Consider the following 56,149-nt stretch of genomic DNA (forward strand, 5'->3'; position numbering starts at 1 on the left):
CCTAGTACGAAAGTAGGTGGGTCATGCTGCGACGGTGGGGCTGAGGGTGACGTTGTAGCCGAGGGCCTTCAGGTGCCTGATCGCGTTGTTCTTGGCCCTGGCGGGATCCATCCTGGTGAGGGAGTCCGATCCGGGGTCTTGGTAGCACTCGCCTTGGGCGAGCATGTGCCAGGCGGCCTCGAGGATGGCGTGCTCGGTCGCGACGAGGGCCTTGGTCCGGCCGCGGCGGGCGGCGATCCGCTTGTAGCGGGCGCCGAGGTAGGTGTTTTTGGGGTGTCGGGCGATCGAGAGCGCGGCGGTGCCGAGGGCGCCCTTGAGGTAGCGGTTCCCGGGCCGGGTCTTGCTGGACTTGACCCGTCCGGCGGATTCGTTGTGGCCTGGGACGAGCCCGGCCCAGGAGCAGAGCCGGCCCGGGGTCTGGAAGCGGCTCATGTCGGCCCCGGTTTCCGCGACGACGGTGTCGGCGACGGTGGTGGAGACCCCGGGGATGGTGGCGAGGAAGTCCCTCGCGGCGCGAAAGGGGGACATCGCCTCCTCGATGCGGGCGGTGAGCTGGTCGATCCATTCCGTCATCGAATCGATCCGCTCCAGGTGCATCCGGCAGATGAACGCGTGGTGGTCCGTGAAGCGGCCGGTGAGGGCCTCGACGAGTTCGGGGAGCCGCCGGCGAAGGGTGCCCCGGGCCAGGTCCGCCAGGACCTGCGGGTCGCGTTCGCCGGCGACGAGCGCCTCGAGCATCGCGCGGGCCGAGACCCCGGTCAGCTCCGAGGCGGTCGAGGAGAGCTTGATTCCGGTGGACTCGAGGAACTTCTCCAGCCTGTGGATCTCCCGGGTGCGGTCCTGGGTCGCCAGCGTCCGTGCCCGGGTCAGGTCCCGCAGCTGCCGGACCGGCTCGGGCGGGACGAAGCAGGCGCGCAGCAGCCCGTGCGCGCCGAGCTGGGCCAGCCATGCGGCGTCGGAGACATCCGTTTTGCGGCCCGGGATGTTCCGGGCGGCCTTGGCGTTGACCAGCATCACCGGCAGCACGTCCTCGAAGAGGTAGTAGAAGGGCTTCCAGTAGTCGCTGGTCGCCTCCATCACCACCGTCGTGACCCGCTCGGCCAGCAGCATCTCGCGCAGGGCCAGGATCTCGTTCGTGGTCGCTCCCCAGGTGGTGACTGTGGTGGTGAAGGTCCCGGGCCGTTTGCCCGGGGCGCGGATGGCGACCTTCGCGTCGCGCTTGGAGATGTCGATCCCCGCGGACCTCTCGTGGATCAAATCCATGATGGCGAACCTCCCCTGACAGCAGTGGTCTTCGGTTGTGCGCCTGCCGTGGAGAGGGCTGTTGGGATTCAGGAATCTAGTACTCGTGCTCGAGGCAACAATCCACGGTGCCCGTGGGGGCCCTCCGCGCCACGCTAGCCCACGGGCCAAACCGATGCACCAAGGACGGACCGGCGTCACCGCGGCAGACACCACCATCATCGGTCCCAAACCGGCCCCGGCGATACGCCACGGGCGAGCCGAACCGGAACTTTCGACCGCCACGGCGCGCAGCGGCGCTGGCTCGCTAGCCCGAAGGCCCCAGGCCGGTGCGCCGTGGCCGCCCCTCCACAGGGCGGCCCACGGCGCCCGCCGTCCCCAACCCGGCCCGCTGGACGACCCGGCCAGGCCTGCGGCGCCTAGCGTGCTTGCATGGTCCGACACCGCTGGGAGACGCGCGACGCCGTCCGCGTCCCGCGCCTCCCAGCGCCCCCGCTACGTGCGCTGCTGAACCGCGGCACGCTGCTCGTGGTGCTGGTCGGAGCCGTCGTGTGGGTCGCCGCCAGCCTCCTCCTGTGGCCCGTCCAGGGGTCGGGCCGCGAGCTCGGCCGGGTGGACTTCTCGCCCGACGCCGGGGATGCCGCGCCCGGTGCCGCGGACCCGGCCCAGGCGGGGGACGGACCGGGCGAGACGGGCGGGGCCCGCGGGGGAGGGCCCGCGACGCGCCCACCGGACAGATCGGGCCGGGTGGGCGGAAGCGTCGTGGTGCACGTCGCCGGCGCCGTCGCGGACCCGGGCGTCTACGCCCTGCCGGCCGGCACCCGGGCCCACGAGGCCGTGGCCGCGGCAGGGGGTCTGTCCCGCGACGCGGACCCGTCGGCCATCAACCTCGCGGCGCCGGTCGTGGACGGCCAGCAACTGCTCATTCCGGTCCGCGGCGCCGTGCCGTCGGGGGCCTCCGCGGGCCCGGCCGCGGGCGCCGCGTCGGCCGGGGGAGCGGCGCCGGTCAACCTCAACACGGCCGATGCGGGCGCCCTGGAGGAGTTGCCGGGGATCGGCCCCGCGCTCGCAGCCCGCATCATCGAGTTCCGGGAGCGGAACGGTCCCTTCGGCAGTGTCGCGGAACTCGACGCCGTGTCCGGCATCGGGCCCTCCGTGCTGGGCGAGATCGAGCCCCTGGTCACGGCGCCGTGAAGCCGCGCCGGCGCCCGGCCGCTGCCGCGGAACCGATGGACCTGCGCCTGGTGTGGGTCGCCGGAGGGGCGTGGGCCGCTGCCGCCGTCCTCGTCCCGCTCGGCTCCGTTCCCCGGGCGTGGGCCGCGGTGTCCAGCCTGGCCGCGTGCGCGGTGCTCGCCTGGACCAGCCATCGGGGCCGCGGACTGTTCGCGCACGGGGCGCGCTGGTGGTCCCCGGTGGCCGCGGTGCTGGCCGGCGCGGCGATCGTGTCGGCGTCGGCGGCGGTGCAGGCGGCGTCGACCGAGAGCCCGCTGCTCGACGCGCACCTGGAAACGGGCGCCTCCCTGCGGTTCGCGGCCGTCGTCCGCTCCGAGCCCCGGGCCGTGGCCGCGCCCGCCGCGTGGGGCGACGAGGCCGACCCGGGAGCGCGGACGGGCCAACTCCTGGCCGACGTCCGGCTTGAGCGGTTCGCCCTCGACGGAAGCTGGCGGGAACTGCGGACCAGCGCGGTCGCCGTGCTGCCGGTCCGGCTCCTCGGTGGGGCCATCCCCGGCCGGGGCGACCGGATCGAGGGGCTCGGCGAGGCCCGCTGGGACGGCGCGACGCTGTGGCTGCGGGCCGCCGGCCCCCTGCGGGTCGAGCCGGCTCCGCCCGCCCCGGGGGAGCGCCTGCGGGAACGGCTGGTCGCGGCGGCCGCGCCGCTCCCGGGCGACGGCCCCGCACTGCTGCCGGGCGTGGTCATGGGGGACCGCTCGGGACAGGACGACGGCCTGCGGGAGGCCATGCGCGGCTCGGGGCTGGCCCACCTGACCGCCGTCAGCGGGTCGAACTGCGCGGTCGTCATGGGGACGCTGCTCTGGCTGGCCCGGGCGCTCCGTGCGGCCCGCGCCGCCGGCTCCGTGGCGGCCCTGGCCGGGTTGGCGGGCTTCGTGCTGCTCGTGGGGCCGGACCCGAGCGTCGTCCGCGCGGCCACCATGGGCGCGATCTCCGCGGCCGCGGTGTACGCCGGGCGCGGTCGCCACGCCGCGGCGGCCCTTTCGCTGTGCGTGGTGGTCCTCCTGGCGTGGCGGCCGGCATTCGTGGACGAGGCCGCGTTCCAGCTGTCCGTGCTGGCCACCGCCGGGATCGTGGCCGTCGGGCGTCCGCTCGCGGGCGTGCTGGGCAGGATCCTGCCACGCTGGCTGGCCGAGGGCGCCGCGGTCTCCCTCGCCGCCCAGGTCCTGTGCCTTCCCGTGCTCGTCACGTTCGACGCCGAGGTCGCCGCCTACGCCCTCCCGGCCAACATCCTCGCCGCCCCGCTCGTTCCCCTAGTGACCGTCGCCGGAACCACCGCGTTGGTGCTCGGCTGGATGCCCGCCCCGGTGACGCTGCCCTTGGTGTGGGCGGCGGGACTGCCTGCCGCGGCGGTCGGCGGCATCGGCCGCATGGCCGCCGCGTGGCCGGGTGCGGGCCTTGAATGGCCGCCAGGGCTGCCGGGTATCGCGGCCGCGTGGGCGATCGCGGTGCTGGCCCTGGCGGCGGCGCTGCTGGCCCTCGCGGGCGCACGGGCGGGCCCGCGTGCGGCGGGCGCCGAGGGCGGGGCGGACGCCGCCGGGCCGGTCCCGCCGGACGACGCGGCGGCCGGGCGTCCCCGGCCGTGGCTGGCACTCGCCCGATCCGCGTCTGCGGGGGCCTGCGCCGTGGCCGCGGCCGTCGCGTGGCCGGCCACCCACCTGGTTCCGCGGCCGGTCCCCGCCTGGGACGTGGCCGCATGCGACGTCGGCCAGGGAGACGCGTTCGCCCTGCGGACGGGGCGCGCCAGTGCCGTGTTGGTGGACACCGGACCGGAGCCGGAACCACTCGCGGACTGTCTGGAACTTCTGGGGATCGAGCGCGTTGACGCCCTGTTCCTGACGCACCTGCACGCCGACCACGCGGGCGGCCTCCGGGCGCTGCACGACCTCGACGTCGACCTGGTCCTGTTCTCGACGGCCGGAAGCAGCCGACCGGACCCCGTCCGCGGGGCCCGTCCCGCGCGGGGACAGGCCGGGCAGAGCGGTGCAGCGGGGCACGTGCGCTGGAACGTCCTCGGGCCGGCGCGGGACCACCCTGCCGGGTCGGAGAACGACGCTTCGCTGGTCGTCCTGTTCACGGTCGCCCCGCCCGACGCGGCCCCGGTGACGCTGCTCGCCACGGGCGACGCCGAGGAGCAGGCCCTGTCCGCGGTCCTGGCCGCCCACCCCGGGCTCCGCGCCGACCTGCTGAAGGTGAGCCACCACGGGGCCGCCAATGGAGGCACGGAGGTGATCCGGACCGTGCGCCCGGACGCGGCCCTCATCGGCGTGGGGGCCGGCAACCGCTACGGCCACCCGACCCCGCCGATCCAAGAGGCCCTGGCCGGGGTGGGGGCGGAGACGTACCGCACGGACCTCGCGGGGACGGTCACCATCGACCTGCGGCGCGGGCAGGGGGCCGTCGTCCGGGGCACGGGCGGGGTGCCGGCGGGCGGGTAGGATGCTGGGGCAGGCGACGGAGAGGAACACCCATGGCAGCACGGTCCACCGGCAGGGGCCCGGCCGACTCCGCCTGGCGCACGGTCGAGCCGGCGCCCCTGGTCCTGTTGCAGGGCGCCGAGGACTACCTGGCGGCGCGCGCCATGGACCGCATCCGCACGCGCGTCCGGGAGCTCCGGGGCGGTCTCGAGACCACCCGGTTCGACGCCGCCTCCTACGAGCGGGGGCAGCTGCTGCTCGCGGCGAGCCCGTCGCTCTTCGGCGAGGCGAAGGCCATCGAGGCCACCGGCCTGGCCTCGATGGGCGACGACTTCCTCGCCGACGCCCTCGAATACTGCGCGGCCCCCGCCGACGACGTTGTCGTCGTGATGCACCACTCCGGCGGCAACCGCGGCAAGAAGCTCCTCGACGCCCTCAAGAAGGCCGGCGCCGTCGTCGTGGACTGCCAGCCCCTCAAGCGCGACTCCGACAAGCTCGACTTCGTGGCGCAGGAGTTCAAGCAGGCGAAGCGGCGGATCGCGCCCGACGCGGCGCGCGCCCTCGTGGCCGCCGTCGGGGGCGAGCTCGCCGAACTCGGCGCCGCCTGCTCCCAACTGGTGCAGGACACCGCGGGACAGGTCGACCAGGAGACGGTGGACCGGTACTTCGGCGGGCGCGTCGAGGCCACGGGCTTCAAGGTCGCGGACGCGGCGCTGACCGGCCAGGGGGCGGCGGCCCTCGGGACCCTGCGGCACGCCCTGGCCACGGGCACCGATCCGGTCCCGATCGTGGCGGCCCTCGCCCTGAAGCTGCGGCAGGTCGCGAAGGTCGCGGGGCAGCGGAAGTCGCCGGGCCAGCTGGCCAAGGAGCTGGGCATGGCGCCCTGGCAGGTCCAGCAGGCCCAGGAGCAGGCACGCTACTGGAGCGCGGACGACCTCGTCCGCTGCCTGCGCCTGGTCGCCGAGGCCGACGCCCAGGTCAAGGGGGCGTCGCGCGACCCGGAGTACGCGGTCGAGCGGGCCGTGACCGGCATCGCCCTCGCCGCCCGGCGCTAGGCTTCGACGGCCACGCTCCCCGGGGCACGACAAAGGGGCCGCCCCATGTGGGACGGCCCCTTCGCACCACCGGCCGGGTTAGAGCGCGGCGACCTTCTTGGAGATCGCGGACTTGCGGTTGGCGGCCTGGTTCTTGTGGAGGACGCCCTTGCTGACGGCCTTGTCCAGCTTGCGGGTCGCCTTGGCGAGGGCGGCCGAGGCGGCCTCCTTGTCGGCTGCGGTGACCGCGGTGTTGACCGAACGGATGAGCGTCTTGAGCTCGGACTTGAGGGCCGCGTTGCGCAGGCGGGCCTTCTCGTTGGTCAGGATGCGCTTCTTCTGGGACTTGATGTTTGCCACTGGATAAACTCTCTATCCTACTCGCGTGAATGGGGTCGTGAGGGTCCCTCCCGGGCCATCGACTGAGCGGCGTGGGGATACCTATGGCGACCCGGGAGAAGTGCCCGTCGACCTGCGCGGACACACAGCGTTCAATGTTAGCAGGTCGCGGCCCGATCCGCGACGCGGCTACCGGGCGGCGAGTCGCGCGGCGACGGCCTCGAAGCGGGCCCGGTCCAAGACCGCCCCCTCGCGCCGGATGCCGTCCGGGGACAGCCTCACCACCCGGTCCAGTTTCACCTCGCTGGGCCGGCCGCGCGCGTCCCACGGCCCGGACCCGATGTCCACGTAGTCGGGATCCTGGCCGTTCGCGTGGTTCCGGTCCCGCGACGTGAGCATGAGCCCCAGCAGGTAGGGGCCGTCGCGCCCCACGAGCAGCACCGGCCGGTCCTTGCCCCGGGCGTGGTCCTCCTCGTAGGGCACCCACGCCCAGACGATCTCCCCGGGATCGGGCAGTCCGTCCGGCGCGGGACGGTAGACCGGGCGCAGGGGCCCCGCGTAGTCGCCGGGGTAGGCCGCTGCCGGCCGCTGCCCGCCGCGGGCCCCCCGGCCGTGCCCCCGGGCGGTTCCGGCCGGGCGGCCGACGGTGCCCGCCGGGAGGTTCCCGGCCGGACGGCCCCGCCGTCGTCCACCCCCTCCGAGCACGCGGGCCACGTCGGCGGCCAGCGCCACGAGGCGCTGCAGCGTTCTCCGTTCATTCGCCATGGCCGAAACGCTACCGCGTGCCGGTCCGCCGCGGGGGAGCGGGCCGCGCCCGGATCATGGGAGACTGGTGGGAAAGCAATCAGGCGGCCCGCCCCGCGCGGGCAGCAACGCCGCGCCGACCCGACAGTGAGGAACCGCCCCGTGTCACCCATGGCCCGCACCGCGCCGGTGCCAGCCTCCACCGACCCCGCGCTCATCCGGAACTTCTGCATCATCGCGCACATCGACCACGGCAAGTCCACGCTGGCCGACCGCATGCTGCAGCTGACCGGAGTGGTGGAGCAGCGCGCCATGAAGGCCCAGTACCTGGACCGCATGGACATCGAGCGCGAGCGCGGCATCACCATCAAGAGCCAGGCCGTGCGCATGCCCTGGGAGCTCGACGGGACCGCCTACGCCCTGAACATGATCGACACCCCGGGCCACGTGGACTTCACCTACGAGGTGTCCCGCTCGCTGGCGGCCTGCGAGGGAGCCATCCTGCTCGTGGACGCCGCGCAGGGCATCGAGGCCCAGACCCTGGCCAACCTGTATCTGGCCATGGAGAACGACCTGACGATCATCCCCGTCCTGAACAAGATCGACCTCCCGGCGGCCCAGCCCGAGAAGTACGCGGCCGAGCTGGCCGGGCTGATCGGCGGGGAACCCGAGGACGTCCTGAAGGTCTCCGGCAAGACCGGCGAAGGCGTCGAGGCGCTCCTGGACAAGATCGTCGCCGAGCTGCCGGCCCCCGTGGGCGACCCGGAGGCGCCCGCGCGGGCCATGATCTTCGACTCCGTGTACGACACGTACCGGGGCGTGGTCACCTACGTCCGCGTCGTGGACGGCAAGCTCAACCCGCGCGAGCGGATCCGCATGATGTCCACGCGCGCCCACCACGAACTGCTGGAGATCGGCGTCAGCTCGCCGGAGCCCGAGCCCACGCGCGGCCTGGGGGTCGGCGAGGTGGGGTACCTGATCACCGGCGTGAAGGACGTGCGCCTGTCCAAGGTCGGCGACACCGTGACGAACGACGCCAAGCCGGCCGCCGAGTCGCTGGGCGGCTACGAGGAGCCCAAGCCCATGGTCTTCTCGGGGCTCTACCCCATCGACGGCTCCGACTATCCGGTCCTGCGCGACGCCCTGGACAAGCTCCAGCTCAACGACGCCGCGCTCGTCTACGAGCCGGAGACGTCCGTCGCGCTGGGCTTCGGCTTCCGCGTGGGCTTCCTGGGGCTGCTCCACCTGGAGATCATCCGCGAGCGCCTCGAGCGCGAATTCAACCTGGACCTGATCTCCACGGCGCCGAACGTGGTCTACGACGTCGTCACCGACGACAAGCGCCACGTGACGGTCACGAACCCCAGCGAGTTCCCCGAGGGAAAGATCCTCGAGGTCCACGAGCCGATGGTCGCCGCCACGATCCTGGCGCCCAGCGAGTTCGTCGGCGCCATCATGGAGCTCTGCCAGGGCCGCCGCGGCAATCTCAAGGGCATGGACTACCTCTCCGAGGACCGCGTCGAGATGCGCTACGCGCTGCCGCTGGCGGAGATCGTGTTCGACTTCTTCGACCAGCTCAAATCCAAGACCCGCGGCTACGCGTCGCTGGACTGGAAGGCCGAGGGCGAGCAGGTCGCGGACCTCGTCAAGGTGGACATCCTCCTGCAGGGCGAGCAGGTCGACGCATTCAGCGCGATCACGCACAAGGACAAGGCGTACGCGTACGGGACGATGATGGCCACGAAGCTGCGCGAGCTCATCCCGCGCCAGCAGTTCGAGGTCCCCATCCAGGCCGCCATCGGCTCGCGCATCATCGCCCGCGAGAACATCCGCGCGATCCGCAAGGACGTCCTGGCCAAGTGCTACGGCGGCGACATCTCGCGCAAGCGCAAGCTCCTCGAGAAGCAGAAGGAGGGCAAGAAGCGCATGAAGATGGTCGGCCGCGTGGAAGTCCCGCAGGAGGCCTTCGTGGCGGCCCTGTCCTCCGACGACTCCAAGGCCAAGAAGAAGTAGCGCATGCCCTCTGCCCTGCCCCTGGGCGACCCGGCCCCCGCGGACGGCCTCCTGCCCGAGGCGTGCGCCGCCGGCGCGGACCGGCGGCCGTTCGGCGTGTACGTCCACGTGCCGTTCTGCGCCGTCCGGTGCGGCTACTGCGACTTCAACACGTACACCGCCCGCGAGCTGGGATCCGGCGCGAGCCAGGAGACGTACGCGGCGGCCGCGGCCGGGGAGCTGGCGTTCGGCGCCGCCGCGCTGGCCGCCTCCGGCGTCCCGGCCCGCCCCGTGGAGACCGTGTTCTTCGGCGGGGGCACGCCCACCCTGCTGCCCGTGGGCGACCTCGCGCTGCTGCTCGGGCGGATCCGGGACCTCTGGGGCCTGGCCCCGGGGGCCGAGGTGACCACGGAGGCCAACCCCGACTCCGTGACCCCGCAAGGCCTGGAGGAGCTGGCCGCGGCCGGGTTCACCAGGGTCTCGTTCGGCATGCAGTCGGCCGTGCCGCACGTGCTGCGCACGCTTGACCGCACGCACCGCCCCGAGCGCGTCGGCGACGCGGTCCGCTGGGCGCGGGCCGCCGGCCTGGACGTGAGCCTGGACCTGATCTTCGGCACGCCGGGGGAGTCCCTGGCGGACTGGCGCACCAGCCTCGAGTCCGCGCTCGGCCACGCCCCCGACCACGTGTCCGCGTACGCGCTGATCGTGGAGGAGGGAACGCGCCTGGCGGCGCAGGTCCGGCGCGGGGAGGTCCCGGCCCCGGACGACGACGACCACGCGGACAAGTACCTGCTGGCGGACGAGCTGCTCGCCGCGGCCGGCTACGGCTGGTACGAGGTCAGCAACTGGAGCACCGCGGAGGCGACCCGCTGCCGCCACAACGTGGCCTACTGGCGCGGCGGGGACTGGTGGGGGGCCGGCCCGGGCGCCCACTCCCACGTGGGGGGCCTGCGCTGGTGGAACGTGAAGCACCCGGCCGCCTACCAGCAGCGCGTGGACGCCGGAGTGTCGCCGGCCGCGGGACGGGAGACGCCCGACGCCGACGCGCTCCACCTCGAGCGGGTCATGCTGGCCACCCGGACCGCGGACGGGCTCCCGGTCGACGATCTCCGCCCGGCCGGGCGGAAGGCGGTGGCGGGCCTGGTCGCGGAGGGGCTGGTCGACGGCGTGGCCGCCGTCCGCGGGCGGGTCGTGCCGACCCTGCGGGGACGGCTGCTGGCGGACCTGGTGGTCCGGCGGCTGCTTGACTTCTAGCCGGCCCGGCGGGGCCCGGGGCTAGTTGACCAGGCGCAGGTTGACCGGGTAGCGGTACGGCCGGCCCCGGTTGACCTCGATGCCGGCGACGACGCCGCTGACGGTCATGTAGACCCACAGGGCCACGGCAACGACGGCGAAGAAGCCGCCGATGAACGGGATCAGCGACAGCAGGTTGGCCAGGACGGCCAGGATCGTCGGCGGGAGCGTGAAGTTCAGGGCCTCCTTGGACTCCTGGGCCGTGAACGGCCCCCGGTCCCGGTACACGACGTGGATGATGGCGGAGGGAATGCAACCGAGGATCGCCCCGAAGTGGGAGATGGTCGCCCACTGCCGGTCCTCCGACGGGGTCAGCGGCAGTGGGGACGGCGAGGAGCCCTCGAACCGGCCGGCGTCTCCCGAACCGCTCCGCGCATCCTTGTTGAACCCGTAGTCCACGTGTGCTGTGTCCCTTTCGCTGGTCATGTGATCCGCGCCCAGTCTAGCGGTCCGGGCGGGCTGCCCGCGCTAGGACTCGGCGGTGAGGAAGTCGATGACCTCCTCGACGCGGCCGAGCAGGCTCGGTTCCAGGTCGGCGTACGTCCGCACGCTGCCCAGCAGGCGCTTCCAGCCCAGCGCGACGTCGGCCGGCGTCGAGTGTGGCCAGCCGAGGCCGCGCAGGATGCCCGTCTTCCAATCCGTGCCGCGGGGCACCACCGGCCAGGCCGGGATGCCGAGGACGGCCGGCCGGATCGCTTGCCACACGTCGACATAGGGGTGGCCCACGATCAGGACGTTCCCGCGGGCGCCGGGGACCGCCATGGCGGCATCGGCGAGGCGCCGCTCCTTGGAGCCGGCCACGAGGTGGTCCACCAGGATCCCGAGGCGCCGGCCGGGGCCCGGCGAGAAGTCGCGCACCGCGCCCGCCAGGTCGTCGACCCCGTGCAGGGGCTCGACGACGATGCCCTCGACGCGCAGGTCGTGGCCCCACACCTTCTCGACCAGCTCGGCGTCGTGCTTCCCCTCGACCCAGATCCGGCTGGCCCGCGCGGTGCGGGCGGGCGCGTTCTCCACGGCGATGGAGCCGGACGCCGTGCGCCGGGGGCCGGTGGCCTTCGCCGGCCCCGCGGGGGCGGTGAGTTCGATCGGCTCGCCCTCGAGCAGGAACCCGAATCCCGCCGGGAAGGACCTGGTCCGGCCGCGGCGGTCCTCCAGGACGATCGTGCGCACCCCGCCGGCCCGTTCCGTGCGCAGGACCTCGCCGACCCAGCCGGACTCGGCGTCCTCGAGCACCATGCCGACGGCCACGGGCACCTGGCGCAGCCTGCGCCGGACCGGTGCCGAGAGGTCTTGCGCCCCCCACTGGTGGATGTCCACGTGCGACCGCCGCCTTCCCGCTCGTGCGGCGGCCCGATCGGCCGCCGCGCGCCGACCATGCTAACAACAGCCCAAGGTATTAGACTTAGCACTTAGCGATTCCGAGTGCTAAGCACGCGGGAGCGTAGACAGGACGACGCCGAGACGCCCGGGAGGAGTTGGCCCATGTCCGAGCCACGCCGCCTCGAGGTGCTGCGCGCCATCGTGGAGGACTACGTCCACTCGCGCGAGCCCGTCGGCTCCAAGGCACTCGTCGAGCGACACTCGCTCGGCGTGTCCGCCGCCACGATCCGCAACGACATGGCGGCCCTGGAGGAGGACGGGCTGATCGTCGCGCCGCACACGTCGGCGGGGCGCGTCCCGACCGAGCTGGGCTACCGCCGCTTCGTCGACCGCATCGACGAGGTCCGCCCGCTCTCGCAGGCCGAGCGCCGCGCGATCCGGGCCCTCATCGAAGGGGCGGACGACCTCGACGACGTCATGGCCCGCACGGTGCGCCTGCTGGCGCAGATCACGCACCAAGTCGCGGTCCTGCAGGTGCCCGACCTGCGGGACGACTCCGTGCGCCACATCGAACTCGTGCTGCTGGCCACGGGCCAGGCGCTCGTCGTGCTCATCAGCACCACGGGCAAGGTCGAACAGCGCATCGCCCAGGTGCCGCCGGAGACCACGGACGACGGGCTGGCGGCGCTGAAGTCCGCGTTCCTGGCCGCGGCCTCCGGCCGCCGCGTCACCGCCCTGGCCGGGGCCGCCGACGCGGCGCTGGCCGGCCTGGGCCCGGAGCTCGCGGCCGCCGGTGCGGCGGTGGCGGAGTCGCTGCGTGTCCTGGCGGCCCACGGTGCGGAGAGCCGCATCGTCATGGCCGGCACGGCGAATCTGGCCCGCTCCACGAACGACTTCGCCCAGAGCATCACCCCGGTGCTGGAGGCGCTCGAGGAGCAGGTCGTCCTGCTGCGGCTGCTCTCCGAGATGGAGCTGGACGGCCGCGGCATCGCCGTGCGGATCGGCAGCGAGAACACGGGCGGGCTCGCGGAGACGTCCGTCGTGGCGACCGGCTACGGCCCCAGCGCCACCGCCAAGATGGGCGTGCTCGGGCCCACCCGCATGGACTATCCGGCCAGCATGGCCGCCGTCCGCGCCGTCGCGCGCTACCTGTCGCGCATCCTCGCCGGCTAGGCGCCGGCCCAACGACCGATCCACGAAAGGACCCACCCGGACCGTGAGCAACCACTACGAGGTCCTCGACGTGTCGCAGGACGCGAGCACCGAGGAGATCAAGAAGGCCTACCGCAAGCTGGCCCGCAAGCTGCACCCGGACGTGAATCCTGGGGAGGACGCGGCCGAGCGGTTCAAGCTGGTCACGCGCGCGTACGAGGTGCTCTCCGACCCGGAGAAGCGCCGCAACTACGACACCACCGGCAACGAGAACGGGCAGGCGGCCGGCTACGGCCAGGGCGCGGGCGCGGGCTTCGGGTTCAGCGACATCTTCGAGCAGTTCTTCGGGGCCGGCCAGGCCGGCGGCCCCGCCTCGCGGACCCAGCCGGGCCGGGACGCGCTGATCACGGCGAAGATCGACCTGAAGGACGCCGTCCAGGGCGTCGTGTACCCCCTGGAGATGGACACCGCCGTCACGTGCCCGACGTGTGACGGGTCCTGCTGCCAGCCGGGCACCTCGCCCGAGACGTGCACCATCTGCCACGGACGCGGCCAGGTCCAGCGCCCGGTGCGGTCCTTCCTCGGCACGATGATGACGGTCGAGACGTGCAGCGCGTGCCGCGGATTCGGCACGACCCTGCCGAACCCCTGCAACGAGTGCATGGGCCAGGGGCGGGTGCGCGAGCGGGTGAGCAAGCAGCTGCGGGTGCCCGCGGGCGTCGCCACCGGCACGCGCATCCACCTCGCCGGCCAGGGCGAGGCCGGGCCGGGCGGCGGTCCCGCGGGGGACCTCTACATCGAGATCGAGGTCAAGCGGCACCCCGTCTTCGAGCGCGAGGGCCACGACCTCCACGCGACGCTCGCCGTGCCCATGACCGCGGCCATCCTGGGCAGCGACATCTCGCTGGACTCCTTCGACGGCCCGCAGACCGTGACCGTCGAGCCCGGCACGCAATCCGGGGACACGGTCCGGCTCGACGGGCTGGGCGTGCCCCGGCTGCGCGGCTCGGGACGCGGCGACCTGGTCGTGCACCTGCAGGTCGAGACCCCGACCCACCTCGACTCCGAACAGCGCGAACTGATCGAGCGGCTGGCCACCCTGCGCGGCGAGGAGGTCGCCGAGGGCCGCCTCGCCGAACGCGGCGGCGTGTTCTCCCGACTGCGCGACCGGCTCCGGGGCTGATGAGCAACCAGGCCTTCCTGGCGGACGGCGGGCTCCTCGACGCCGCCGCAGCCGGCGGGGCGCTCGTGCTCGACGGCCCGGAGGGCCACCATGCCGTGACGGTCAAGCGGGTCAGGCCGGGGGAGCACGTCGACCTCGTCGACGGCCGCGGGCGCCGCGCCGTGTGCGTGGCGGAGACCGCGGACGCGGGGGCGCTGGGCGTCCGCGTGGTGCGCGTGGTCGACGAGCCCGAGCCGCCGGTGCGGACCGTGCTCGTGCAGGCCCTCGCCAAGGGCGACCGCGACCTGCAGGCCGTCGAGGCGGCCGTCGAGCTCGGGGTCGACGCCGTCGTCCCGTGGCAGGCGGAGCGCTGCGTGGTCCGCTGGAACGCGCAGAAGGCACCCAAGGCGCTAGCGAAGTGGGCCGCGGCGGTCCGCGCGGCGGTCAAGCAGTCCCGGCGCGCGCGCCTTCCCGACGTGGAGGCGGCGGCGACGACGGCGCAGCTCGCCGTGCGGACCCGCGAGGAGACGGAGGCCGGTCGCCTCGTCGTCGTCCTCCACGAGGAGGCCGACGCGCCGCTGGCCTCCGTCGTCGGGGACTGGCTGGAAGGCGCGGCCGGCACGAGCGGTCGGGCCGTGGTGCTCGTGGTCGGCCCGGAGGGCGGCATCGCCCCGGGCGAGGTCGAGCTGCTGCGCGCGGCCGGCGCCGCCGTCGCCTCGATGGGCACGAACGTGCTGCGCGCCTCGACGGCCGGGCCGGCGGCCCTGGTACTCGTGCGGCACCTGGCCGGCGCGCTGGGCTGACCGGAAGCCGCCGGCCGTCCCGCGCCCGGCGGCGCATCCGCGCGGGGGCCCCGCGGGCCACCGACCGCGGGGCTACTGGACCTCGAAGCGCTTGTCGTCGACGCCCAGGCGCGCCGCGCCGGTGCCGCCCTGTCCCCACACGGCGACCTCGTACCGCCCCGGCTCGAGCGGCACGCCGACCTCGAACCCGTTCTCGGGCAGGTCGCCCGCCCCCGTGGCGAGGCGCCCGCCCGCCACGGCCTCGCCCGTCTGGCCGTCGTCGCCCACGCGGCGGACCTCCCACTGGGTTCCGCCCGCGTACCCGGACGTGACGCCGTGGACACGCACGGACCCCGCCTGCAGGCTGGCCCCCTCCTGCGGGTCGATGATCCACACCGGCGCGCGCAGGCGCGGCGAACGCTCGATCGGCCCCACCAGCGGCACGTGGCCGAACGCCGTGTACCCCGGGCGCCCGTCGACCAGGATGACGACGCTGGCGGGACTGGTGCCGGCCAGCAGGCCGGCATTCGCCGCGGCCGCGGTGGCCGTGTGGACCAGCTGCTGGACGGAGCGGCGGGCAAGCCCCTCGTCCATGGTCCGGCCGAAGGCGTCCGCCGACAGGTCCACGGTGATGGTGTTGTCGCTGCCGATGGACGTGCCGATCCGCGTGGCGGGCCGCCAGAGGCTGAAGTAGTCGGGGTCGGTCGGCTGGTTCTCGAGCAGGTACTTGATGCTCGTGGTGATGGGATCGCCCTGGTCCTCGGCCTGCTGGAACTCGCGGTAGAGGTAGACGGTCTGGTCCCGTTCGCCGAGCCAGTACACGGGGGAGAGCCGGTGGCTGCTGACCGTTTCTAGGGGTGCCGGCGACGGCGCGGGGGCCACGGCGCGCGACGACGTGGACGCCGACGTCGGGTCCGGCATCGACGCCGCCGGGCCGGCGGCGCCGCCGCTGCATCCGGCCAGGACACCCAGCAGGCCGAGCGACGCCAGCGCGGCAGCACGCGCCGCGGCGCGTGGGCGGTGTCGTCTCTGGGGCACTTCCGGTCTTCCTTCGCGGGTCCCTGGGGGGAGGGGGGACGGCGGCCGGGGGGGCTGGCCGCCTTCCCAGCTTGGCACAGCGCGCAGCGGTGGGACGGCCGTGACGGGGCGCCGGAACCGGACTGTTGTACGACTGATACTTAAACGGTTGGGCTAAACGGGCTCCGCCGCGTCGGGGCGGGGGACGGCGGCTCGCGTAGGATGGTCTCGCGCGGACGGCCCCGGTGCTCCGGGACCCCACCACCGTCGGCGCGGCTGTGGGAGGCAGCACACGCACGCATGAGCGAAGAAGCCAGCACGACCGGCCCTGGAGGAGCGACCGTGGTCAGGTTCGACACCACGGACGAGATGGTCGCCGCGTTGGGGGCCCAGGACGAGGTCCTGCGCATCATCGAGGGCGTGTACCCGGGGGCGCGCATGCACGTGCGCGGGAACGAACTGACCGTCTCGGGCGACGCGACGGAGGCCTCCAAGGCGTTGCGGGTGGTTGCCGAGGCCCGCGGCATCGCCCGGCGCGGTACCCGCGTCGGCCCACAGACCGTCGAGCAGATCGTGCGGATGGTCGAGGCCGGCAACGCGGCCCCGGGGGCGGCCGGCGAGGTCTTCGGGCTGAACATCCTTTCCGGCCGCGGCAAGAGCATCCGGCCCAAGACGGTGAACCAGAAGTCGTACGTCGATGCGATCGACGACAACACGATCGTCTTCGGCATCGGCCCCGCCGGCACCGGCAAGACGTTCCTGGCCATGGCGAAGGCGGTGCAGGCGCTGCAGGCCAAGGAGGTCAGCCGCATTATCCTGACCCGGCCCGCCGTCGAGGCGGGGGAGAAGCTGGGGTTCCTGCCCGGAACGCTCACGGACAAGATCGACCCCTACCTGCGGCCCCTCTACGACGCGCTGCACGACATGATCGACCCGGAATCGATCCCGCGGCTGATGGCGGCCGGCACGATCGAGGTCGCCCCGCTGGCCTACATGCGCGGCCGGACCCTCAACGACGCCTTCATCATCCTCGACGAGGCCCAGAACACGACGCCCGAACAGATGAAGATGTTCCTGACGCGCCTGGGCTTTGGCTCGAAGGTCGTGGTGACCGGGGACGTCACGCAGATCGACCTGCCCGGCGGCACGAAGTCCGGCCTGCGCGTGGTCACCGAGATCCTCGGAGGCGTCGACGACATCGCGTTCTGCCTCCTCGACGCCAACGACGTCGTCCGCCACCGGCTGGTCTCCAGCATCGTGTCCGCCTACGAGGCGTGGACGGAGCGCGAGGCCGGCCCGCCGCAGCGGGGACCCCGCCGGGGTCCCGCCCACCGCACACCCCGCACCACGCCGCACCCCAAGGAGTCCTGAGCCGTGTCCGTGGAAGTGAACAACGAGACCGACGCCGACGCCGACCTGGAGCAGCTGCGCGCCCTCGCCGCCCACATCATGGTCTCGCTGCACGTGCACCCGGAGGCCGACGTCTCGATCCTGCTCGTGGACGAGCAGGCCATGGAGCGGCTGCACCTGGACTGGATGGACCTGCCCGGCCCGACCGACGTGATGTCCTTCCCCATGGACGAACTGCGCCCCGGATCGCCCGGCAGCCCCAGCCCCGCCGGCATGCTCGGGGACATCGTCGCCTGTCCGGCAGTCGCCGCGGAGCAGGCCACCCGCCACGGCCACCCCCTGCAGGACGAGCTGCTGCTGCTCACGGCCCACGGCATGCTCCACCTGCTGGGCTACGACCACGCCGAGCCGGAGGAGGAGCGGGAGATGTTCGCGCTGCAGGGAACGCTCCTCGAGTCCTTCCTCGGCCGCCCGGCCCCGCGGGCCACCACCGAATGACCATCGCGCTCCTGCTGGCCGCGTCCCTGGCGTTCATCGCCTGTGCGGCCATCCTCACCGCGGCCGAGGCCGCGTTCCTCTACCTGTCCCGCTCCGAGGCGGAGCAGATGCTCGCCGAGCGCCCCCGCCCGCGCCTGCGCCAGATCCTCGCGGAGCCGACGGCCCACACGCACGCCGTCCGCTTCTGGCGCATCTGGTTCGAGACCGCGTCCGCCACCGCGATCGCCCTGCTCTACTTCGACCTCCTGCGCGACATCTGGTGGGCGGGACTCCTCGCCACGGCGACCATGGCCGCCGTCGGGTTCGTCCTCGTCGGCGTCTCGCCGCGCCGGATCGGCCGCGTCCACGCGGCCTCCGCCGTCGTCGCCACCGCGCCGCTGGTGCGCGTGCTGCGCGTCGTCCTCGGACCGGTGCCGGGATGGCTCGTGCGCGTCGGCGCCGCGCTCTCGCCGGGACGGACCCAGGAGGAGGAGTTCTTCACGGAGGAGCAGTTCCGCGACATGGTCGACCGCGCCAGCGAGGCGGACATGCTCGAGGACGACGAGGCCGACCTCATCCACTCCGTCTTCGACCTCAACGACACGCGGGTGCGCTCCGTCATGGTGCCGCGGACGGACATGGTCACGGTCGACGTCGGCACGCCGCTGCCGGAGGCCCTGAGCCTGTTCCTGCGCTCCGGCTGCTCCCGCATCCCGGTGATCCGCGAGGGCGCCGACGACATCGTCGGCATCGTCTACCTCAAGGATGTCGCCGCGCGGCTCCACTCCCACCCCGAGGACGCCCACCCCGTGGAGTCCCTCGCCCGCGACACCCGCTACGTGCCCGAATCCAAGGCCGTCGGGGAACTGCTGCGCGAGCTGCAGCGCGAGTCGACGCACGTCGCGATCGTCATCGACGAGTACGGCGGCACCGCGGGGCTCGTGACCCTGGAGGACCTGATCGAGGAGATCGTCGGCGAGATCGACGACGAATACGACGCCTCGCGGCCCGAGGCCGCGGACCTGGGCGACGGCCGGTTCCGCGTCGACGCACGCATGGGACTCGACGACTTCGGCGACCTGTTCGGGCTCGACATCGACGACGACGAGGTCGACACCGTCGGCGGGCTGCTGGCCAAGGCCCTCGGCCGGGTGCCGATTGTCGGGTCCGAGGCCGAGGTCGACGGGGTCCACCTGGTCGCCGAGACCCTCGAGGGCCGGCGCAACCGCATCGGCACCATCCTCGCCCGCTACCGGGGACACCGCGAGGTCCCCGCCCGCGACGACACGACCGCCGCCGACGGCGGGAAGGAGTAGTCCCATGTCCCGATCCGAGACCCCCGGCCCGCTGGCGGCCGAGTGGCCCGAGGGCCACCGCGCGGGCTTCACGTCCTTCGTCGGACGCCCCAACGCGGGCAAGTCGACCCTGACCAACGCCCTGGTCGGGCAGAAGGTCGCGATCACCTCCAACCGGCCGCAGACGACCCGCCACACGATCCGCGGCATCGTTCACCGCCCGGACGCACAGCTCGTGCTCGTCGATACGCCCGGCCTCCACCGTCCGCGCACCCTCCTTGGACAGCGCCTGAACGACCTCGTGGCCGAGACGCTGGCCGAGGTCGACGCGATCGGCTTCTGCCTGCCGGCGAACGAGAAGATCGGCCCGGGCGACCGCTTCATCGCCTCCCAGCTGGCCCAGCTGCGGCGCACCCCGGTCGTGGCGATCGTGACCAAGGCGGACCTGGTCGACCGCGCGGCGCTGGCGGCCCAGCTGCTCGCCGTGGACCGGCTCGGCCGGGAGACGCTCGGAGAGGACGGGTGGACCGCCGTCGTGCCCGTTTCCGCCGCGGACGGCTACCAGGTGCAGGAGGTCGCGGACCTGCTGGTGCGGCAGATGCCCCTCTCGCCGCCCCTCTACCCGGGCGGCGAGCTGACGGACGAGCCGGAGGCCGTCATGGTCGCGGAGCTGATCCGCGAGGCCGCCCTGGAGGGCGTGCGCGACGAGCTGCCGCACTCGTTGGCCGTCGTCGTGGAGGAGATGCTTCCGCGGGAGGGCAGGAGTGAGGACAACCCGCTGCTGGACATCCACGCCAACCTCTTCGTGGAGCGGCCCAGCCAGAAGGCGATCGTCATCGGCCGCGGCGGGGCCCGCCTGCGCGAGGTCGGCACGCGGGCCCGCAAGGGCATCGAGGCGCTGCTGGGCACGAAGGTGTACCTCGACCTGCACGTCAAGGTCGCCAAGGACTGGCAGCGCGATCCGAAGCAGCTGGGACGCCTCGGCTTCTGAGGCGCAACATTGCCGGGGCCGCCCCGCGGCCCCGTGCCGGCGATGCTAGGGTGGTTTCATGCGCATGCGGATGCTTCTACTTAGCCGCCGCGGCGAGGCGACACGGACCAGCGGGTCCTGAGGCCGACCCCTCGCTGCGGAGTTCCGTGCTGCCGGCCACCAGTTTCCCCACCTACTGAAGAGGCCACCCCGACATGCAGAACCTGCAGAAGCCCTCCGGCATGCCCGTCCACAAGTACGTCCCGTTCCAGGACCAGATCACCGTGTCGCTGCCGGACCGCACCTGGCCGGACCGCGTCATCACGAAGGCCCCGCGCTGGTGCGCGGTCGACCTCCGCGACGGCAACCAGGCGCTGATCGACCCGATGAGCCCCGAGCGGAAGCACAAGATGTTCGACCTCCTGGTCGGCATGGGGTTCAAGGAGATCGAGGTCGGGTTCCCGTCGGCCTCGCAGACCGACTTCGACTTCGTCCGCCAGCTCATCGAGCGCGACCGCATCCCGGACGACGTGACGATCCAGGTCCTCACCCAGTCCCGCGAGCACCTGATCGAGCGGACCTACGAGGCGCTCGAGGGGGCCGACCGCGCGATCGTGCACCTGTACAACTCGACGTCGGTGCTGCAGCGCCGGGTCGTGTTCAACCAGGACATGGACGGCATCGTCGACATCGCCCTGTCCGGCGCCCGCCTCTGCCGGAAGTACGAAGAGCAGCTGACGGGCACGGAGATCGTCTACCAGTACTCGCCGGAGTCCTTCACGGGCACGGAGCTGGAGTTCGCGAAGCGGATCTCCGACGCCGTGGGCGAGGTCCTGGAGGCCTCCACCGACCGGCAGATGATCCTCAACCTGCCCGCGACCGTCGAGATGGCCACGCCGAACGTCTACGCCGACTCCATCGAGTGGATGCACCGCAACCTGGCCCACCGCGAGGGCATCATCCTGTCCCTGCACCCGCACAACGACCGCGGCACCGGCGTGGCCGCCGCCGAGTTGGGCTACATGGCCGGCGCGGACCGGATCGAGGGCTGCCTGTTCGGCAACGGCGAGCGGACCGGCAACGTGGACCTGGTCACGTTGGGCATGAACCTGTTCGGCCAGGGCATCGACCCGCAGTTGGACTTCTCCGACATGGACGAGATCCGGCGCACGGCCGAGTACTGCAACCAGCTCCCCGTCCCCGAGCGCAGCCCCTACGGCGGCGACCTGGTGTTCACGGCCTTCTCCGGTTCGCACCAGGACGCGATCAAGAAGGGCTTCGAGGCGATGGAGCGCGACGCCGCCGCGGCCGGCAAGTCGGTCGACGAGATCCCGTGGGCCGTCCCCTACCTGCCGGTCGATCCGAAGGACATCGGGCGGACCTACGAGGCCGTGATCCGGGTGAACTCCCAGTCCGGCAAGGGCGGCGTCGCCTACCTGCTCAAGAGCGAGCACTCCCTGGAGCTGCCGCGCCGCGCGCAGATCGAGTTCTCGGGCGTGATCCAGCACAAGACCGAGGGGGAGGGCGGCGAGGTCAGCGCCGCCGAGATCTGGAACATCTTCCAGGACGAGTACCTCCCGGCCGAGGACACCGGCGCCGCCGCGTGGGGCCGCTACCGGCTCGGCAGCGTCACGAGCGACGCGGCCGAGGACGGCACGTTCACGCTCACGGCGACCCTGATGGTCGACGGCGAGGCGCAGCGCCGCACCGCGCACGGCAACGGCCCGATCAACGCGCTGCTGGCGATGCTCGCCGAGGACGGCGTGGACGTGCGCGTCCTGGACTACACGGAGCACGCCCTGAGCGAGGGCGGCAGCGCCATGGCCGCCGCGTATGTGGAATGCGCCGTCGGCGACCGCATCCTGTGGGGCGTCGGGCTCGACACCAACACCAACCTGTCGGCGCTCAAGGCCGTCGTCTCCGCGGTCAACCGCGCGATCCGCGACAGCCAGTAGCCCCGCCGCCGAGGGCCCCGTTTCCGCGCTCCGCGGGACGGGGCCCTTGCCGTTCGCCAACCGTCGGGGCCCGGGTGGGAGAATGGTCGGGTGTCCCGCTCCACGTTCGCCTCGCGCTCCTACCGCACCCGCGGCCTGGTGCTGCGCACGCACAGGCTGGGGGAGGCGGACCGGATCGTGGTCCTGCTGACCGCGGACCGCGGCCAGGTGCGGGCCGTGGCCAAGGGCGTGCGCCGCACCAGCTCCAAGCTCGGGGCCAGCCTCGAGCCGTTCATGCTGGTGGACCTGCAGCTCGTCCACGGGCGCAGCCTCGACATCGTGTCCCAGGCCCAGCTCGCCGCCCCCTACGGCCAGAGCCTGGCCTCCGACTACTCCCGCTACACGGCGGCGCACGCCATGGCGGAGACGGCGGAGCGGCTCACCGACGCGGACAGCGACACGTCGGCCGCCCAGTTCCGGCTCCTGCACGGGGCGCTGGCGGCCCTCGCGCGGGGCGCGGAGGACGCGGGGCTGCTGCTGGACTCGTACCTGTTGCGCGCCCTGGCGACGGCGGGCTGGGCGCCCAGCTTCACCGACTGTGCGCGCTGCGGCCGTCCCGGTCCGCACTCCGCCGTGAACACCGTGGTCGGCGGCGCGGTCTGCCCGGACTGCCGCCCGGCGGGATCGGCGTCGCCGGCCCCCGAGACCATGGCCCTGCTGGCCGCCCTGCTCGCGGGGGACTGGGGCGCGGCCCGGCCCAGCGGCAGCGCCGCCCGCCGGGAGGCCGCAGGGATTGTGGCAGGATACCTGCAGTGGCACCTGGAACGGGTCGTCGCCTCGTTGAAGCATGTCGAAAGGGCGTGATCCGCGCTGACTCCCCCCGCCCCGCGTCCCGGACAACGGCCCGGCGGCCCCGTGCCGCCGCAGCCCCACCCGAGCGGTGCCGAGCCGCCGCGGATTCCCCGCCGGCTCGTGCCGCGGCACGTGGCCATCGTGATGGACGGCAACGGCCGCTGGGCCAACCAGCGGGGACTGCCGCGTACCGAGGGGCACCGCGCGGGGGAGGGCGCGCTGCTGGACGTGGTGGCCGGGGCCATCGAGATCGGCATCGAGTACGTCTCCGTGTACGCCTTCTCGACGGAGAACTGGAAGCGCAGCCCGGAGGAGGTGCGCTTCCTCATGGGCTTCTCGCGGGACGTGCTGCGCCGCCAGCGGGACCAGCTGGACGAGTGGGGCGTCCGCGTCCGCTGGGCGGGACGCAGGCCGCGCCTGTGGCGGTCCGTGGTGAACGAGCTGGAGGAGGCGGAGCGCCGCACCGCCGGCAACTCGACCTGCCAGCTGACGATGTGCGTCAACTACGGGGGGCGCGCGGAGATCGCCGACGCCGTCGCCGCGATCGCGCGGGACGTCGAGGCCGGGCGGCTGCGTCCGGCCGGGATCTCGGAGCGCACCGTCGCCCGCTATCTCGATGAGCCGGACCTGCCCGACGTCGACCTGTTCCTGCGCACCTCCGGCGAACAGCGCACCTCGAATTTCCTGCTCTGGCAGTCCGCCTACGCCGAGATGGTTTTCCTGGACGTCCTCTGGCCGGACGTCGACCGGCGCACGCTGTGGCGGGCCGTCGAGGAGTACGCCCGTCGGGACCGCCGGTACGGCGGGGCGGTGGACACGCCCGAGCAGGACGCGGCGCAGCTGGAGGCGGCCCACCGGACCGACGGGGAGTAGCACGGACCCCGCACGGCGGAACGCGGGGCCCAGACCACGTGGACGGCGCGCCCCGGCCCCGCTGGCGGCCTACGGCCCTGGACCGGGGCGGAGGTGGCCGAACGCCCAGGCGTCCAGGGCCCGGTAGGCGTCGGCGCGCGCGCGGACCGAGGACGTGAACACATCGTGCATGGCGCCGGGGACCGTGGCGATCGTGACTTGGCGGCCGAGGCCGAGGGCCCGCTGCCGCACCCGCGCGACGTCGATCACCGCGTCGGCCGACAGCATCGCCTCCGTGAACTGGGTGCCGTAGACCGTCCGGTCGCTGGTCAGGACGAGCACCGGGACGTCCAGGTCCAGGCCGCGCGACACGGCGGCGTGTCCGGTCATCACGGCCGTGATCCAGCCGGCGGTCACCTGAAATGCGTGACGGGGCCGCCACACCGGGTGCAGATCCCACTCGCCGCGGGCCTGCCGGCTCAGCGACTGCCAGTAGTGGTCGGTCTCGGGCAGCCGCACGCGGGTGCGCGGGCGGAGCCGCGCCACGGGGTCGAGGATGCCAGTGGCGGCGTGGCGCACCAGCGCGCTGCCCTGCATCTCCAGCCACGGCGCGTTGAGCACGAGCCCGTCGACGGCCCCCCGATTGCGGGCGGCCCACAGCGCGGCGACCAGCCCGCCCGTGGAGTGGCCCTGCAGCACCAGCGGCCGGGGCCGCCCGCCGAGGTCGTGCTCCATGGCGGACAGCGCGGCCTCCAGGTCCGCGTCGTATTCGGACAGGTCGGTGACGTACCCGGGGGTTTGCCACGGCCGCAGGCTGCGGCCGTACCGGCGCAGGTCCAGGGCGTGGAACCTGAATCCGCGGTCGGTCCAGTGGCGGGCGAGACCGGTGTTGTAGAAGTAGTCGCTCCACCCGTGCACGGCCAGCACGGCGGGCGGCGGAGTCTCTGCGGCGCCGTCCCCGCGGACCCGGAGCAGCGCCCGCCGCAGGCTCCCGCGGAGCATGCCGCCGCGTCCGTCCGCCCCGCCGGGCCGGTGCCGCACGAGCGTCGCGCCGACCGGCCCCTCCCCGTCACGACCGCCGGGCAGCGACAGGTACTCGAAGCCGGGCCCGAGCACGTCGGGCATCCAAGCGCCCGGGGGCGTGTCCGCCGCATAGCGGGCCGCGGGGTCGAGTTCAGCGGCTTCGGGGACCTCATGGCCCACCGGCACCTGGCCCTCGCGGCCGGCCCCGGACTCCAGAAAGGGGCCGGAAGCGCCCGCGCCCGGTTCCCCGGTCGTCCCCTCCCGCCTGCCGTGCCGCATGCCCCGAGCCTAATGGCGGTTTGGCGCTGGCGCCCCGCCCACGGGAAACTGGTCCCCATGCGCCTGTACCCCGCCTTCTTCCGCGTTGTCTTCTCCGGCATGGACCCCGAACGCGCCCACCGCATCGGCTTCCGCATGATCCGGCTCGCCGAGCGGACCCGCGCCTCAGCGGTGCTGCGCCGGACGACACGCCCCCACGCGTCCCTGCGGCGCACCGTCATGGGGATCGACTTCCCGTCTCCGTTCGGGCTCGCCGCCGGGTTCGACAAGGAGGGCCACGGCGTGGCCGCCCTCGCCGACCTCGGGTTCGGGCACATCGAGGTCGGCACCATTACCGGCCGGGCCCAGCCGGGCAACCCGCAACCGCGCCTGTTCCGGCTCGTGGAGGACCGCGCCGTCATCAACCGCATGGGGTTCAACAACGACGGGGCGGCCGCCGTCGCCCCCCGCGCCGCCGCGGCCCGGCCCCTCCTGGCCCGCCGCTTCGGCGCACCGCGTCCGGTCCTGGGCGTGAACATCGGCAAGACCAAGGTGGTCGAGCTGGAGGACGCCCTCGACGACTACCTGGCGAGCACGCGCCTGCTGGCCCCGCACGCCGACTACCTCGTGGTCAACGTCAGTTCGCCGAACACGCCGGGTCTGCGGCTGCTCCAGGGGGTCGACACGCTGCGCCCGCTGCTGGCGGGAGTGGGGGCCGAGGCGGACCGGGTCGCGGGCCGGCACGTCCCGCTGCTGGTGAAGATCGCGCCCGACCTGGCGGACGACGACGTCGACGCCGTCGCGGCACTCGTCCGCGAGCTGCGGCTGGACGGTGTCGTCGCCACCAACACGACCATCGGGCGGGAGGGCCTGGCCACCGACCCGGCGCGGGTCGAGGAGATCGGGGCCGGGGGCCTCAGCGGGGCGCCGCTGCGCGCCCGGTCCCTGGAGGTCCTGCGCCGCCTGCGCGGACAGCTGGGTCCGGAGACCGCCGTCGTGTCCGTGGGAGGGGTGACGACGGCGGGGGACGTGCTCGAGCGGCTCGACGCCGGCGCGGACCTGGTCCAGGGCTACACCGCGTTCCTCTACGAGGGCCCGTTCTGGGCCGCCCGCATCAACCGCGGCCTGCGGCGCGCGCTAGCCGCGCGCTGACCATGCACTGAGCCGCAACGACGGCGGCGCCGCACCCCTCGGGGGTACGGCGCCGCCGTCGTCGCGTCCGGCCAGGGTCAGCTGGGGGTCTCCCCGCGCTTGACCTGCGGCTTGGGCAGGCGCAGCTTGCGGAACTGCAGGCTACGCATCGCCGCGTACCAGAGCACGCCCCGTTCGGAGTGGCCGAACTTGGCGACGAGCCGCTTCTTCAGCTGCCGGGTCATGATGAAGGCGTCGATGACCGTCACCGCCAGGACGCCCCAGAGCACCAGCGTCACGGTGGCCTGCACCTCGACGGCGCCCGGCATGGCCAGCGAGAAGATCAGGAACGCGAAGATGATGATCATGAGGAACTCGCCGACCATCCACCGGGCATCCACGAAGTCCCGCGCGAAGCGCTTCTGCGGGCCTCGGTCGCGCGGCATCATGTAGCGCTCGTCGCCGGTCTCGTTCGCCAGGCGCATCCGCTCCTGCTGCTCGAGGCGCTGGCGGCGGGCCTGCTCCTTGGCGGCCTTGCGGTCCGTGGGCACGAGCGGACGCTTCCGCTGCGCCTCCTGCTGGCTGCGCTTCGGGGTCGGGGCGCCCTTGCCGACGCCCGGCTCCGCGGGCTCCACGGGAGCGGCGGGCGTGGGATCCTGGTCCTTCTTTCGTCCAAACACCCGGCAAGTCTAGCCGCCGGGCGGCTAGTGTGGGCCGCATGACATTCCCGCACCACCCCGCCGACACGGCGGCCGCCGCGCCCACCGTCGACACCGCCGCCATCGCCGCCCGCGTCGACGCCGGGTTCGCCGCCACCGTGGAGGAGCTCAAGGAGCTCGTCGCGATCCCCGGGATTGCCTGGGAGGCCTTCGACCCGGCCGAGCTCGCCCGCAGCGCGGAGGCCGTCGCCCGCCTCGCCGCCGACGCCGGGTTCCCCGACGTGAGCATCCTGCGCGCCGCGGGGGAGGACGGCGTCGAGGGCGGCCCCGCCGTCGTCGCCCGCCGCCCCGCCGCGCCCGGCAAGCCCACCGTGCTGCTCTACGCCCACCACGACGTGCAGCCGCCGGGGGAGCGGGCGCTGTGGGAGACGGAGCCCTTCGTCGCCACCGAGGCGGGCGGCCGGCTCTACGGGCGCGGGGCCGCCGACGACAAGGCCGGCATCATGGTGCACCTGGCCGCCCTGCGCGCGGTCCTGGTCGACGCCGGGGACCTCGGGCTCGGCGTGACGCTGTTCGTGGAGGGGGAGGAGGAGGCCGGGTCGCCGACGTTCCGCCCGTTCCTGGAGCGGTACCGCGACCTGCTGCGCGCGGACGCGATCGTCGTCGCGGACTCGAGCAACTGGCGCGTCGGGGTGCCCGCCCTGACCACGAGCCTGCGGGGCATGGTCGGCGGCACGGTCTCCGTCCGCGTGCTCGAGCACGCCGTGCACTCCGGCATGTACGGCGGTCCCGTGCTGGACGCCCCGACGCTCGCCGCCCGGCTCATCGCCAGCTTCCACGACGCCGACGGCTCCGTGGCCATCCCCGGCCTGGTGGCCCACGAGACGGCGGCCGTCGAGTACGCGGAGGAGGACTTCCGCCGGGACGCGTCGGTGCTCGACGGGGTGCGCCTCGCGGGCACGGGGCCCCTTGCCGACCGGCTGTGGAACAAGCCGGCGCTGTCCGTCACCGGCATGGACATTCCCGCCGTCGAGCTGGCCTCGAACACGCTGCAGCCGGCCACCCGCTTCAAGGTCAGCGTCCGCCTCGCGCCCGGCCAGGACCCGGCCGCCGCCCAGGCCGCCCTGGAGCGCCACGTGCTCGGCCAGGACCTGTTCGGCGCCGACGTCGCCTTCGAGCCGGAGGAGGCGGGCCAGGCGTTTGCGACCGACACGTCGGCCCCCGCGGCGCGGGCCTGCCTCTGGGCCCTGGGCGAGGCCTGGGGGACCCCCGCGGTCGAGATCGGCATCGGCGGATCGATCCCCTTCATCGCGGACCTGCGCGAGGTCTACCCGGACGCACAGATCCTCGTGACCGGCGTCGAGGACCCGGACACCCGGGCCCACAGCGCCAACGAGTCGCTGCACCTGGAGGACTTTCGCCGGGCCATCACGGCCGAGGCCCTGTTGCTGGCCCGGCTGGACGCCGGGGGACTGGCGGAATGACCGGGGGGCGTACCATGTTGTGAAGGGTGGCGGCCCCACGCGCCGCCCCGACCGACGCAGCATTGGAGGAGTCCAGATGACCGCCACCACGAACACCCCCGCCGACCCGACCGAACTGCCGACCCACGAGGTCGCGCTGTCGGAGGTCGCCGCCGAGAAGGTGCGCAGCCTCCTGGAGCAGGAGGGCCGGACCGACCTGCGCCTGCGCGTCGCCGTGCAGCCGGGCGGCTGCTCCGGGCTGATCTACCAGCTCTACTTCGACGAGCGGCTGCTCGACGGCGACGCGGTACGCGACTTCAAGGGCGTGGAGGTCGTCATCGACAAGATGAGCGTGCCCTACCTCAGCGGCGCCTCGATCGACTTCGAGGACACGATCTCCAAGCAGGGCTTCACCATCGACAACCCGAACGCGGGCGGCTCCTGCGCCTGCGGGGACTCCTTCCACTAGGAGGCACGGGAACCGGCACACAGGGCCGCCCCCACGCGTAACCATCGGGGACGCGGGGGCGGCCCTGTCTGCATCCGCGGCGGCCACGGGGTAAGCTCTACGCTAGGTAGTAAAACCATGCTCTGTCGCTCCGCGCCCTCGGCCCGCCCGGCCCGCGCGGCGCGCGGAATCATTCAGCACCAACAAAGAGGAAGGGCCGTCTGTGAGTTCGCTTGACCGAACCAGCAGCCGCCGCGCTGGGAAGGCGAAGGCAGTAGCCGCCGCCGGATCGCTGGCGCTGTTGTTGACGGGTTGTTCAGAACAAGCCCAGCGTGGCTGGCTCCCGAACGAGGAGCGCGATGTCACCAACCACACGGGGATGATCCAGGACCTCTGGGTTAACTCGTGGATCGCGGTCCTGATCGTCGGCCTCCTGACGTGGGCCCTCATGATCTGGTGCATCGTGGCCTACCGCCGCCGCAAGGGCGACACGGGCTACCCGCGTCAGCTGAGCTACAACCTGCCGATCGAGATCTTCTACACGGCCGTGCCCCTGATGGTCGTCCTGACCTTCTTCACGTTCTCCGACGCGACCGAGCGCACGATCAACTCACCGGTCGACTCCCCGCTCGTCGTGGACGTCCGCGCGAAGCAGTGGTCCTGGGACTTCAACTACTCGTACGAGGGCCAGGAGAAGCACACCGTCGGCGTGCAGGCGCAGCTGGACGGCACGGAGGGCCAGGAGGCCGAGCTGCCGACGCTGTACCTTCCGGCCGACGTCCCCGTCACTCTCGAGCTGAACTCCCGCGACGTCATCCACTCGTTCTGGGTGCCCGCGTTCCTGCAGAAGCTCGACATGATCCCGGGCAAGACCAACTACATCTACCTGACCCCCCAGGTGGAGGGCACGTACGCCGGCAAGTGCGCCGAGCTGTGCGGCGAGTACCACTCGGAGATGCTCTTCAACGTCGAGGTGGTCTCCGAAGCGGAGTTCCGGCAGCAGCTGGGCACCATGCGCGACGGCCACGTCGGCGAGGAGTACGACCGCTCGCCCAACCTGGTCAACTCCACCAGCACCCACAGCGGCGAAGGAGAGTAGGCAGCCATGACGACCTACGAGTACGCCACGGACGAGGCGAAACAGCTCGCCCCGCGCGTGGTCCCGGTGTCCAAGGGACGGATCATCGTCAACTGGATCACCTCGACCGACCACAAGACGATCGGGTACATGTACCTGATCACGTCGTTCGTGTTCTTCTGCATCGGCGGCATCATGGCCCTGCTGATCCGCGCCGAGCTCTTCGAGCCCGGCATGCAGATCCTGCAGACCAAGGAGCAGTACAACCAGCTGTTCACGATGCACGGCACGATCATGCTGCTCATGTTCGCGACCCCGCTGTTCGCCGGCTTCGCAAACGTGGTCATGCCCCTGCAGATCGGCGCCCCCGACGTCGCCTTCCCGCGCCTGAACGCCCTGGCGTTCTGGTTCTTCTCCATGGGCTCCACGATCGCCCTGGCCGGCTACATCACCCCGCAGGGCGCCGCCTCCTTCGGCTGGTTCGCCTACGCGCCGCTGTCCAACACCACGTTCAGCCCCGGCGTCGGCGGTGACCTCTGGGTCTTCGGCCTGGCGCTCTCCGGCTTCGGCACGATCCTCGGTGCGGTCAACTTCATCACCACGATCATCTGCCTGCGCGCCCCCGGCATGACCATGTGGCGCATGCCGATCTTCACCTGGAACACGCTGATCACCTCGATCCTGATCCTGATGGCCTTCCCGCCGCTCGCCGCCGCCCTGTTCGCCCTGGGCGCCGACCGCCGCTTCGGGGCGCATATCTTCGACCCCGAGGCCGGTGGCCCGGTCCTGTGGCAGCACCTGTTCTGGTTCTTCGGCCACCCCGAGGTGTACATCATCGCGCTGCCGTTCTTCGGCATCGTCTCCGAGATCTTCCCGGTGTTCAGCCGCAAGCCGATCTTCGGCTACAAGGGCCTCGTGTTCGCGACCATCGCGATCGCCGCCCTGTCCGTGGCCGTGTGGGCCCACCACATGTACGTCACCGGCTCCGTCATGCTGCCGTTCTTCGGGTTCATGACCATGCTGATCGCGGTGCCGACCGGCGTGAAGTTCTTCAACTGGATCGGCACGCTGTGGCGCGGCTCGGTCACGTTCGAGACCCCGATGCTCTGGAGCCTCGGCTTCATGGCCACGTTCCTCTTCGGCGGCCTGACCGGCATCATCCTGTCCGCCCCGCCGCTGGACTTCCACGTGTCCGACACGTACTTCGTCGTCGCCCACTTCCACTACGTCGTCTTCGGAACGGTCGTGTTCGCGATGTTCGCCGGCTTCTACTTCTGGTGGCCGAAGTGGACGGGCAAGATGCTGAACGAGCGCCTGGGCAAGATCCACTTCTGGCTCCTGTTCATCGGCTTCCACGGCACGTTCCTCATCCAGCACTGGCTGGGTGTCATGGGCATGCCGCGCCGGTACGCCGACTACATGCCCGAGGACAACTTCACGCAGATGAACCAGTTCTCCACGGTGTTCGCGTTCATCCTCGGCATGTCGCTCATCCCGTTCTTCTGGAACGTGTGGACGACCGCGCGCCACGGCAAGAAGGTCATGGTCGACGACCCGTGGGGCTTCGGTGCCTCGCTGGAGTGGGCGACCTCCTGCCCGCCGCCGCGCCACAACTTCCACTCGATCCCGCGGATCCGCTCCGAGCGCCCGGCGCTCGACCTGCACCACCCGGAGCTGGGCCTGCGCTCGACCCCGACCCAGCCCGTGGCGAAGATCTTCGGGCCGGCCGACCAGAAGGACCGCTAAACATGAAGATCGAAGCATGGCTGTTCCTGGGCGGGATCTTCTTCTTCGTCCCCGTCGGCATCGTCTACGGCATCATGACCGAGTGGAGCGAGTGGGTGGGCTTCCCGGCCCTGTTCATGACCGCCGGCCTGTCCGCGATGATCGGGTTCTACCTGTACTACACCGCCAAGCGCGTCGGTGACCGTCCCGAGGACCGCGTCGACGGCGAAATCCACGAGAACGCCGGAGCCATCGGCATGTTCTCCCCGTGGAGCTGGTGGCCGCTCGTGCTGGGCTCCGCCGCCGCCATCGGCTTCCTGGGCCTCGCGGTCGGCTTCTGGATCACGTACATCGGCGTCGGCCTGTGCATCGTGGCCCTGATCGGCTGGGTCTACGAGTACAGCCGCGGCGACCACGCGCACTAGCGCCAAGCGCGCCATCCGCCGAGTGGCGGGACACCCCCTGGGTGTCCCGCCACTCGGCGTTTAAGGCCCCGCCGCCGGCCCCCGCCTCGCGGGCTCCGCGCGTACCATGGAGGCATGCCCTGCCCCGCCCCCCAGCCCCGTCCCGATGCCGGGTAGCCGGGTGGAGACCATCCGTGGACGCCTCGAGCCGGCGTCCACGGAGGCCAAGCACCTGCAGCTCAAGCGCATCCTCGCGGAGCACGCGCGGACGGCCTGCAAGCCGGGACAGGCCATTCCGTCGGAACGCGACCTCACGCGGCACTTCGGCGTGGCCCGCATGACGGTCCGGCAGGCGATCGACGTCCTCGTCGAGGAGGGCGTGCTCGAGCGGATCATCGGCGTCGGCACCTTCGTCGCACGCCCCAAGATGGACCTCCAGGTGAAGCTCACCTCCTACAGCGAGGAGATGCAGCGCCGCGGCATGGTGCCGGCGGCCCGCGTCCTCCGCTTCGACGAGGTGCCCGCCGTCGGCGCGCTCGCCCGCGAGATGGAGCTCGAGGAGGGCTCGCCCGTGGTCCGCTTCCGCCGTCTCCTGCTGGCCGACGGCGTGCCCATGAGTCTCGACGAGAACTACCTCCCGTCGCACCGCGTCCCTGGGTTCCTCGACGAACCGGCGCCGCGCTCGCTCTACAGTTCCCTGGAGGAGCGCTACGGCCTCGTCATGGAGTGGGGGGAGGACCAGGTCGAGGCGACGGCGGCGTCCGCGTCCGACGCGCAGCTGCTCGCGGTCGACGCGGGCTTCCCACTCCTGAAGATCCAGCGCCACGCGTATGTCCGGCGCGAGCTCGTCGACTACTCGGTGTCGCTGTACCGGGCCGACCGCTACAAGCTCTGGGTGCCGCTGCAGCGCCCCGGCATGCGCCCGCCGCACGACTACGACCCGACGCGCTGACGGAACACGGCAGCGTCCCGCACCTGCTGGGCTCCACTCGGCACCTGCCCACCGAAAGGACAGCGCATCCATGAGCATCACCCGCGTCGACCCCACCTCCGCCCTGATCGCCGTCGACCTGCAGCGTGGCGACGCCGACCTCAGCGTCGCCAAGACGGCCCTGAACGCGTTCACGGCGGACGACCTCGCGGCCCGCCTCGTGCGCGTGTTCCCGTTGATCGCCGAAACGGGGACCACGGCCGAGATCGTCGCCGCCCTGCGCTCGGCCCTCGCCTAGGGGCGGCGGCCGCCGGGCACGGTCACCGCCCACACCGTCCCTGCCGCGCCGGCAGCGCGGGAGCGGGAAGTCAGGTTAAACGCCCGCGGGCCCCGACCGTGGTGGTCGGGGCCCGCGGGACGGGGTGTGGCCGGGGCTAGTGGCCGATCCGGGCCTTTTCGCCCTCGCCCTCGACGGCGTGGCCGTGGTGGGCGTCGTGCGCCGCGGCCAGCTCCGTCGGGGTGACCGGGGCGACCCGGTCCTCGAAGAAGAAGCGCGAGACGCGGCCGCGGAACTTCTCCGTGCGCGTGATCCGGCCGTCGGCGTCGGGCTGCGCCGGCAGCACCTCGGGCGACTCGAAGGCCACCAGACGGTAGAGCTTGTACTCGTCGAGCGGTTCGTGCCGCTCGGAGAAGCCGCCCTCGGGCGACATCTCGATGATGCCGGCCTCGCGGCCGTGGAGCACGATCTCCCGGTCCTTGCGCTGGAGCGCCAGCGCGATGCGCCGGGCCACGATGAAGCCGACGATCGGGCCGAGGAAGAACAGCGCGCGCAGCCAGTACGTGACGTCGTTCAGCGACACCAGGAAGTGGGTGGCGATGAGGTCCGACGACGCCGCGGCCCACATCACGCAGTAGAAGATCACACCGGCGACGCCGACGCCCGTGCGGAACGGGGCGTTGCGCGGGCGGTCCAGGATGTGGTGCTCGCGGGCGTCCTTCGTGATCCAGCGCTCGATCCAGGGCCAGGCGAACATGACGCCCAGGAGCAGGATGGCCGGGCCGAGCGCGGGGAGCAGCACGTTGAGGATCAGCGTGTTGTCGCCCCACGGGAACGGGATGACCCACTCGAAGCTGAAGTCGCCGAGCACGCCCGGCATCAGGCGCAGGGCGCCGTCGACCCAGCCGATGTACCAGTCGGGCTGCGTGCCGGCGGACACGGGGGAGGGGTCGTACGGACCGTAGTTCCAGATCGGGTTGATCGTGAAGAACCCAGAGATCAGGCAAACGATGCCGAACACGATGAAGAAGAACCCGCCCGCCTTCGCGGCGTAGACCGGGCCGACCGGGAAGCCGACGACGTTGTCCTCGGTGCGGCCGGGGCCGGGGTACTGCGTGTGCTTGTGGACGACCACCATGAAGAGGTGGATGGCCACCATCAGCAGGATCAGCGCGGGGATCAGCATGATGTGCAGCATGTACAGGCGGCCGACGATCGCGGTGCCCGGGAACTCGCCACCGAAGAGGAAGGCGGAGATGTACGTGCCCACGACGGGGATCGCCTTGACGACGCCGTCGATGATGCGCAGGCCGTTGCCGGAGAGCAGGTCGTCGGGGAGCGAGTAGCCCGTGAACCCGGCGGCCATGGCCAGGATGACCAGGACGCAGCCGACGACCCAGTTCAGCTCGCGCGGCCGGCGGAACGCGCCGGTGAAGAAGACGCGCAGCATGTGCACGGACACCGCAGCGACGAACAGGAGCGCGGACCAGTGGTGCACCTGGCGCATGAAGAGGCCGCCGCGCACATCGAAGGAGATGTCCAGGCTGGAGGCGTAGGCCACGGACATGCCGACGCCCTTGAGCGGGTTGTAGGACCCCTCATACGTCGTGTGGGCCATCGAGGGGTCGAAGAACAGCGTCAGGAACGTTCCCGAGATCAGCAGGATCACGAACGTGTAGAGCGCGACCTCGCCGAACATGAAGGACCAGTGGTCCGGGAAGATCTTGCGGCCAAACTCCTTGACCATCGCGGATCCGCCGACGCGGGTGTCGACGAAGTCCGCGATGCGCCCCGTGCGGGTCTTGGCGCTGTATGCGGAATGGGTGCTCATGTCTAGCCACGCTCCCAGTAGCTCGGGCCGACGGGTTCATGGAAGTCGCTCTGCGCCACGAGGAAGCCCTCGTCGTCGACGGAGATCGGCAGCTGCGGCAGCGCGTGGCCCGCCGGGCCGAAGATGACCTTGCACTCCTGCGTCAGGTCGAAGGTCGACTGGTGGCAGGGGCAGAGCAGGTGGTGCGTCTGCTGCTCGTACAGCGCGACCGGGCAGCCGACGTGCGTGCAGATCTTCGAGTAGGCGACGATGCCCTCGTGGTGCCAGGTCTCGCGGCCGGGGGAGATCTGCAGGTCGTCCGGGTTCAGGCGCATGAGCAGGACGACGGCCTTGGCCTTCTCGTTCAGCGGGTCCTCGGCCTGGTCGAGGCCTTCCGGGATGACGTGGAACGCGTTGCCGATGGTGACGTCGGAGGCCTTGATCGGCGTGCCGGACGGGTCGCGGACGAGGCGGATGCCGGTGTCCCACATGGTGTATCGCAGGCGGTCGACGATCTCGCCGGCGCTGGCCTCGGTGCGGTCGAGGTCGCGCAGGATGAAGATCGCCGGCAGGGGGAACAGGGCCATGGCGCCGATGAGGGTGTTGCGGATCAGCGGACGGCGCTTGATGCCCGTCTCCTCGACGATCTCGCCCAGCATCCGCTCGGCGACGACGCGGTCGGCCTCGGGGCGGATCTCGTGGCGCGCCTCGGCGACCTCGTGGTCGGGCATGAGCGTCTTCGCCCAGTGCACGATGCCGATGCCGATGCCGAAGAGGGCGAAGGCGGTCCCCAGGCCCAGCAGCATGTTCTGCGTGCGCGTGCTCGCGATGGAGGAGTTCTCGACGCCGAAGTACGCGACGAAGAACAGCACCGTGCCGATGATCGACAGCACGAAGAGCCACGCGACCTGTCGCTCATTGCGCTTCTCGGCGCGAGGGTCCGTATCCGCGAGGCGCTTGCGGTGCGGCGGGAGGCCCGGGTCGGGGAACCTTTCCAGGTTCCCCGACTGGCCCGCCCTAGCAACGGTGCCCGGCTCGTGCGGACCGCCGTGACTATGGTCGCCCATATTGTCTCTCATCCTTCTTCTCAAGGTGTCAGTGGTACGTGAGTGGTGCGGCGTTGGGCTGCCCGCCGCTGGGCGTTAGGACGGCCGGGACGTCAGCCAGATGGTGAAGGCGATGATGAGGCCGAGGCCCGCGGTCCAGATGAAGAGGCCCTCGGACACCGGGCCCAGCGAGCCCAGCTTCGCGCCGCCCGGGGAGCCCTGGCTCTCGATCTCCTTGAGGAACGTGATGACGTCCCGCTTCTCCTCGGGGGTGATGTTCGAGTCGCTGAACACCGGCATGTTCTGCGGGCCGGTGGCCATGGCCTCGTAGATGTGCTTCTCCGACACGCCCTCGAGCGACGGGGCGAACTTGCCCCGGGTCAGCGCGCCGCCGGCGGCGGCGGCGTTGTGGCACATGGCGCAGTTCACGCGGAAGACCTCGCCGCCGTGGGCGGAGTCGCCCTTGGAGGTGTCGAGGATCTCGTCCCCGGGGATGGCGGGGCCGGCGCCCAGCGACGCGACGAAACCGGCCAGCTGCGAGATCTGCTCATCGGTGAACTGCACGGGCTTCGCCTGTGCCTGGGGGCCCTGCATCTGCATCGGCATGCGACCCGTGCCGACCTGGAAGTCCACAGCGGCGGCGCCCACGCCAATCAGCGACGGCCCGTCCTCGGTGCCCGCGGCGTTCATGCCGTGGCAGGTCGCGCAGTTCGCCAGGAAGAGCTTCTCGCCCTCCTCGATGTCGCTTGCGCTGTACGTCGTCGCGGCCTGTGCCTCGTTGATGGTGCCCGCTGCGGCGTACAGCCCGCCGGTGACGAGCAGGCCCATCAGCAGGAGCGCGACGGCGGCGAGCGGATGGCGCCGCTTTTGCGAAAGAGCCTTCACTTGCTGGTCCTCACTAGTTCTTCAAGGTGTGGTGGTGCGGGGGCGGCCGGGGGCCGGGGCTACTTCAGGAAGTAGATGATCGCGAACAGCGCGATCCAGACGACGTCCACGAAGTGCCAGTAGTACGAGGTGACAATCGCGCCGGTCGCCTCGAAGTGGCCGAAGCGCTTCGCCAGGTAGGCGCGGCCGATGATCAGCAGGAACGCGATCAGGCCACCGGTCACGTGCAGGCCGTGGAAGCCGGTGGTGATGTAGAAGGCCGAGCCGTACGCGTTCGAGTTGAGGGCCACGCCGTGGTGGACCAGCTCGGTGTACTCGTAGGCCTGGACGGAGACGAAGATCGCGCCGAGGAGGAAGGTGAGGATGAACCACTCGACCATGCCCCACTGCCGGAACTGGAACAGTCCGCCGGTGCGGCGGGCCTGCAGGTCCTCCGCACGGAAGACACCCATCTGGCAGGAGAAGGAGCTGGACACGAGGATGATCGTGTTGATCAGCGCGAACGGGACGTTCAGCTTGGCTGATTCGGTGGCCCACATGTCCGGCGCGGCGGCGCGCAGGGTGAAGTACATGGCGAACAGGGCGGCAAAGAACATGAGCTCGCTGGAGAGCCACACGACAGTACCGACCGACACCATATTGGGGCGGTTCGGCGCGGGGTGCGCCGGGGCGTTGAGGGCATGAGTCGCTGTTGTCACCCTGTCATTATGGCCGCAAAATCAGCGGACTTACCAATGCGCCATGCCCGCCGGCGCGGCCCGGAACACCCTGACCAGCCCAAGAACCGCGGAATCACGCGGCAGAAACAATTCCGCACTTTCTACAATTCGTAGATAACCTATTGGCGTGTCAACGATCCCAGCCGCCCAGGCGTTCCCGAACTGGCCCCAGATCCTGACCTCGCTGATTGCGGGGAACGACCTTTCGGCGGGCGAGGCCGAGTGGGCGATGGGGGAGGTCATGGCCGGGAACGCGACCGATACGCAGGTCGCCGGCTTCCTCGTCGCGTTGCGCGCCAAGGGCGAGACCGTGGAGGAGTTGACGGGCCTGGTCGAGGCGATGGTCCGCGCCGCCCGGCCGCTGCGGATCGCGGGGGAGAGCCTCGACATCGTCGGCACGGGCGGGGACCGGCAGAACACCGTGAACATCTCCACGATGGCCTCGCTCGTGTGCGCGGGCGCCGGCGCCCGCATCGTGAAGCACGGCAACCGGGCGGCCTCGTCGTCGTCCGGCTCCGCGGACGTCATGGAGGCGCTCGGCGTGAAGCTGGACGCGCCCGTGGAGCGGCTGGCCGGCATCCTCCAGGCCTGCGGCATCACGTTCTGCTTCGCCCAGGTCTTCCACCCGTCGATGCGCTTCGCGGCCGTGCCCCGCCGCGAGCTGGGCGTCGCCACCGTCTTCAACTTCCTGGGCCCCCTGATCAACCCGGCCCGCCCGACGGCATCGGCGATCGGCTGCGCGGACGCGCGCATGGCCCCGCTCATGGCGGGCGTGCTGGCTGCCCGGGGGAGCCGCGCGCTGGTCTTCCGCGGAGGGGACGGCCTCGACGAGATGACGACGACGTCCCCCAACCGCGTCTGGGAGGTCCGCGACGGCCGGGTGCGCGAGGAGGAGATCGACGCGCTGGACCTCGGCATCGCCCGGGCCACGCTCGACGACCTGCGCGGGGGCGACGCCCGGCACAACGCGGGCGTCGTCCACGACGTGCTGGCGGGGGAGCGCGGCCCGGTGCGCGACGCCGTCGTCCTCAACGCCGCCGCAGCGCTCGTCGCCTTCGAGACCTCCGCGGACGGCCCCCTGCTGGACCGCCTCGCCGCGGCCGTGGGGCGCGCGGAGGCCGCCATCGACGGCGGCGCGGCCGCGCGGGCCCTCACCTCCTGGGTGGAGGCGAGCAACGCCTGACCAGGCTGTCCGGCGGCGTCCGGAACGCGCGGGGGGGCGCCGACGCGTGGTGCGTCGGCGCCCCCGCGCCGCAGTTGAGGCCCTACTCGAGACCGAGCGAGAAGGCCGCCTCGAGGTCGTGTTCGGAGTAGGCCCGGAAGGCGATGTGGGTGGACGTCTCCTGGACGCCGGGGACCTTCGAGAGCCGGTTGGCGATGACCTCGGCGAGGGCCTCGTGCTGCCGGACGCGCACGACCGCGATCAGGTCCCAGTCCCCGGCCACGGAGTAGACCTCGGAGACGCCGTCGATCTCGGAGATCTCCTGGGCGCTCTCGGGGATGCGGTGGGCGTCGGTCTGGATCATCACGAATGCTGTGATCATGGGGCTCCTCCACTCTCGCGGCCCCCGGCGGGCGCGAGGGCGGCCATGTCCCGAGCCTAGTCGACGGCCGTCGTGGACCGCACTTTGCGTCGGAGCACCAGGCCCGACACGGCACGGCGCCCCAGGAGGAAGGCGGCGAGCACCACGGCGGCCACCACGATGAACGGCACGGCGGCGGTGTCGCCGGTGGCCAGGCGGAGGCCGATGCCCAAGGCGACGGTGCCGGCCCAAACGACCACGCCGGAGGGCCACAGGACCGAGTGGGTCGACCGCACGCGGGTCAGCGCGGAGACGGCGAGAAGCGCGGCGAGGAACGGGGCCGCCGTTGCCAGGATCCCCAGCACGGCCAGGCCCTCCTCGTGCTGCTGCCTCCCGAGCGCCGCGAACAGGAGCACGAGCAGGGCGTCGAGGGCCAACAGGGGCATCCAGGGGGAACGCATGCCTTCAATACTAGGACGCGGGCCGCACGGGTCGACGAAGCGACAAATCTCTGGGGTTGTAACTAAGGCAACAAAATCATAGCATTGTGGCATGTTGGTGGTGACGATCGACCAGCGCCGCTCCCGGCTCCGCGACGACCTCGTGGAGCCCCTTCTGGAGCGCCTGAACACCGAATACCGGACGGTGCGTCCGTTCGAACGGACCGCCGGGGACGAGGTCCAGGGCGTCCTCGACGACGGCACCGAAGCGGTGCGGCTGGCCCTGGACGTCGCCGCCTCGGGGGAGTGGAGCACCGGCATCGGAGTCGGCGCCGTCCGCACCCCGCTGCCGCGGCAGACCCGGGCGGGCGCGGGACCGGCCTTCGAACACGCGCGCGACGCCGTGGAACGCGCCAAGAACGCCGCGGGCGCACTGGCGGTCGCCGGACCCGGCCCCGAGGCCGCGCGGCTCGAGGCGGAACTGCAGCTGGTGGCCTCGGTGCAGCGCCGCCGCACCGACGCGTCGGCCGAGGCTGGCAGACTGGTCGCCGAGGGCCTGAGCCAACGCGAGGCCGCCGAACGCCTGGGCGTGAGCCAGCAGGCGGTCTCGAGCAGGCTTGCGTCGGGCCTCTGGTACGAGTGCCGGGCCCTGGCCGACGTCGCGGGCCGTGCCCTCGACGAGTATTCGACCCGGATCGACGAGGGGGAGTAGGCATGGTGTGGGCGGTGCTCCTGCTGCCAATGGCCGCGGCCGCGCTCGGCGTCCCGCAATACTGGCGGCGCCACCAGGGACCGCGGCAGGGCCGGCTGTTCGCCACCGCGCTGGCCCAGGGCCTGCTGCTCGGCGCCGCGGGGCTCGTGCTGGCCCTCGCGGCCGGCGGGTCCGCGGTGCCCCTGGGGCTGGCCGCGGCGGTCTCAGTGGCGGCGGCCGCCCTCGGCGGTGGCCCGATCACCGACGCCGTCCTGCACCTCGCCGACCGCGAATCCCTGGCCGAGGCCCGCGGCGCCACGCCCATACCGGGGGAGTCCGGCCATCCGGCGACGGACGAGGACGGCGGCATCTCCGCCGCGGCGGAGGTCCTGCGCGGCGGAGCCTGGATCGGGCTGCTTGAACGGACGGCGATCGCCGCCACGCTGTGGGCCGGCTGGCCGGAGGGGCTCGCCGTCGTCCTCGCGGTCAAGGGCCTCGGGCGGTATCCGGAGCTGGGCAAGGACCGGGCGGCCGAGCGCTTCATCCTCGGAACCTTCGCCAGCGTCCTGTGGGCGTGTGCGTGCTACGGGCTGGGATCGGCGATCGCGCGCTGAGACATCGGGCTTCAGGGCTTGGGCCGTTGGCCCCCGCGGGGACCCGCCGTTCCCACGAGCCAGAACGACGCTCGAGCGCTAAGTTGACATAATGTACATTATCGGCGTTACGGAGAGAGCGTTTTTCCGAGGGGGCCTGGCGGCCGGCTTTCTGCGGCCCGCGGCGAGCTCTCGGCCGGAACTCAGCGCCTGGCCTCGTACCGCGTCACAACGACGCCGCCCGGGAACGCAAGCGTCTCCGCGAGGTCCAGGTCCACCCAGTGGTCCAGGGTCGTGAAGAACGGCGTGCCGCCGCCGACCAGCACGGGCGCGGTGGCCAGCACGAACTCGTCGACCAGGCCGGCCCGCATGGCCGCCGCGGCCAGCGTCGCGCCGCCGATGTCCATAGGCCCGCCGTCGTCGGCCTTGAGCCGGGCGATCTCGGCGACCGCGTCGCCGGTAACCAGGCGGGCGTTCCCCGCGACCGCGTCCAGCGTCGACGAGAACACGACCTTGGGCATGTCCCTCCAGCGGCGGGCGAACTCGATCTCCGCGGCCGTGGCATCGGTCCGCTGGTCGGCGGTCGGCCAGTACGAGGCCATCGTTTCCCATAGCCCGCGTCCGTAGAGCGCCAGGCCCGTCGCGGCCACGCGGTCGGACCACCACTGGAACAGCTCGTCACTCGGCACGCTCCAGCCGATGTCGCCACCCGGCGCGGCGATGTAGCCGTCCAGGCTCACGTTCATGCCGAAGGACAGTTTCCGCACGGCGCCAGCCTACCCGCGGGCCGGTTCCCGCGACAGGCCGCCGCGGACGGCCCCGCACGCGGCATGGACCCGACACGGCCCCCCTCCCGCCGGGCCGGCCGAGGGGCCCCGCGGACGCGCCAGGTTGACATAACAGAGCCAGGCCCCCGCGGCCCCTGGCTCCCTGCGGCCCTGATGTGCCCCCGGACGCCCGTACGCGCTTCGCCTCAGGCGCCGACGTACTCCGCGAGGTGGCGCCCCGTCAGCGTGGCCCGGCCGGCGACCAGATCCGCCGGGGTCCCCTCGAAAACGACCGTCCCGCCGTCGTGCCCCGCCCCCGGGCCCAGGTCGATGACCCAGTCGGCGTGGGCCATGACGGCCTGGTGGTGCTCGATGACGACGACGGACTTGCCGGAGTCGACGAGCCGGTCCAGGAGCCCGAGCAGCTGTTCGACGTCGGCCAGGTGCAGCCCGGTGGTGGGCTCGTCGAGCACGTACACGTCGCCCTTCTCCCCGATCTGGGCCGCCAGCTTGAGGCGCTGCCGCTCGCCGCCGGAGAGGGTGGTGAGCGGCTGGCCGAGCTTGAGGTACCCGAGCCCGACGTCCGCCAGGCGCGCCAGGACCTTCTGGGCGGCAGGGGTGCGCGCCTCGCCCCCGGCGAAGTACTCCCCCGCCTCGGCGACCGACATGGCCAGCACCCCGGCGATGTTCCGCCCGCCCAGGGTGTACTCCAGCACGGAGGACTGGAAGCGGCGCCCGTCGCACTCCTCGCACGTGGTCTCGACGGTGTCCATGATGCCCAGCTCCGTGTAGATCACGCCCGCTCCCTTACAGGCCGGGCAGGCGCCCTCGGAGTTGGAGCTGAACAGGGCCGGCTTGACGCCGTTGGCCTTGGCGAAGGCCTTGCGGATCGGGTCCAGCAGGCCCGTATACGTGGCCGGGTTGCTGCGCCGCGACCCGCGGATCGGCGCCTGGTCGATGACGACGACGCCGTCGCGCCCGGCCACGGAGCCGTGGATCAGGGAACTCTTGCCGGAGCCCGCGACGCCGGTGACCGCGCAGAGCACGCCGAGCGGGATGTCGACGTCGACACCGCGCAGGTTGTGCGTCGACGCGCCGCGCACCTCCAAGGCACCCGACGGCGCGCGCACGCCCTCCTTGACCGCGGCCCGGTCGTCGAGGTGCCGGCCGGTGACCGTGCCGCTCGCCCGCAGCGCGTCCACGGTACCCTCGAAGCAGACCTCGCCGCCGTCCGTGCCCGCCCCCGGCCCGAGGTCGACGACGTGGTCCGCGATGGCGATGGCCTCGGGCTTGTGCTCGACGACCAGGACGGTGTTCCCCTTGTCGCGCAGCTGCAGCAGCAGCCCGTTCATGCGCTGGATGTCGTGGGGATGCAGGCCGATGGTCGGCTCGTCGAACACGTAGGTGACGTCGGTGAGCGAGGAGCCGAGGTGGCGGATCATGCGCGTCCGCTGGGACTCTCCCCCGGACAGCGTGCCGGTCGGCCGGTCCAGCGACAGGTAGCCCAGGCCGATCTCGTCGAAGGCGCCGAGCAGGTGGCGCAACCCGCCCAGCAGCGGGGCGACGTTCGGCCGGTCCAGCCGCCCGACCCAGGCGGCGAGGTCGCTGATCTGCATCGCGCAGAGATCAGCGATGCTCCGCCCCTCGATTTTCGAGGAGCGCGCGGCGGCGGTCAGGCGCGTGCCGTCGCACTCGGGACAGGTCTGGAACGTCACGGCCCGCTCGACGAACGCCCTGATGTGCGGCTGCATCGCCTCGACGTCCTTGGACAGCATGGACTTCTGGATCTTCGGGATCACGCCCTCGTAGGTGAGGTTCACGCCCTCGACCTTGATCTTGGTGGGTTCGCCGTGCAGCAGCTTGTGCAGGTCCTTCTTGCCGTACTTGCCGATGGGCTTGTCCATGTCGAACCCGGCGCCGCTGAAGATGCGCCCGTACCAGCCGTCCATGCTGTAGCCGGGGACGGTCAGGGCGCCCTCGCGCAGGGACTTGGTCTCGTCGTAGAGGGCGGTCAGGTCGAAGTCCGTGACGGCGCCGCGCCCCTCGCAGCGCGGGCACATGCCGCCCGTGATGCTGAACTCGCGCCGCTCCTTGACCTTCTCGCCGCCGCGCTCGATCGAGACGGCCCCGGCCCCGCTGATGGAGGCGACGTTGAAGGAGAAGGCCTGCGGCGAGCCGACGTGCGGTTCCCCGATCCGGCTGTAGAGGATCCGCAGCATCGCGTAGGCGTCCGTGGCGGTCCCGACGGTGGAGCGCGGGTTGGCCCCCATGCGCTCCTGGTCGACGATGATCGCGGTCGTGAGGCCCTCGAGGACGTCGACCTCGGGCCGGGCGAGGGTCGGCATGAACCCCTGGACGAATGCGCTGTAGGTCTCGTTGATCATCCGCTGCGACTCCGCGGCGATGGTGGCGAAGACGAGGGAGCTCTTGCCCGAGCCCGAGACCCCCGTGAACGCGGTGAGCCGCCGCTTGGGGATCTCCACGCTGACGTCCTTGAGGTTGTTGACGCGCGCCCCCTGCACCCTGATCAGGTCGTGCGTGTCGGCGGGGTGCGGAGCCCCTGCGGGGGCGGTGCTCGTGCTGGCGGAGGTCATCCTGCTGCCTCTTTCGTCGTGTCTCCCGAGCCGCCGTCGCCGGCACGACAGTCGCGCCGGTCCTGCTACCCCGTGTGATGGCTGCCCACGAGCGCGATCGTGCCACGGGGGCGCACTGATGTCGAGCGCAGCCCGGGATCCCGCGGTACCGTCGATGCGAGCCGGGTGGACGCCGCGGCGGAGGCATCGCCGGGAGGAGGCCCCATGACCGGCCCGCAGACCATCGTGATCACGGGCGCCAGCGACGGGATCGGCGCCGCCGCCGCGCGCCAACTCGCGGCCGGGGGCCACCGGGTCGTCATCGTCGGCCGGTCCCGCGGCAAGACCGCCGCGGTGGCGCGCGAGACCGGGGCCCCACACCACGTGGCGGACTTTGCCGACCTCGGCGAGGTCCGGGCCTTGGCCGCCGAGTTGCTGGAGAGCTACCCGCGCGTGGACGTGCTGGCGAACAATGCGGGGGGCCTCTTCGGGCACGAGACCACGGTGGACGGGTTCGACCTGAGCCTGCAGGTGAACCACCTCGCTCCCTTCCTGCTCACGAACCTGCTCATGGACCGTCTGGTCACCTCCCGGGCGCGGGTCGTGCAGACCTCCAGCGTCGCCCACCGGCTCTTCGGCCGGCTGGACCTCGGCGACCTCAACAACGCCCGGCACTGGTCGGCAGCCAAGGCCTACGGCGATGCCAAGCTCGCCAACATCCTGTTCACCCGGGAGCTGCACCGCCGACACCACGGCCAGGGGCTCGCAGCCGTGGCGTTCCACCCCGGGATCGTGGCCACCAACTTCGCGAACGAGACCCCCAGTCTGATGCGGTTCGTGTACCGCACGCCGCTGGCACGCATCCTGTTGACCGGTGTCGAGGAGGGCGGAAGCGCGCTGGCCCTGCACGCCCTGGGAACGCCGGGCCGGACGTGGCAGTCCGGCGGCTACTACGTGCGGAACCGGCCGGCGAGGAGCGTCAACCCGCAGGTGCGCGACGCCGCCTTGGCCGCAGGGCTGTGGGAGCTGAGCACCGCGATGGTCGGGCTCTAAGGAGCCGCGCCCCAGCACGGCCTCGGGGCCTCGGTCCGGCCACGACCGGTAGCTCCCCGGGCCCGCCGTTGGCGGCGTCGACCGTCCGCACCCGACTGCGGCCGCCGTCGGCGACGACGACGCCGGTCTCCCGGCAGCCCCGGCACGGTCGGGGGTATGCCCCCTGGGGCGAGTGTCGCTGGCAGGATGGACCCATGGAACACCTCTCCCCCGCCGAGTTGTCGGACGCCGTCGGGCGGATGGTGGAGCGCCACGACGCCCAGGGCGCCCTGCCGCCCATCGTCCAGCTCGGCCACCCGGTCCTGCGCTCGGGCACGCCCGAGTACGGGGGCGAGCTCGACGGGCCGCTTCTGGCGGGCCTGCTGCGCCTCATGCGGGCCACGATGCACGCGGCGCCCGGTGTCGGCCTGGCCGCGCCCCAGATCGGCCTGCCCCTGCGGATCGCCGTCCTCGAGGACCGCTACGCGACCGACCCGGAGACCGCCGCGCAGCGCGAGCGCGAGCCGTTGGACTACCTCGCCATGGTCAACCCCACCTACGTGGCGTCCGGGACCGCGACGGCGGCGCACTTCGAGGGCTGCCTGTCCTTCGCGGGCTTCACGGCCGTGGTCGAGCGGCCCCGCAGCGTGGCCGCCCGCTGGCTCGGCGCCGACGGGACCCCTGCGGAGCGCCTGTTCACCGGGTGGCAGGCGCGGATCGTCCAACACGAGGCGGACCACCTGCGCGGCACCGTCTACATCGACCGGGCGGTGACGCGCAGCCTGTGCACCACGGAGGAGTACGCGCGGCGCTGGGCCGGCCCGACGCCGGCGCCCGCCCGGGAGGGACTGGGCTTCTAGGCCCCGGTTCCCCGCCCCACGGGTCCTAGGCGCGCGTCCCCGCCTCCGCCCGGGACTCCGCAGGGGACGGCGCCGGGTTCGCCGCACTGGGGAGGTGCCGCGCCCACCAGTCGAGGATCGCCTCGAAGCGCTGCCGCCGGTGCCAGGGCGTGCCCGAGCGGGAGAGCTCGTGGTCCTCGCCGGGGAACAGCAGCAGCTCGGCCTCGACGCCCCGGCGCAACAGCTCCACGTAGTAGCGCTGGGCCTGCTCCAGCGGGCACCGGTGGTCCTCCTCCGAGTGCACCACGAGCGTCGGCGTACGGACGTTCGCGGCGACGGCGTACGGGCTCTGGGTCAACGCGTGCGTGGGGTCGCTCCCGGTGTACGCCTCGCTGAAGAACCAGCCGATGTCCGAGGACCCGATGAAACTCAGGGGGTCCAGGAAGCCGCGCTCGACGACGGCGGCGGCGAAGCGGTGGTCGTGCGCGATGGTCCACGCCGTGAGGTAGCCCCCGTACGAGCCGCCGAGGATCCCGGCCCGGGCGCCGTCGAGCGCGGGCTCGGCCGCGACGGCGCCGTCCAGGAACGCCAGGACGTCCTGCAGGTCGACGGTGCCCAGGGCGCCGCGGATGGCCAGGCCGTGCTCGCGCCCGTAGCCGGCGCTGCCGCGGGGGTTGCACTGGACGACGGCGTAGCCGGCCTCCGCGTACACCTGGGCCTCGTCGAAGTATCCCCAGCCGTACTGCGAGAACGGACCCCCGTGGATGTTCAGCAGCACGGGGTGCGGGCCCGGGCCGTCGGGCAGGAAGACCCAGCCGTGGACCGGGTAGCCGTCGGCGGAGGGCACGGTGAGCTCGCGCGGGGCGGCGATGCGCGTCGCCGCCCGCAGGGGCCCGGCGAAGTCCGTGAGCGGGACGACGGCGCCGTCCTCCACGCGGCCCAGCTCCCCCGGGCTGCCCGGGTCCGTGTAGCTGGCAATGACGGTGCCGCCCGCCTCGGCCGCGCCCTCGACGATGCGCGGCCCGGCGGCCAGGACCTCGTGGGTGCCGTCGGGGCCGAAGGCGTGGAGCTCACCGGCCCCGCGGAACCGGGCGAAGGCCAGCACCCCGGCGGCGCCGTGGGGCCGCAGTGACCCCTCCCCGTATTCGGTCGCGTCCGCGTCGGAGAGCCGGCGCGGCACCACCGCGCCCGGGCCGGCCGCCCCCGCCCCGTCCACGGCATACACGGAGCCGTGGCGGGCCACGAAGTCCACCCCGTCCGCGCCGAGCTCCTGGCCCAACACGTACAGGGTCGTCCCATCCCGGGAGAGGCAGGGCGCGGAAAAGGAGACGGTCCCCTCCGGGTCGCCGGCGGCGACCACCGCCTCGGCCGGCGCCCCCTCCCCCGCGCGCGGCACCGGCACGCGGTACACGAGCGAGCGCAGGTCGCGGTCCTGCCCCTCGTGGAGGGCCGCGGTGAAGTAGAGCCAGGCCCCGTCGGCCGAAAAGCACGGGTCGGAGGCGTCGCGGCCCGCTGGCGTGGCCGCACGCGCCTCCGGGTAGCGCGCCCCGGACGCCGGGGCGCCGCCGTCGCCCGCACCTCCGACGCCGTTCGAGGCCGCCCGCCCCACGGGCTCCGTCCACGGCTCGGCGCCCGGATCCGGAACATCCAGGACGAACAGCCCGCGGGGCTTGTCGCGGTGGAAGCCGAGGCCGTTCATGCGGTACTTGAAGCCGGTGATGCGCCGCGGGTCCTCGGCGCCCGGGCCCACGCCCTCGGTGGTGCCGTAGCGGCCGGCTTCGGGCGTCCGGCTGGCGAACGCGATCCGCCGGGAGTCCGGTGACCAGGCGAAGCCGCCGACGCCCAGGGGACGGTCGGTCAGCACCTGCGCCTCCCCGCCGCGCGCGTCGACGACGGCGAGCTGCGCGCACCCGCCGGCGTCCCGGCGAAGAAACGCGATCAGCGTCCCGTCGGGCGAATAGGCCGGGGAGGTGTCGGCCGCGCCGCGCGTGAGGCGCCGTGCCGGCTCGGCCCCGGTGGCGTCCACGAGCCACAGCTGGCCGGTATAGGAGTCCGACGCGAGGTTCGGCCGGGACGCCGTGGCCACCGCCCACCGTCCGTCCGGCGAGAGCGACGGGGCGGATACAGTGGTCAGCAGCTCGAGTTGTGTGGGCTTCACGCCGCGAGCATATCTGAAACGTTTATTGAAGGATAGACCCGTGACCCCCTTCCCCGCGGGCGCCACGCCCCTGTGCTGCCCCGTGTGCGCCGGCCCGCTCGCGGCCGCCGCCGGCCCACGGCCCCCGCTGACCTGCGCGGCTGGGCACCGCTTCGACGCCGCGAAGCAGGGCTACTACAACCTCCTGACCGGACAGGGCACGGGCTTCCGCGAGGACACCGCGGCCATGGTCGCGGCCCGCGACGCGTTCCTCGGTGCCGGCCACTACGCGCCGTTGGCCGAGGCGGTCGCGCAGGCGGCCGCCGCCGCCGTGCGGGACGCCGGCCGCGCGGGGCCACTCGGCGACGCCGCGGGGGCGTCCCGGGACGGCGTCGTGCGGGTGCTCGACGCCGGCGCCGGGACGGGCTACTACCTGGGCCGCGTCCTGGACCGGCTGCGGGCCGACGGGCACCGCGTGGAGGGCATCGCCGTCGACCTCTCCCGCTACGGGATGCGCCGCGCCGCGCGCCTGCCCGGGACCACGGCCCTGGTCTGGGACCTGTGGCGGCCCCTGCCGCTGGCGGACGCGTCCGTGGACGTGCTCCTGAACGTCTTCGCCCCGCGCAACGGAGCCGAGTTCGCGCGGGTCCTGGCCCCGGGCGGGACCGCCGTCGTCGCCACCCCGTTGGCGGAGCACCTGGCGGAGGCCGCCGGGCCCCTGGGGCTGCTGTCCATCGCACCCGGGAAGGAGGAGTCCGTGGCCGCCCGGCTGGGCGTGGGCTTCGGCCCCGCGGGCCAGCGCGAGGTGCGGACGCGGATGCGCCTGGGGGACGACGACGCCGTCGCCCTGGCTCTGATGGGCCCCGCCGGGCACCACTCCGACGAGGCCGGCGTGCGGGCCCGCCTGGCCGCCCGCCCCCTGCCGGAGACCGTGTCGGCCGCCTTCCGGGTGCAGTCCTTCCCCCGCCTCCCCGGGCTCCCGCCAGCTGCGGAAGATCGTCCCCAGGGCTGACCTCCCCGCGCCCGCCCATCAGGCATGATGGAGACACCAGGGGACGGCCCGCGTCCCCGCAATGTCGGGACGGTGACGCGTGCTCGAGTGGATCGCGGCAAACGCCTGGGTCTTCTGGCTGGCCCTGTTCCTGGTCCTCGCCATCATCGAGATGATGTCGCTGGACCTGTACTTCATCATGCTCGCCGGCGGAGCGCTCGGGGCCGTGTTCGTTGCCCTGGGTGGCGGGCCGTTCTGGCTGCAGGTCCTGGCCTTCTGCCTGCTGGCCATGGCCATGGTGGTCCTCGTCAGGCCCATTGCCATCAGGCAGCTGCGCAAGGGGCCGAAGGAGCGGCGGACGAACGTCGACCGGCTGATCGGGCTGGACGCCCTGGTGCTCGAGCCGACCGGGCGCCTGGCCGGCAGCGCCAAGATCGGTGGCGAGACCTGGAGCGCCCGCACCGAGGACGCCGCTCCCCTCGACCCGGGCGCCTACGGCACCGTGGTCCGGATCGAGGGCGCCACCGCGTACCTGACCGCGCGCACGTCGTCCGGCCCGGCCACCTAACCCCGCCCCGCCGGGGCAGGGTCCAACCACACTCAGGGGGAATCATGTTCGACAGTCCGGGATTCGGCACCGCCGTGGTCCTGATCGTCCTGGCGGCGTTCGTCGTCATCGTCCTGCTGCGCTCGGTGCGGATCATTCCGCAGGCCCGGGCGGGCATCGTCGAGCGGCTCGGCAAGTACCAGCGGACGCTCGGCCCCGGCCTGACGCTGCTGATCCCGTTCGTGGACCGCCTGCTGCCGCTGCTGGACCTGCGCGAACAGGTGGTCAGCTTCCCGCCGCAGCCGGTGATCACCGAGGACAACCTCGTCGTCTCCATCGACACGGTCGTCTACTTCCAGATCACAGAGCCCCGCGCCGCCACCTACGAGATCGCCAACTACATCCAGGCCGTCGAGCAGCTGACCACGACCACGCTGCGCAACGTCGTCGGCGGGCTCAACCTCGAGGAGGCCCTGACCAGCCGCGACCAGATCAACGGCCAGCTGCGCGGCGTGCTGGACGAGGCCACCGGCAAGTGGGGCATCCGCGTGTCCCGCGTCGAGCTGAAGGCAATCGACCCGCCGCTGTCCATCCAGGACTCCATGGAGAAGCAGATGCGCGCCGAGCGCGACCGCCGCGCCGCCATCCTCACGGCCGAGGGCACCAAACAGTCGCAGATCCTCACCGCGGAGGGACAGCGGCAGGCCGCCATCCTGGCCGCCGAGGGCGACGCGAAGGCGGCGATCCTGCGCGCGGACGGCGAGGCCCAGGCGATCCAAAAGGTCTTCGACGCCATCCACGCCGGCAACCCGGACCAGAAGCTGCTCGCCTACCAGTACCTGCAGACGCTCCCGAAGATCGCCGAGGGCCAGGCCAACACGCTGTGGATCATCCCCAGCGAGGTCGGCGAGGCCCTCAAGGGCATCGGAGGGGTCCTCGGGGACCTGGGCCCGAACGGACCCCGGACACCCGGCTCCGCCGCCGGGCCGGGATCGGGCGCCGCCGGGACCGGTCGCGCCGCGGGTCCCGCGTAGGCACCGCTGGCCTGCGCGTATAATCGGGGGTTTGGGCCCGTCGCCGGGAATCATCCCCGGGGTCGGCGCGTTGTAGTCGATGAGCCGATGACCGTACGACGGCAGTAGGGAGAGAACATGAGCGATCGCAGCCTGCGGGGCATGCGCCTGGGCGCACAGAGCATGGAGACCGAGGCCGGCGTGGAGCCGGCACCGCGCCAGCGTGTGGAGTACCGCACGGAGGACGGCGAGCAGGTCTTCGTGACGTTCTCCGCCGAGGCCGAGATCCCCGCCACCTGGGTCTCCAAGAGCGGCAAGGAGGCCCTGCTCGTCAACGGCGAGAAGCCGACGGGCTCGAACGAGAAGCCCGTGCGCACCCACTGGGACATGCTCCTGGAGCGCCGCTCCGTCGAGGACCTCGAGCAGATCCTCCAGGACCGCCTGAACAAGCTGCGCGCCGCGCGCGGGGAGAAGGTCGACGCCTAGCGTCCCCCGCTCCGACGCCAAGGGCCACGCACCTCGACGGTGCGTGGCCCTTGTGTCGTCCGGGCTCCCTGATCGCGGGCGGCGGGCAGCCCCCGATCGGGGCATCCCGGGCCCGCTCCCCCGGTCGGGGCTGTCCCGGGCCTGCTCCCCCGGTCGGGGCATCCCGGGCCCGCTCCCCCGGTCCGGGGCTAGCCGCGCCCCGTGAGCTTGCGCCAGCGGGCGGACAGCCCCCATCTGGTCACGTTGAGCATGGCCTCGACCACGATGTTCCCGCTCATCTTCGACACCCCGTGCTCGCGCTCGACGAAGGTGATCGGGACCTCCGCGATCCGCCGGCCCAGGCGGGCGACGCGGAAGGTCATGTCCACCTGGAACCCGTAGCCGACCGACTCGACGGCGTCGAGGTCGATGGCCTCGAGCGTTTGGCGCGTGAAGGCCCGGTACCCGGCCGTGATGTCTCGCAGGCCCAGGCCGAGCATGGTGCGCGCGTAGAGGCTGCCGGCCCGCGAGATCAGCTTGCGGTGCAGCGGCCAGTTGACCACCTCGCCGCCCTTCACCCAGCGGGAGCCGATGACCAGGTCCGCGCGGCCGATCTCCGCGAGGAGCCGGGGCAGCTGCTCCGGCTGGTGGGAGCCGTCGGCATCGAGCTCGACGATGACGTCGTAGTCGCGGTGCAGTGCCCACTCGAAGCCGGCGATGTACGCCGCGCCGAGGCCCGCCTTGCCTTGGCGGTGCATGACGTGGATGGCGGGGTCCTCGGCGGCCATGCGGTCCGCGAGCTCGCCCGTCCCGTCGGGGCTTTTGTCATCGACCACCAGCACGTCCGAGTCCGGCACGGCCTTGCGCAGCCGACCCACCGTCAGCGGCAGGGACTCGAGTTCGTTATAGGTCGGGATGATGGTGACGACGCGCACGCGCAGGCAACCCCTTTTGCTTCTCGGCGATGGCCCGCGGCGCGGGCCGGGTCGGTGGGCCTCCGCCCGGGGCCCGGTGCACGGGACGCGCCGACGGAGGCGAAGCCCCCAGTATACGCGGGGGCACGGGAAGACCCCGGGAGCTTCGGACCAGAAACCTAACGCTGGCGGCGGGCATCTGTTTTCTACTGCTCCCGGGGTCCTGCCCTTGGTCTGCCGGAGGGCAACCGGCGCGGCGGGAACCCTTGCGCTTCCCGCCGTCGCCCGTCCAGCCTAGCCGCTGGCTACCGCGTGTCAACCACGAGCTGACTAGTAGCTTCCTTGGAAGAACCTAGTCAGCGCGGCGGGTCCGGAGCCCCCTAGGCCAGGACATCGTGGATCGTCGAACCGGCCCTGACGGTCCGCAGGCAGCGGGGCAACGGGCCGTCCAGGACGGGCAGCATGGGCGTTCCCGCCCGCGCGTCCGTGCTCCACGAGGCGACCCGCTCGTCGGGGGTCTGGACCGCCAATTCGGAGGCCTCCCAGACCGCGAACGTCGCCTCGGCCCCGGGCACGAGCTGCCCCGCGAGTGGGTCCGCGTGGCCGACGGCCCGGTACCCGGCGCGCGTGTGTGCGACGAACGCGGCCCGGGCCGAGATCCGCTCCTCCTCCCGGGCCAGGCGCAGGCACGCACGGACGGTCGCCCACGGGTCGGCGGGCCCGTCGGGGGACCCGGAGCCCAGTGCGACGGGCACGCCCGCGGACAGGAGCGAGGCCAGGCGCAGCCCGGGGGTGCCGGTCGGCGTGTCCGCGGCCGGGCGCAGGCCGACGGCCACGCCCGCCTCCAGCAGTCCCGGCAGGGCATCCCCGCCGACCGGGCCCGAGGCCTCGAGCCGATGGCGCCCGCGCTGGAACCGGTCGGCCCCCAGCTCCGCGGACGCCGCCGCGAGCGCGGCGAGGTAGGCGCCGATGCCGTCCGTGCCGGCGGCGACGAGCGAGCCGGTGCCGGCCTGCGTGGTCGCGACCAGGTGCGCCGCGATCCGGTCCGGGTCCAACCCGTCCCGCCCGCCGGACGCGAAGCCCCCGAGCCCGGCGGCCCTGCCCCCGAGCTCCGCCAGCGCGTCGCGGGCCTCGGCCGCGGTGGTGGCCGCGTGGTTCCAGTAGCCGTGCACGGACGGGCCGGGGGCGCCGCCGTCGGACTCGGCCCACAGGTGCAGCAGGTCGTCGGCTCCCTCGGAGCCGGGCCGGGCAACCTCGACCACCGCCGCGTGGCCCGTGGCCGCGAAGTGCGCCAAGGCGCGGCGCTGCCGCTCGGCGCGGAGCGCGGGATCGTGGACGACGGCGGCGCGGGCACGCTCCAGGGCCTCGCCGGAGGCCACCCCGCCCCCCTGCCAGCCGGGCGCCGCGGAGAGCCCGAGCCGTCCGGCGAGGGCCGCGCCGACGAGTCCAGTGGAACCATCCGCCGAGAGCAGCACCGCGTCGCGGCCGACGGACGCGGCGTCGAGCGCGGCGCCGCCCTCCGGCGGGACGGCCGCCGGCTCCCAGCCGGTCGACAGCAGGGCTCCCTCCCCCGCGGCCTCCCGGAGCCGCACGGCCACGGCCGTCCAGTCCCCGGCCCCGGACAGGTCGACGGCCGTCAGGGCCGCTCCGGTGGCGGTGACGGACACGTGGGAGTCCACGAACGCCGGAGCCACGAGGGCCCCCTGCAGGTCCACGACCTGCGTGCGGTCGTCGACGAGGCCGGCCGCCGCGGCCTCCTGGCCGATCCAGGCGACCGTGGGTCCGTCGACCAGCAGGGCCGTGGCGAAGGGGTCGGCGGGGCTGTAGACGGCACCGTTGCGGTACAGGACGGGGCGGGACATGGGTTCCTTTCGGGGGTGGTGCGTGGTGCCGGGTGAGCCTGGATCGGCGGTCTGCCTGCCCGGCGGGTGCCAGGGGTCAGTCGGCGACGCCGGAGTGGGCCACGACGCCGCGCCGCACCGCGTCGCCCGCCGCGCGGCAGGTCGCGGCGAGCCGGGGCGGCAGGTCGGGCACGGACGCCAGCTGGTCCAGCGAGTCGATGGTCTGCTTCGCCCAGCGCACGAAGTCCCCGGCGGCGAGCTCGGTGCCGCGGAGGCAGTCGCGCAGGTTCTTCCCGCGGGCCCAGTGGTACATGGGCCAGACCAGGCCGGAGTCGGGCTCGTCGGTCTCCGGCAGTCGGTTCTCCGCCTCCCGGTCGGTCAGCCCGGACCACAGCCGCACCGCGGTCTCCCACGCGCGTTCGATGCCGGGTGTGGGCATCTTCGGGTCGATGCCCCCGCCCTCGCGCCGGGCCTGGTAGACGAGCGTCGTGACGAACGCGGCGAGCTCGGCCGGGCCCAGGGGCTCCAGGACGCCGGACTCCAGGACCAGCGAGGTCAACAGGTCCCGCTCGCCGTAGATCCGGCGCAGCCGCTGCCCGGAGGCGGTCGCGACGGCGGCGGGGCCGCCCTCCTCCACGGGGGCGAGGTACCCGTACTCCTCCAGCACGGTGCAGACGCGGTCGAACGTCTTGGCGATGGTGTTCGTGCGGCCGGTGATCTGTCCGGCCAGCTGGTCCGTCTCGCGGCGCAGCCGCCACCAGCGCTCGGCCCACCGGGCGTGGTCCTCGCGCTCGCTGCAGCCGTGGCAGGGGTGCCGCTTGAGGCGCCGGCGCAGGTCGGCGATCCGGGCCTCCTGCGCTGACGACCCGGCGTAGTCGAAGCCGCCGCCGCGCGCGGGCGGCCGCCGCTCGTGCAGGGCGTTGCGGAGCGTGGCCGCCAGGTCGTGCCGCTCGCGCGGCGACTTGCCGGTGAACGCCTTGGGGATGCGGATCCTGGTGAGCACCTCGAGCGGCCCGTCGAGGTCCTGGACCCCGATGCGGCGGATCTGCCGGTCCTCCGTGAGCACGGTGGGCCGGGGGTCGCGCAGCGAGTCGGAGACGGAGATGACGACGGCGCGGCCCAGGCGCCGCGGTCCCGGCACGTCGACGACGTCGCCGGGAACCAGCCGCTCGAGCGAGTCCTCGGCGGCGGAGCGGCGGGCCCTGGAGGCTGTGCGGGAGGCCTGCTTTTCCGCCTCGGCGAGTTCCTGGCGCAGCCGCGCGTACTCGGAGAAGTCGCCCAGGTGGCACTGCATCGACCTCTCGAACCCGGCGAGGGACTCCTCCCGGGCGCGCACCTTGCGCGCGAGGCCGACCACGGAGCGGTCCGCCTGGAACTGCGCGAACGAGGACTCCAGGATGCTCCGGGCGCGGCCCCGCCCGAACTGGGCGGACAGGTTCAGGCTCATGTTGTAGGTGGGCCGGAAGCTGGAGTTCAGGGGGTAGGTGCGTCGGGAGGCCAGGCCGGCGACCGCGGCCGGATCCGTGCCGGGCTGCCACAGGACCACCGCGTGGCCCTCCACGTCGATGCCCCGGCGCCCCGCCCGTCCGGTGAGCTGGGTATACTCCCCCGCCGTGATGGTCACGTGGGACTCGCCGTTGAACTTCTCGAGCTTCTCGAGGACCACCGAGCGCGCCGGCATGTTCACGCCGAGGGCCAGGGTCTCCGTGGCGAAGACCGCCTTGACGAGCCCGTCCGCGAAGAGCTTCTCGACGACCTCCTTGAAGACGGGCAGCAGGCCGGCGTGGTGGGCCGCGAAGCCGCGGGTCAGCCCCTCCCGCCAGGACCAGAAGCCGAGGACCTCGAGGTCCTCGGGTGGCAGCTCGCGGGCGGCGTCGTCGACGGCGCGCTCGATCTCCGCGGCCTCCGCCCGGGTGGTGAGGGCCAGACCGGCGCGCACGCACTGGCCGACGGCCGCGTCGCAGCCCTTGCGGGAGAAGATGAAGACGATCGCCGGGAGCAGGCCCGCGGCGTCCAGGGACAGCACCATCTCCGGACGGCTGATGCGGTGCCGCTCCGCCGGCGGCTCGTAGCGGGTGGGGGCCGGCCGGCCGCTGCGCCCGCGGCCCCGCCCCCGGCTGCGGTGGACCCCGCCGCGGAAGCCCCGGTTCAGGTCCCGCTGCGCGAGCTTGAGCAGCTCCGGGTTCACGGCGACGTCCCGGGCCCCGGCGTCGTCGTCGTCCGCGGCCTCGTCGAAGGAGACCTCGCCGGCGAAGAGGTCGTAGAGGCGGCCGCCCACCATGACGTGCTGCCACAGCGGGATGGGCCGGTGCTCGGAGACGACCACCTCCGTGTCGCCGCGGACGGTGTCCAGCCAGCCGCCGAACTCCTCGGCGTTGGAGACGGTCGCGCTCAGGGAGACCACCTGCACCGACTCGGGCAGGTGGATGATGACCTCCTCCCACACGGCCCCGCGGAACTTGTCCGCCAGGT

Annotated in this window: 52 protein-coding genes (1 of these 52 cut by a window edge); 32 read left to right on the plus strand and 20 right to left on the minus strand. The window is 72.8% G+C overall.

The features are described 5' to 3' along the window. Window positions 1-21 precede the first annotated feature (21 nt). On the minus strand, window positions 22-1,263 hold the full coding sequence (locus AC1Q5D_RS09645) for an IS110 family RNA-guided transposase (protein WP_481737057.1): 1,242 nt from the start codon (window positions 1,261-1,263) through the stop codon (window positions 22-24). Between the two features lie 411 nt (window positions 1,264-1,674). Between AC1Q5D_RS09645 and AC1Q5D_RS09650 the strand changes: the two genes are divergently transcribed. Genes AC1Q5D_RS09650 through holA form a run of 3 tightly spaced genes read left to right on the plus strand, consistent with a single transcriptional unit; the run spans window position 1,675 to window position 5,944 of the window. After that, entirely contained in the window at window positions 1,675-2,436 is a 762-nt protein-coding gene (locus tag AC1Q5D_RS09650; protein ID WP_481738380.1) for a ComEA family DNA-binding protein, read from the plus strand. A gap of 35 nt (window positions 2,437-2,471) precedes the next feature. Then, window positions 2,472-4,910: a ComEC/Rec2 family competence protein gene (locus AC1Q5D_RS09655; protein ID WP_481738381.1), complete on the plus strand. Its 2,439-nt coding sequence runs from the start codon at window positions 2,472-2,474 to the stop codon at window positions 4,908-4,910. 32 nt (window positions 4,911-4,942) lie between these two features. After that, window positions 4,943-5,944, plus strand: coding sequence for a DNA polymerase III subunit delta (holA, locus tag AC1Q5D_RS09660; protein ID WP_481738382.1), 1,002 nt, complete (start codon window positions 4,943-4,945; stop codon window positions 5,942-5,944). Window positions 5,945-6,022: 78 nt separating this feature from the next. Here the strand turns inward: holA and rpsT are convergent, their stop codons facing one another. Both rpsT and AC1Q5D_RS09670 read right to left on the minus strand, forming a co-directional pair. Then, a complete protein-coding gene (gene rpsT, locus AC1Q5D_RS09665) occupies window positions 6,023-6,283 on the minus strand; it encodes a 30S ribosomal protein S20 (protein WP_481738383.1) in 261 nt (86 codons plus the stop codon). A gap of 168 nt (window positions 6,284-6,451) precedes the next feature. Then, window positions 6,452-7,027, minus strand: a complete 576-nt coding sequence (locus tag AC1Q5D_RS09670; RefSeq protein WP_481738384.1) for a type II toxin-antitoxin system PemK/MazF family toxin — start codon at window positions 7,025-7,027, stop codon at window positions 6,452-6,454. A gap of 141 nt (window positions 7,028-7,168) precedes the next feature. Here AC1Q5D_RS09670 and lepA point away from each other — a divergent pair, with 141 nt between their 5' ends. Continuing rightward, complete coding sequence (lepA, locus tag AC1Q5D_RS09675; RefSeq protein ID WP_481738385.1) at window positions 7,169-9,019, plus strand: translation elongation factor 4; 1,851 nt, start codon at window positions 7,169-7,171, stop codon at window positions 9,017-9,019. 3 nt (window positions 9,020-9,022) lie between these two features. Beyond that, window positions 9,023-10,252 (plus strand): radical SAM family heme chaperone HemW, encoded by a 1,230-nt coding sequence (gene hemW / locus AC1Q5D_RS09680; RefSeq protein ID WP_481738386.1) that lies wholly within the window; start codon window positions 9,023-9,025, stop codon window positions 10,250-10,252. 21 nt (window positions 10,253-10,273) lie between these two features. Here hemW and AC1Q5D_RS09685 read toward each other — a convergent pair whose 3' ends face one another. Both AC1Q5D_RS09685 and AC1Q5D_RS09690 read right to left on the minus strand, forming a co-directional pair. Further along, a complete protein-coding gene (locus AC1Q5D_RS09685) occupies window positions 10,274-10,717 on the minus strand; it encodes a DUF4870 domain-containing protein (RefSeq protein WP_481738387.1) in 444 nt (147 codons plus the stop codon). A 42-nt stretch (window positions 10,718-10,759) separates the two neighbouring features. Then, window positions 10,760-11,608: a DUF3097 domain-containing protein gene (locus AC1Q5D_RS09690; protein WP_481738388.1), complete on the minus strand. Its 849-nt coding sequence runs from the start codon at window positions 11,606-11,608 to the stop codon at window positions 10,760-10,762. A gap of 165 nt (window positions 11,609-11,773) precedes the next feature. On the opposite strand from AC1Q5D_RS09690, the gene hrcA reads away from it, so the two are divergent. From hrcA to AC1Q5D_RS09705, 3 genes are read left to right on the plus strand one after another with little or no spacing between them, the layout of a single operon-like run. After that, a complete protein-coding gene (gene hrcA / locus AC1Q5D_RS09695) occupies window positions 11,774-12,784 on the plus strand; it encodes a heat-inducible transcriptional repressor HrcA (protein ID WP_481738389.1) in 1,011 nt (336 codons plus the stop codon). Window positions 12,785-12,827: 43 nt separating this feature from the next. Beyond that, window positions 12,828-13,946 carry a molecular chaperone DnaJ gene (gene dnaJ, locus AC1Q5D_RS09700; protein ID WP_481738390.1) on the plus strand — a complete coding sequence of 373 codons (1,119 nt, stop codon included), beginning with the start codon at window positions 12,828-12,830 and terminating at the stop codon, window positions 13,944-13,946. Beyond that, complete coding sequence (locus tag AC1Q5D_RS09705) at window positions 13,946-14,728, plus strand: 16S rRNA (uracil(1498)-N(3))-methyltransferase (protein WP_481738391.1); 783 nt, start codon at window positions 13,946-13,948, stop codon at window positions 14,726-14,728. Before dnaJ ends, AC1Q5D_RS09705 begins: the two co-directional genes overlap by 1 nt. Window positions 14,729-14,800: 72 nt before the next feature. Here AC1Q5D_RS09705 and AC1Q5D_RS09710 read toward each other — a convergent pair whose 3' ends face one another. Beyond that, window positions 14,801-15,745, minus strand: coding sequence for a GerMN domain-containing protein (locus AC1Q5D_RS09710; protein WP_481738392.1), 945 nt, complete (start codon window positions 15,743-15,745; stop codon window positions 14,801-14,803). Between the two features lie 279 nt (window positions 15,746-16,024). Here AC1Q5D_RS09710 and AC1Q5D_RS09715 point away from each other — a divergent pair, with 279 nt between their 5' ends. The 7 genes from AC1Q5D_RS09715 to AC1Q5D_RS09745 all read left to right on the plus strand — a co-directional run bounded on the left by AC1Q5D_RS09715 (window position 16,025) and on the right by AC1Q5D_RS09745 (window position 23,475). Continuing rightward, window positions 16,025-17,095 (plus strand): PhoH family protein, encoded by a 1,071-nt coding sequence (locus tag AC1Q5D_RS09715; protein ID WP_481738393.1) that lies wholly within the window; start codon window positions 16,025-16,027, stop codon window positions 17,093-17,095. Between the two features lie 3 nt (window positions 17,096-17,098). Beyond that, entirely contained in the window at window positions 17,099-17,572 is a 474-nt protein-coding gene (gene ybeY, locus AC1Q5D_RS09720; RefSeq protein WP_481738394.1) for an rRNA maturation RNase YbeY, read from the plus strand. Further along, the gene (locus AC1Q5D_RS09725) at window positions 17,569-18,867 is read left to right on the plus strand and encodes a hemolysin family protein (RefSeq protein ID WP_481738395.1); all 1,299 of its coding nucleotides are present in this window, start codon (window positions 17,569-17,571) and stop codon (window positions 18,865-18,867) included. Before ybeY ends, AC1Q5D_RS09725 begins: the two co-directional genes overlap by 4 nt. Before the next feature lie 4 nt (window positions 18,868-18,871). Continuing rightward, on the plus strand, window positions 18,872-19,837 hold the full coding sequence (gene era / locus AC1Q5D_RS09730; protein WP_481738396.1) for a GTPase Era: 966 nt from the start codon (window positions 18,872-18,874) through the stop codon (window positions 19,835-19,837). A 194-nt stretch (window positions 19,838-20,031) separates the two neighbouring features. Next, window positions 20,032-21,771: a 2-isopropylmalate synthase gene (gene leuA, locus AC1Q5D_RS09735; RefSeq protein WP_481738397.1), complete on the plus strand. Its 1,740-nt coding sequence runs from the start codon at window positions 20,032-20,034 to the stop codon at window positions 21,769-21,771. A gap of 90 nt (window positions 21,772-21,861) precedes the next feature. Beyond that, window positions 21,862-22,614, plus strand: coding sequence for a DNA repair protein RecO (recO, locus tag AC1Q5D_RS09740; RefSeq protein WP_481738398.1), 753 nt, complete (start codon window positions 21,862-21,864; stop codon window positions 22,612-22,614). Window positions 22,615-22,620: 6 nt separating this feature from the next. Further along, window positions 22,621-23,475, plus strand: coding sequence for an isoprenyl transferase (locus AC1Q5D_RS09745; protein ID WP_481738544.1), 855 nt, complete (start codon window positions 22,621-22,623; stop codon window positions 23,473-23,475). Window positions 23,476-23,544: 69 nt separating this feature from the next. On the opposite strand, the gene AC1Q5D_RS09750 is transcribed toward AC1Q5D_RS09745, so the two are convergent. Further along, window positions 23,545-24,756: an alpha/beta hydrolase gene (locus AC1Q5D_RS09750; protein WP_481738399.1), complete on the minus strand. Its 1,212-nt coding sequence runs from the start codon at window positions 24,754-24,756 to the stop codon at window positions 23,545-23,547. Window positions 24,757-24,813: 57 nt separating this feature from the next. Between AC1Q5D_RS09750 and AC1Q5D_RS09755 the strand changes: the two genes are divergently transcribed. Further along, entirely contained in the window at window positions 24,814-25,887 is a 1,074-nt protein-coding gene (locus AC1Q5D_RS09755; RefSeq protein ID WP_481738400.1) for a quinone-dependent dihydroorotate dehydrogenase, read from the plus strand. A gap of 77 nt (window positions 25,888-25,964) precedes the next feature. Here AC1Q5D_RS09755 and AC1Q5D_RS09760 read toward each other — a convergent pair whose 3' ends face one another. Next, window positions 25,965-26,546 carry a DUF3043 domain-containing protein gene (locus AC1Q5D_RS09760; protein ID WP_481738401.1) on the minus strand — a complete coding sequence of 194 codons (582 nt, stop codon included), beginning with the start codon at window positions 26,544-26,546 and terminating at the stop codon, window positions 25,965-25,967. A 38-nt stretch (window positions 26,547-26,584) separates the two neighbouring features. On the opposite strand from AC1Q5D_RS09760, the gene AC1Q5D_RS09765 reads away from it, so the two are divergent. The 7 genes from AC1Q5D_RS09765 to AC1Q5D_RS09795 all read left to right on the plus strand — a co-directional run bounded on the left by AC1Q5D_RS09765 (window position 26,585) and on the right by AC1Q5D_RS09795 (window position 32,872). Next, window positions 26,585-28,009: a M20/M25/M40 family metallo-hydrolase gene (locus tag AC1Q5D_RS09765; protein WP_481738402.1), complete on the plus strand. Its 1,425-nt coding sequence runs from the start codon at window positions 26,585-26,587 to the stop codon at window positions 28,007-28,009. A 76-nt stretch (window positions 28,010-28,085) separates the two neighbouring features. Then, window positions 28,086-28,457, plus strand: coding sequence for a HesB/IscA family protein (locus AC1Q5D_RS09770; protein ID WP_481738403.1), 372 nt, complete (start codon window positions 28,086-28,088; stop codon window positions 28,455-28,457). A gap of 202 nt (window positions 28,458-28,659) precedes the next feature. After that, on the plus strand, window positions 28,660-29,535 hold the full coding sequence (ctaC, locus tag AC1Q5D_RS09775; protein ID WP_481738404.1) for an aa3-type cytochrome oxidase subunit II: 876 nt from the start codon (window positions 28,660-28,662) through the stop codon (window positions 29,533-29,535). A 6-nt stretch (window positions 29,536-29,541) separates the two neighbouring features. After that, window positions 29,542-31,260: an aa3-type cytochrome oxidase subunit I gene (gene ctaD, locus AC1Q5D_RS09780; protein ID WP_481738405.1), complete on the plus strand. Its 1,719-nt coding sequence runs from the start codon at window positions 29,542-29,544 to the stop codon at window positions 31,258-31,260. Between the two features lie 2 nt (window positions 31,261-31,262). After that, the gene (locus AC1Q5D_RS09785) at window positions 31,263-31,664 is read left to right on the plus strand and encodes a cytochrome c oxidase subunit 4 (RefSeq protein ID WP_481738406.1); all 402 of its coding nucleotides are present in this window, start codon (window positions 31,263-31,265) and stop codon (window positions 31,662-31,664) included. Between the two features lie 145 nt (window positions 31,665-31,809). Then, entirely contained in the window at window positions 31,810-32,595 is a 786-nt protein-coding gene (locus AC1Q5D_RS09790; RefSeq protein ID WP_481738407.1) for a GntR family transcriptional regulator, read from the plus strand. Window positions 32,596-32,665: 70 nt separating this feature from the next. Beyond that, entirely contained in the window at window positions 32,666-32,872 is a 207-nt protein-coding gene (locus tag AC1Q5D_RS09795) for a hypothetical protein (RefSeq protein WP_481738408.1), read from the plus strand. A gap of 136 nt (window positions 32,873-33,008) precedes the next feature. Here AC1Q5D_RS09795 and qcrB read toward each other — a convergent pair whose 3' ends face one another. The 4 genes from qcrB to ctaE all read right to left on the minus strand — a co-directional run bounded on the left by qcrB (window position 33,009) and on the right by ctaE (window position 37,290). Further along, window positions 33,009-34,682 carry a cytochrome bc1 complex cytochrome b subunit gene (qcrB, locus tag AC1Q5D_RS09800; RefSeq protein ID WP_481738409.1) on the minus strand — a complete coding sequence of 558 codons (1,674 nt, stop codon included), beginning with the start codon at window positions 34,680-34,682 and terminating at the stop codon, window positions 33,009-33,011. Window positions 34,683-34,684: 2 nt separating this feature from the next. Beyond that, a complete protein-coding gene (gene qcrA, locus AC1Q5D_RS09805) occupies window positions 34,685-35,728 on the minus strand; it encodes a cytochrome bc1 complex Rieske iron-sulfur subunit (protein WP_481738410.1) in 1,044 nt (347 codons plus the stop codon). A gap of 75 nt (window positions 35,729-35,803) precedes the next feature. After that, a complete protein-coding gene (gene qcrC / locus AC1Q5D_RS09810) occupies window positions 35,804-36,592 on the minus strand; it encodes a cytochrome bc1 complex diheme cytochrome c subunit (protein WP_481738411.1) in 789 nt (262 codons plus the stop codon). 59 nt (window positions 36,593-36,651) lie between these two features. Further along, window positions 36,652-37,290: an aa3-type cytochrome oxidase subunit III gene (gene ctaE, locus AC1Q5D_RS09815; RefSeq protein ID WP_481738412.1), complete on the minus strand. Its 639-nt coding sequence runs from the start codon at window positions 37,288-37,290 to the stop codon at window positions 36,652-36,654. A 148-nt stretch (window positions 37,291-37,438) separates the two neighbouring features. Here ctaE and trpD point away from each other — a divergent pair, with 148 nt between their 5' ends. Next, a complete protein-coding gene (gene trpD, locus AC1Q5D_RS09820; protein WP_481738413.1) occupies window positions 37,439-38,494 on the plus strand; it encodes an anthranilate phosphoribosyltransferase in 1,056 nt (351 codons plus the stop codon). A gap of 82 nt (window positions 38,495-38,576) precedes the next feature. Here the strand turns inward: trpD and AC1Q5D_RS09825 are convergent, their stop codons facing one another. Together AC1Q5D_RS09825 and AC1Q5D_RS09830 are read right to left on the minus strand one after the other, a co-directional pair. Next, window positions 38,577-38,855: an Lrp/AsnC family transcriptional regulator gene (locus tag AC1Q5D_RS09825; RefSeq protein ID WP_481738414.1), complete on the minus strand. Its 279-nt coding sequence runs from the start codon at window positions 38,853-38,855 to the stop codon at window positions 38,577-38,579. Window positions 38,856-38,911: 56 nt separating this feature from the next. Beyond that, window positions 38,912-39,295 (minus strand): DUF3054 domain-containing protein, encoded by a 384-nt coding sequence (locus AC1Q5D_RS09830; RefSeq protein WP_481738415.1) that lies wholly within the window; start codon window positions 39,293-39,295, stop codon window positions 38,912-38,914. A 91-nt stretch (window positions 39,296-39,386) separates the two neighbouring features. On the opposite strand from AC1Q5D_RS09830, the gene AC1Q5D_RS09835 reads away from it, so the two are divergent. Then, entirely contained in the window at window positions 39,387-39,986 is a 600-nt protein-coding gene (locus AC1Q5D_RS09835) for a hypothetical protein (RefSeq protein WP_481738416.1), read from the plus strand. Window positions 39,987-40,000: 14 nt separating this feature from the next. Beyond that, complete coding sequence (locus tag AC1Q5D_RS09840; RefSeq protein WP_481738417.1) at window positions 40,001-40,579, plus strand: hypothetical protein; 579 nt, start codon at window positions 40,001-40,003, stop codon at window positions 40,577-40,579. A gap of 182 nt (window positions 40,580-40,761) precedes the next feature. On the opposite strand, the gene AC1Q5D_RS09845 is transcribed toward AC1Q5D_RS09840, so the two are convergent. Both AC1Q5D_RS09845 and AC1Q5D_RS09850 read right to left on the minus strand, forming a co-directional pair. Further along, window positions 40,762-41,325, minus strand: coding sequence for a dihydrofolate reductase family protein (locus AC1Q5D_RS09845; RefSeq protein ID WP_481738418.1), 564 nt, complete (start codon window positions 41,323-41,325; stop codon window positions 40,762-40,764). A gap of 206 nt (window positions 41,326-41,531) precedes the next feature. Next, window positions 41,532-43,919 carry an ATP-binding cassette domain-containing protein gene (locus AC1Q5D_RS09850; RefSeq protein ID WP_481738419.1) on the minus strand — a complete coding sequence of 796 codons (2,388 nt, stop codon included), beginning with the start codon at window positions 43,917-43,919 and terminating at the stop codon, window positions 41,532-41,534. A 204-nt stretch (window positions 43,920-44,123) separates the two neighbouring features. Between AC1Q5D_RS09850 and AC1Q5D_RS09855 the strand changes: the two genes are divergently transcribed. Next, window positions 44,124-44,951: an SDR family NAD(P)-dependent oxidoreductase gene (locus AC1Q5D_RS09855; RefSeq protein WP_481738420.1), complete on the plus strand. Its 828-nt coding sequence runs from the start codon at window positions 44,124-44,126 to the stop codon at window positions 44,949-44,951. A 194-nt stretch (window positions 44,952-45,145) separates the two neighbouring features. Then, window positions 45,146-45,790 (plus strand): peptide deformylase, encoded by a 645-nt coding sequence (locus tag AC1Q5D_RS09860; RefSeq protein WP_481738421.1) that lies wholly within the window; start codon window positions 45,146-45,148, stop codon window positions 45,788-45,790. Window positions 45,791-45,815: 25 nt separating this feature from the next. Here the strand turns inward: AC1Q5D_RS09860 and AC1Q5D_RS09865 are convergent, their stop codons facing one another. Continuing rightward, complete coding sequence (locus AC1Q5D_RS09865) at window positions 45,816-47,927, minus strand: S9 family peptidase (RefSeq protein ID WP_481738422.1); 2,112 nt, start codon at window positions 47,925-47,927, stop codon at window positions 45,816-45,818. 40 nt (window positions 47,928-47,967) lie between these two features. On the opposite strand from AC1Q5D_RS09865, the gene AC1Q5D_RS09870 reads away from it, so the two are divergent. From AC1Q5D_RS09870 to AC1Q5D_RS09885, 4 genes are all read left to right on the plus strand, one after another. Beyond that, entirely contained in the window at window positions 47,968-48,918 is a 951-nt protein-coding gene (locus AC1Q5D_RS09870) for a putative RNA methyltransferase (RefSeq protein ID WP_481738423.1), read from the plus strand. 79 nt (window positions 48,919-48,997) lie between these two features. Next, window positions 48,998-49,465, plus strand: coding sequence for an NfeD family protein (locus AC1Q5D_RS09875; RefSeq protein ID WP_481738424.1), 468 nt, complete (start codon window positions 48,998-49,000; stop codon window positions 49,463-49,465). Window positions 49,466-49,509: 44 nt separating this feature from the next. Beyond that, window positions 49,510-50,478 (plus strand): SPFH domain-containing protein, encoded by a 969-nt coding sequence (locus tag AC1Q5D_RS09880; protein WP_481738425.1) that lies wholly within the window; start codon window positions 49,510-49,512, stop codon window positions 50,476-50,478. A gap of 117 nt (window positions 50,479-50,595) precedes the next feature. Continuing rightward, window positions 50,596-50,943 carry an RNA polymerase-binding protein RbpA gene (locus AC1Q5D_RS09885; protein ID WP_481738426.1) on the plus strand — a complete coding sequence of 116 codons (348 nt, stop codon included), beginning with the start codon at window positions 50,596-50,598 and terminating at the stop codon, window positions 50,941-50,943. Between the two features lie 188 nt (window positions 50,944-51,131). Here the strand turns inward: AC1Q5D_RS09885 and AC1Q5D_RS09890 are convergent, their stop codons facing one another. From AC1Q5D_RS09890 to AC1Q5D_RS09900, 3 genes are all read right to left on the minus strand, one after another. Then, window positions 51,132-51,857: a polyprenol monophosphomannose synthase gene (locus AC1Q5D_RS09890; protein WP_481738427.1), complete on the minus strand. Its 726-nt coding sequence runs from the start codon at window positions 51,855-51,857 to the stop codon at window positions 51,132-51,134. A 359-nt stretch (window positions 51,858-52,216) separates the two neighbouring features. Beyond that, a complete protein-coding gene (locus tag AC1Q5D_RS09895; RefSeq protein ID WP_481738428.1) occupies window positions 52,217-53,698 on the minus strand; it encodes an amidohydrolase family protein in 1,482 nt (493 codons plus the stop codon). Window positions 53,699-53,774: 76 nt separating this feature from the next. Then, window positions 53,775-56,149: the 3' portion of a DEAD/DEAH box helicase gene (locus AC1Q5D_RS09900; protein WP_481738429.1), read on the minus strand. Its footprint extends 451 nt past the window's final position; only the last 2,375 of its 2,826 coding nucleotides appear in the window; its start codon lies off the right edge, out of view; the stop codon is at window positions 53,775-53,777.

Source organism: Arthrobacter paludis (genome assembly GCF_056782315.1).

What these genes read in the sequence shown, in the direction of transcription:
- AC1Q5D_RS09750 (WP_481738399.1), bottom strand. Translation starts at nt 24,756, where the DNA reads ATGCGGCACGGCAGGCGGGAGGGGACGACCGGGGAACCGGGCGCGGGC.
- AC1Q5D_RS09645 (WP_481737057.1), bottom strand. Translation starts at nt 1,263, where the DNA reads ATGGATTTGATCCACGAGAGGTCCGCGGGGATCGACATCTCCAAGCGC.
- hrcA (WP_481738389.1), top strand. Translation starts at nt 11,774, where the DNA reads ATGTCCGAGCCACGCCGCCTCGAGGTGCTGCGCGCCATCGTGGAGGAC.
- qcrA (WP_481738410.1), bottom strand. Translation starts at nt 35,728, where the DNA reads ATGGGCGACCATAGTCACGGCGGTCCGCACGAGCCGGGCACCGTTGCT.
- AC1Q5D_RS09885 (WP_481738426.1), top strand. Translation starts at nt 50,596, where the DNA reads ATGAGCGATCGCAGCCTGCGGGGCATGCGCCTGGGCGCACAGAGCATG.
- AC1Q5D_RS09725 (WP_481738395.1), top strand. Translation starts at nt 17,569, where the DNA reads ATGACCATCGCGCTCCTGCTGGCCGCGTCCCTGGCGTTCATCGCCTGT.
- AC1Q5D_RS09770 (WP_481738403.1), top strand. Translation starts at nt 28,086, where the DNA reads ATGACCGCCACCACGAACACCCCCGCCGACCCGACCGAACTGCCGACC.
- AC1Q5D_RS09835 (WP_481738416.1), top strand. Translation starts at nt 39,387, where the DNA reads ATGTTGGTGGTGACGATCGACCAGCGCCGCTCCCGGCTCCGCGACGAC.
- era (WP_481738396.1), top strand. Translation starts at nt 18,872, where the DNA reads ATGTCCCGATCCGAGACCCCCGGCCCGCTGGCGGCCGAGTGGCCCGAG.
- AC1Q5D_RS09850 (WP_481738419.1), bottom strand. Translation starts at nt 43,919, where the DNA reads ATGACCTCCGCCAGCACGAGCACCGCCCCCGCAGGGGCTCCGCACCCC.
- AC1Q5D_RS09670 (WP_481738384.1), bottom strand. Translation starts at nt 7,027, where the DNA reads ATGGCGAATGAACGGAGAACGCTGCAGCGCCTCGTGGCGCTGGCCGCC.
- AC1Q5D_RS09830 (WP_481738415.1), bottom strand. Translation starts at nt 39,295, where the DNA reads ATGCGTTCCCCCTGGATGCCCCTGTTGGCCCTCGACGCCCTGCTCGTG.
- AC1Q5D_RS09655 (WP_481738381.1), top strand. Translation starts at nt 2,472, where the DNA reads ATGGACCTGCGCCTGGTGTGGGTCGCCGGAGGGGCGTGGGCCGCTGCC.
- AC1Q5D_RS09685 (WP_481738387.1), bottom strand. Translation starts at nt 10,717, where the DNA reads ATGACCAGCGAAAGGGACACAGCACACGTGGACTACGGGTTCAACAAG.
- hemW (WP_481738386.1), top strand. Translation starts at nt 9,023, where the DNA reads ATGCCCTCTGCCCTGCCCCTGGGCGACCCGGCCCCCGCGGACGGCCTC.
- AC1Q5D_RS09855 (WP_481738420.1), top strand. Translation starts at nt 44,124, where the DNA reads ATGACCGGCCCGCAGACCATCGTGATCACGGGCGCCAGCGACGGGATC.
- AC1Q5D_RS09650 (WP_481738380.1), top strand. Translation starts at nt 1,675, where the DNA reads ATGGTCCGACACCGCTGGGAGACGCGCGACGCCGTCCGCGTCCCGCGC.
- AC1Q5D_RS09795 (WP_481738408.1), top strand. Translation starts at nt 32,666, where the DNA reads ATGAGCATCACCCGCGTCGACCCCACCTCCGCCCTGATCGCCGTCGAC.
- AC1Q5D_RS09765 (WP_481738402.1), top strand. Translation starts at nt 26,585, where the DNA reads ATGACATTCCCGCACCACCCCGCCGACACGGCGGCCGCCGCGCCCACC.
- AC1Q5D_RS09790 (WP_481738407.1), top strand. Translation starts at nt 31,810, where the DNA reads ATGCCGGGTAGCCGGGTGGAGACCATCCGTGGACGCCTCGAGCCGGCG.
- leuA (WP_481738397.1), top strand. Translation starts at nt 20,032, where the DNA reads ATGCAGAACCTGCAGAAGCCCTCCGGCATGCCCGTCCACAAGTACGTC.
- AC1Q5D_RS09755 (WP_481738400.1), top strand. Translation starts at nt 24,814, where the DNA reads ATGCGCCTGTACCCCGCCTTCTTCCGCGTTGTCTTCTCCGGCATGGAC.
- AC1Q5D_RS09895 (WP_481738428.1), bottom strand. Translation starts at nt 53,698, where the DNA reads ATGTCCCGCCCCGTCCTGTACCGCAACGGTGCCGTCTACAGCCCCGCC.
- ctaD (WP_481738405.1), top strand. Translation starts at nt 29,542, where the DNA reads ATGACGACCTACGAGTACGCCACGGACGAGGCGAAACAGCTCGCCCCG.
- AC1Q5D_RS09825 (WP_481738414.1), bottom strand. Translation starts at nt 38,855, where the DNA reads ATGATCACAGCATTCGTGATGATCCAGACCGACGCCCACCGCATCCCC.
- holA (WP_481738382.1), top strand. Translation starts at nt 4,943, where the DNA reads ATGGCAGCACGGTCCACCGGCAGGGGCCCGGCCGACTCCGCCTGGCGC.
- AC1Q5D_RS09715 (WP_481738393.1), top strand. Translation starts at nt 16,025, where the DNA reads ATGAGCGAAGAAGCCAGCACGACCGGCCCTGGAGGAGCGACCGTGGTC.
- AC1Q5D_RS09880 (WP_481738425.1), top strand. Translation starts at nt 49,510, where the DNA reads ATGTTCGACAGTCCGGGATTCGGCACCGCCGTGGTCCTGATCGTCCTG.
- AC1Q5D_RS09705 (WP_481738391.1), top strand. Translation starts at nt 13,946, where the DNA reads ATGAGCAACCAGGCCTTCCTGGCGGACGGCGGGCTCCTCGACGCCGCC.
- AC1Q5D_RS09860 (WP_481738421.1), top strand. Translation starts at nt 45,146, where the DNA reads ATGGAACACCTCTCCCCCGCCGAGTTGTCGGACGCCGTCGGGCGGATG.
- AC1Q5D_RS09785 (WP_481738406.1), top strand. Translation starts at nt 31,263, where the DNA reads ATGAAGATCGAAGCATGGCTGTTCCTGGGCGGGATCTTCTTCTTCGTC.
- qcrB (WP_481738409.1), bottom strand. Translation starts at nt 34,682, where the DNA reads ATGAGCACCCATTCCGCATACAGCGCCAAGACCCGCACGGGGCGCATC.